Source organism: Streptomyces aurantiacus, from assembly GCF_001418335.1.
Lineage (GTDB): Bacteria > Actinomycetota > Actinomycetes > Streptomycetales > Streptomycetaceae > Streptomyces > Streptomyces aurantiacus.
This window is the reverse complement of record NZ_LIPP01000032.1, coordinates 1-56,657: the sequence shown is the minus strand read 5'-3', so window position 1 is coordinate 56,657 and position 56,657 is coordinate 1. Positions and strand designations below refer to the sequence as shown.

The window sequence follows — 56,657 nt, the reverse complement described above, 5'->3', positions numbered from 1 at the left end:
GCGATGGCGCGGCGGAACGCGTCGACCTCGCCGGTCACCGTGAACTTGTTGATCAGGGTCACCATGTCGTTCTCCTCCGTTGGGTCGGTTACGGGCGGGGATCAGTCGCCGGCCGTGAGCAGGATCTCGAAGAGCCGGCGCAGATCCTGGCGGCGGACCTTGCCGCCGCCGGACCGGGCGATCTCGTCGACCGCCCGGATGTGTCGGACGTGCTGGTAGTACGGCAGGCCGGAGTTGACATCCGAGGCGATCGCGCCGAGTGCCTCCGGCCCCGTGCCGTCGCGGGGGACCACGAGGGCGGCGGCCACGGCGCCGCTGAACTCGTCCGGGTGGTCGACGACCACACAGTCCACGACGTCCGGATGGCCGAGCAGCACCCGCTCGATCTCCTGCGGCGACACCAGCCAGTTGTCGCACTTGAAGACGTCCTTGAGCCGGTCGACGACGAACAGGTAGCCGTCCTCGTCGACCTGACCGACGTCACCGGTGGCGAACCAGCCCTCGGCGTCCAGGGCGGCGCCGTCGGGCTCGCCCAGGTAGCCCCGCATCAGCTGCGGGCCCCGCACCTGGATCTCGCCCCGCCCGCCGGGCCCGAGCGCCCTGCCGGTGGTGAGGTCCACGATCCGGCACTCGGTGCCGGGCACCGGCGGCCCGCAGGAACCCTCCTTGGGGCGGGTACGGCTGCCGCAGTGCGTCATCGGCGCGGTCTCCGCGAGCCCGTACCCCTGAAGCACCGGAATCCCGAAGTGCTCACTGAGCGCACGCGCCGCCGGGACGGGCAGCGCCGAACCGCCGGAGAAGACGGCTTCCACGGTCTCCAGCCGCAGGTCCGGGAGGTCCGCACGCACCGCGAGACGGCTGAGCCGCATCGGCAGGCTGTAGTACCGCGTGGCCCGGGCCTCGTTCGCCGTCCGTAGCGAGGCCGCCAGGTCCGGGTCGGTGGCCAGGACCTGCTCGGCGCCCGCGAACAACGCCGAGTTGAGGTGCATCGGATGGTAGGTGGGCAGGTGGTTGAGCGTCACCGAGCCCGCGTCCAGGCCGTGCGCGTACACCGTCTGCGCCGCGTTGACGGCCAGGTTGCGGTGAGTCTGCCGCACGCCCTTCGGCTCGCCCGTCGTGCCGCTGGTGAAGTGCACGGAGGCGATGTCGTCCGGACCGACCGCCGGCAGGTCTGCCAAGACGTCCGCCGGCGGCCCGGAGTCCCACAGCGCACGGTCGCCGAGGTCGAGCGTCGGCACGCCGCCGGGCAGCTGCTCCGCGATCTCCGGCGTGGTGAGCACCAGCCGGGCCCCGCTCGCGGCGACGAGCTCGGCCAGACCCTTCGCGCGCAGCATGGGATTGACCGGAACGACGACGTTGCCGGCGCGCAGCGTCCCGAAGTACGCCACGGCGAAGTCGGGGTGCAGGACGGAGGTGACGGCGACGACCGCACCGGGTCCGCCCACCAGGCTCCGGATGCGGGCCGCGCAGCCGCTCACACGGCGCTCCAGCTCGGCGAAGGTCAGGGCGTCGCCGCGGTCCGTCCGGACGCACACACCGTCCGGGTCGGCCGCGGCGGCCCGTCGGGTCAGGTCGTCCAGACGTGTGACGGGCTCACGCACGGGACTGCTCCTCGGCGAACTCCTTGGCGAGGCGCAGATTGGTCATGGAGTTGGTGCTCAGCACCCGGCGCAGATAGCGGCGGGCGTCCTCGACGGTGGTGCCCTCCCCGAGGACCGGAAGCGCCGAGGGCTTGATGACGGCGACGTGCCGTGACTCGACGACGATCCCTTCCCGGGTGGGGGTGAACAGCCAGTGCCCGGTGTGCGCGTCCAGCAGCGCGGGCAGGCCGATCTGCTTGTAGACGATCTTCGAGTGCGGGAAGCAGATCCGCACCGAGCGCGTGGTGTGCGGGGCACCGTCGGACGTCGTGGTGTCCATGTCGAAGAACTGGATGCCCGGCACGTCCTCCGTCATATCGATCCGGGAGACGTGCGCGAGCCGCTCGGGCCACCGGTCGGCCTCGTAGAGGATCTTGTAGGCGTCCTCCGGGGACCCCGCGGCGAACAGCGGGTCGCGGAAGTCGACGACCAGGTCGGACAGCTCCTGCCTGTTCCCGGCCGCGTACGCCACCGTGGACAGCAGATCCGAGCGCGCACCCTCGGCCCGGGCGACGGCTTCGGGGGAGGTGAGCGCGCTCGTGTCCTGCGTCAGCTCGATCTCGGTCTTGTCGGCCGAGACCGCGCGCAGCACCCACTCACCGCGCACCCCGGCCAGCGTGGACTCGGCCGTGTCCTCGAAGGCGACCCGCAGGCCGTCGGCGTCGAGGGTGCGGTGCTGCGTACGGGACCACACCTGCTCGTCCTCGGTGACGGTCCACACCGTCACGAAGTCCCGGGCCGGGAAGGCCGGGCCGGTGGTGTCCCGCTCGGCGTACACGATCGTGGGGGAGAGGTAGTGGAGCGGATCGGGGTCGGCGATCAGGCCGAGGACGACCTCGGCCGGGGCGTCGACGACACACGATTCGCCCACGGGGGCTTGGGAGTTGACCACGGGTGTTCCTTCCACGGTGAGTGCGGGCGGGCGGCCCGCGACGAAGCCTTGGACGCGGGTGGGGTCACCCGCGTCCGACCAGGGAGACCAGCTCGCCGGTGATGTTCTCGTTGGCCGCCGAGCCGTAGAAGACGACGAGCCTGGCGACCTCCGCCGGGGTGCCCAGGCGGCCGGTGGGCATCGCGGCGGCCGCCTTCTCCAGGACGGCCGCGGGGAGGTGGCACAGGGCGCCCTCGGTGGTGGTGAGCCCCGGGCTGACCACGTTGACCAGGACACCGTCGGGTCCGGCGTCGCGGGCCAGGCTGAGGGCGAAGCCGTGCAGCGCCGACTTGGCCGCCGTGTAGACCTCCTGCCCCGCCTGTCCCCTGGCCGCCAGGTGCGAGGAGATCAGCACGATCCGGCCGTGGCCGCGCCCGCGCATGCCGGGCAGCGCGCTCTGCACGGTGCGCAGCGTCGCGGTGAGGTTGTCGTCGAGCAGGGCGCTCCAGACTGCCGGGTCGAGGTTCTCGAAGCCTGGTGCGGGACGTTCCGCGGGCCGGCGCACGGCGTTGGCGACGAGCACGTCGACCGCGCCGAAGTGCCGTTCCACGGTGGGCACGAGCGCCGCCACGTGGCCGGGGTCGGACAGGTCATAGCGGACGGACAACGCCCGTTCGGGGCCGCCGAGTTCGTGTACCAGGGCCGCTGCCCTGTCCTTGGAGCCGGTGTACGTCAGCGCGACCCGGGCGCCCTCGGCGGCGAACGCGCGCACGGTGGCCTCGCCGATGCCCCGGGTTCCGCCGGTGACGAGCGCGACCCGGTCCGTCAGTCCGAGATCCATCGCCGCTCCTCAGGCGGGAAGGGCCAGCGGCAGCCGCTTAAGTGCGGCGGACAGCGCGGCGGTCGACAGGGCGGGTCCGCGGGCGAGGAGATAGCCGTCGGGGCGGACCAGAAGCCAGCCGCCGGGCGCGAGCCCCAGCCGGTCCGCGACCCGCCCGTCGCCGTCCGGGATCACCTCCGGGTCCGTGGCCGACGTCGCCCGGGTGACGCCGAGCACCGACAGCCAGGCCCCGTGCTCGGCCCGCGCCCGGCGGCCCGCCTCCTCGACGGCCGGATCGTCGGGCGCCGCAGCCGACAGAAGCAGCCAGCCCGGCCGGCGCAGCGCGGCGAGGAGGGCGGGCCAGCCGGTGCCCGTCAGATCGGCGTCGGTGACCTCGGTGAGCCGCGTGCCCGGGCGAGGACCGGCGCCGCCGGCTCTGTCCGGCGCGGTCAGCGCGCGATCCGCGTACGAGAGCAGCAGGCCCGACATCCCGCCGAGCATCTCCCGCTGCATCCGTTTGCGGATGGGGGCGACCCGGCTCACCACTCCGAAGACCACGGGCAGGACCAGGTCCGTGAACCGGCTGCGCAGCTCGATCATCTGCGTGGCCTTCCTGGTCGACTCAAGGAGCGCCTCGCCCACCGGCACGCGCTCGCTGGTGTAGGTGTCGAGCAGCTTCTCGCGGGCATGTCCGTCGATCACCATCGCCAGCTTCCAGGCGAGGTTGACGGCTTCCTGGATGCCGGTGTTCATGCCCTGCCCGGAGGCCGGGCTGTGCACATGGGCGGCGTCGCCGGCGACCACGCACCGGCCGACCCGCATACGGGGGACCATGCGCTGCTGGGCCGTGAAGACCGACACCCAGGTCGGGGTGCCCACCCGCACCTCATGCCCGATCCCCTGGCTGAGCTTGCGCTCGAAACGTGCCGCCAGACGGTCGGGGTCGCCGTCGTAATCGGTCTCGGCGGTGTCGAGCAGCCGCCACCGGTCGTCGGCGAGGGGGACCGCCATCAGCGTGCCGCCCCGGGAGCGCACCCAGTAGATGCTGTTGGGCGGCAGCTCGCTCTTCATGGGGGCGTCGGCCAGCAGCCAGGTCTGGTTCTCCTCGCCGATCAGCGGAAGTTCGAGGGAGCGGCGTACGACGCTGTGACCGCCGTCGCAGCCGACCAGCCACGGGGTGCGGACCGTCTCGTTGCGGCCGTCGGTGTGGCTCAGCTCGACGGTCACCCCGTCGTCGTCGCGCGCGATCCGCTCCAGGCGGGTGCCCCACTCCGGGACGACGCCCAGGCCGGCGAGCGCGGTGCGGAAGACGTCCTCCGTCGCCGTCTGCTCGATGGCCAGGGTGAACGGGAAGCGGGTCGGCATCGTCGAGTAGTCGGCGTCCAGCCGGGCGAGCCGACGGCCGTCCTGGAACAGCGTGAAGGCCCGGATCTCCCGGCCCCGCTCAAGCATCTCCCCGACCAGACCCATCTGGTCGTACACCTCCAGCGTGCGCGGATGCGTGGCGATGGCCCGACTGGTGGTCGCGGGCCCGTCCTTGGCGTCGATGAGACGCAACGGGACGCCACGACGGGCGAGTTCGAACGCCAGGGCGAGCCCCACCGGGCCGGCCCCCGCGACAAGTACCTGGGGGGTGCGGGTTGCTCTCGTCACTGACATCCGATCCTCCGCTGCCGGCGGTCATGCCCCTACGGCCCCCGGCCGGTGGGAAGGACCGGGCCTTGCCGGAACTCCGGCCCGGACACGCGGCTCCGGTCCGGGACCCAGGCTCGTGCACCGTCCTGGAGCCCTCCTCGACTCGTGGTCGACGCCCTGCCGGACTGATCGACGGGCCCTCCAGCCGGACTTGAGGAGCCCCCGGAAGGGTGAGAGCCATGCGCACCGTCAGGTACGACTTCGACTTCGTCCGCGCGCAGGGCCGCCGTCTCGGACGGGATCTGTGCGCGCGACTGGCGGGCCTCTGCCTGGTCAGCGGCCTAATGGCACCGGACCCGTCCTTGTTCGCCCCGTTCAGGGACTGGCCGCACAGTGACTGGGAGGCTCGATGAATACCGACGTCGTCGTGGTGGGAGGCGGTCCGGTAGGTCTGATGCTCGCCGCCGAACTGCGGCTCGGGGGCGCCCGTGTGGTTCTCCTGGAGCGGCTGACGGAGCCGAGCGGCCACTCCAGGGCCTTCCGCATGCAGGCCCGGATGCTGGACGTCCTGGACCAGCGAGGCCTGCTCGGCCGGTTCACGGAGGGCAACCGCACCTGGCCCAAGGCCCACTTCGCCGGCCTGGAACCCCTGCTCGACTTCGGGTACCTGCGCAACGAGAACCCGTACGCGCTGCTGATCCCGCAGGCTCGCACGGAGGAACTCCTGGAGAAGCACGCCATGGCGTGCGGTGTGGAGATCCGCCGCGGGCACACGGTGACCGGTCTTGAGGCCACCCCGTCCGCCGTCGACTGCGAGGTCTCCTCGGACGAGGGGACGTATCGGCTCGGCTCCTCCTATCTGGTCGGCTGCGACGGAGGGCGCAGCACCGTCAGGAAGCTCGCCGGCATCGGCTTCAGCGGCTCGGAACCCGCCGTGCGGGCGCTCCTGGCCGACGTGGAGCTGGCCGACCCCGGGCAGCTGCCCAACGGAGTGCCCGGCACCATGCGCACCCCTCACGGCCTGCTGATGGCGATCTCGCTGCAGTCCGGTGTGACCCGGGTGCTCACCACGGAGTTCACCCCGCCCGAGCCCGGTACCGAACACACCCCCGTGACCCTGGACGAACTGCGCGCGACGGTACGCCGCGTCACCGGCATCGACGTCGACATGGACCGGCCGCGCTGGCTGTCCCGGTTCACCGACGCCACCCGGCTCGCGGACACCTACCGCCAGGGCCGGGTGCTCCTCGCCGGCGACGCCGCGCACGTGCACTTCCCGATCGGGGCACAGGGCCTCAACCTCGGCCTCCAGGACGCCGTCAACCTCGGTTGGAAGCTGGCCGGGACCCTCGTCGGATGGGCACCGCCGGGCCTGCTCGACAGTTACGGCACCGAGCGCCGCCCGGTGGCCGAGCGCGTGCTGCGGCAGACCCAGGCACAGCTCATGCTCATGGCTCCCGACCCGAGGGTCGACCCGCTGCGCGGCATGTTCTCCGAACTGCTGGAGCTGCCCGAGGTCAACAGCCGCCTGGCACACGAGATGACGGGCCTCGATGTCCGGTACGCCCTGCCCCCCGGCCGGTACGGACACCACCTGCTGGGCCGGCCCTGTCCGCCGCTGACACCGGACGTCAGGGACGAGGCACGGACGATGCTGGGCATCGGGCGCGGGGTGCTGCTGGTGCCGGACGGCCTGGTGAAGGAGGCGGCCGGTCTCGTCGCCGGCCGGTCGCACCGGCTGGGCACGGTCGCGGCCGGGGACGGGCCGGGACTGCTGCTGCGCCCCGACGGCCATGTGGCCTGGGTGGATCCCGGCGACGGCGTACCGCGCGAGGACGTGCTGCTGGAACTGGCGGACGCCCTGCGGCACTGGTTCGGCGCCCCCGGTTCCGAGGCCGTACTCCGAACCCACCACGACCTGACGAACGGGGGCTCGTGATGCGTACACGCAGGCTCGCCGTCGTAGGCGGTTTCGAGTTCACCCCCGAGATCCACACCGACGCACGCGGACTGTTCGTCTCGCCTCTGCAGGAGGAGGCGTTCGTCGCGGCGGTCGGCGAACGGTTCGTGACGGCGCAGACCAACCACAGCAGGTCCGCCCGCGGAGTGCTGCGAGGGCTGCACTTCACGACCGCACCGCCCGGCCAGGCCAAGTACGTGTACTGCGCCCAGGGGCGGGCGCTGGACGCGGTCGTCGACCTCCGGCTCGGCTCGCCGACCTTCGGCAAGTGGGACATGGTCGAGATGGACGCCGTCTCGTACCGGGCCGTGTACATCCCCGACGGGGTGGGGCACGCCTTCCTCGCGCTCGACGACGACACGGTGATGTCGTACCTGGTGTCGACCGCCTACCGGGCCGAGTTCGAGCAGGCGATCGACCCGCTCGACCCGGCGCTCGGCCTGCCGTGGCCGTACGACATGCGGTTCCTCCTGTCCGAGCGGGACACGGTGGCGACCGGTCTCGCCGAGGCACAGGCGCGCGGGATGCTGCCGCGGTACGAGGACTGCCGGCAGTGGTCCGCGTCCTCGGATCCTGCCCGGTGAACGGCGCCGGAACCGGTCCCCGGCCGGTGCGGCGGGTCGCCGTGATCGGTGCCACCGGGTGCATGGGACGTCAGATCACCGCTGCCTTCGCCGCCCGCGGCACCGAAGTCGTCGCGATCGCCCGTCGGTACGCGAGCCATGTGGCCGCTCACCGTTTCCTCGCGCTGGACGCCGCGCACGCGTCCGGCGCGGAGCTCGCGGCGCTGCTGGCCGCGGAGCGGGTGGACGCCGTGGTCAACGCCACGCTCGGCTGGGGCGAGGAACTGCGGGCGACCAACGTCCAGCTGGCAGAGCGACTCGTGGACGCGCTGAGGAGGACTCCGGGCTCGCCGCGCCTGGTGCACCTGGGGACCATCCACGAGTACGGCCCGGTCCTCTGGGGCACCTCCATCGACGAGGAGGTGCCACCCCGCCCCCAACAGCCCTACCCCGCCTCGAAGCTGGTCGCCGCGGGTCTGGTGCTGGACGCCGCACGCGCCGGGGAAGTGGACGGTGTGGTCCTGCGCCTGACCAACACCATCGGCCCGCACCCCGCCGCCGAGAGCTTCTTCGGCTCCCTCGCCGCGCGGCTCAGCGACGACCGGGGACCCATCGACCTGACCGTCGCCGAGGCGCACCGCGACTACGTCGACTCCAGGGACGCCGCCGAGGCGGTGGTGCGCGCGGCCGAGACCCCCTCCGCCCAGGGCGTGTTCAACATCGGAACCGGTCGGGCGCTCGACATCCGGACCCTGGTCGCCGCCCTCGTCCGCGCGGCCGGCGGTCCTCGGGAGCGGGTACGCGAACACGCGGGCGCGGTCTCCAGCCGCGGCGCCGACTGGATCCAGGTGGACAGCACGCGCGCGCGGCGGCTGCTCGGCTGGAGCCCGCGGTACTCGCTGGAGGCGTCCATGCAGGCGATGTGGGAGACCGTACGCACCGAGTCCCTCCGACCCGGCGGAGCCCCCTAAGGGGTGAGCGGAGTCACCTGCACCAGGCCCGACTGGTAGGCGATGACGACCAGTTGGGCGCGGTCGCGGGCGCCCAGTTTCGCCATCGCGCGGTAGATGTGGGTGCGTACGGTCAGCGGGCTGAGCGTGAGTGTCTCGGCGATCTCGGTGTTGGACCTGCCCTCGGCGGCCATGGCCATCGTTTCGCGTTCGCGGGCGGTGAGTTCCGACAGGTGCTGGGCGGACAGGGGCTGCGTGCCGGGGTCGGGTGTCATGAGGAAGTTCGCGATGAGGGTGCGGGTGGCGGTGGGGGACAGGAGGGCCTCGCCGGAGGCCACGGTTCGCAGGCCGTCCAGCAGGGTGTCGGTGGTGACGTCCTTGCCGAGGAACCCGCTGGCACCCGCGCGCAGCGCCTGGGCGACGTAGTCCTCGGTCTCGAAGGTGGTCAGGATGAGGACGCGGGTGGCGGACAGTTCCGGGTCGGCGCAGATGGCGGTGGTGGCGGCGAGGCCGTCCACGCCCGGCATACGGATGTCCATGAGGACGATGTCGGGGTGGTGGGCGCGGGTCAGGTCCACCGCCTCCGCGCCGTCGGAGGCCTCACCGACCACGGTCATGTCCTCGCAGGAGTCGACCAGCATCCGGAAGGTGGCCCGGAGCAAGGTCTGGTCGTCGGCGAGCAACACGCTGATGGTCATGCTTCTTCTCCTGTCGCGTCGTCTGCGGCGTCCCAGGACGCTTCGAGTGCGGCGGCCGGCAGCGGCAGGCTGGTCGCGACCTCGAAGCCGCCTCCTGGACGGGGTCCCGCGCGGAATTCGCCGCCGACGGTGTGGGCTCGTTCGCGCATGCCCATGATGCCGAAGCTCCGGCCAGGCGCGGCTGCGGCGACCTCGGTGGTGCCGGCCGGCCTGTCGTTGGTGACCGTGATCAGCAGGCGGGACTCCTTGTAGGCGAGATGCACGTGTGCCGAGTCCGCGGCGGCGTGCTTGCCGGCGTTGGTGAGTGCCTCCTGCACGATCCGGAACGCGGTCAGGTCCACCCCGGAGGTGAGCGGACGGGGCTCACCCGACGTGGTGACCGTGACGGTGAGCCCTGCGGACGCGTACGTCGAAACCAACTTGGGCAGGCGGGCGAGGCCGGGAGAGGGTTCCAGCGACGCGGAGGCCGGGGCGTTGTCGTGGCGCAGCAGTCCCAGGGTGGCCTTCAGCTCGCGCAGCGCGGACGAGGTGGTGTCGGTCAGGCTGGTGAGGATCTTTTTCGTCTGCTGCGGATTGGTGAGCGCGAAGTGGGCGGCCGTGCCGGCCTGGGCGTTGGCCAGGGCCAGATGATGAGCCACGACGTCGTGCAGCTCGCGGGCGATGCGCATGCGCTCCTCGGTGGCACGCAGCCGTGCCTCCTCGTCCCGGGTCCGCTCGGCGTGTTCGGCGCGGGCCTGTACCGACGCCACGTAGGCGCGCCGCAGCCGGGTCATGCTGCCGGCGGCGAGCGGCAGCAGCAGCCAGAAGCAGTAGCCGATGGACCGGGGTACGGGGGAAGAGGCGTAGGTGGGGTCGAAGATCGCTGAGGTGGCCATCAGAGCCGCTGCCGTGGTGACGCTGTAGAGGCGTGCGGTCCTGAGGCCGGTGTGCGTGGTCAGCCAGTACATCGACACCATGACGGGGGCCAGCAGCAGCGGGGTCAGCACGTACTCCAGCGCGGTGACGACCACGATGCACACCGCGTTCACGACGGTGACGGTCCGCGGACGGCTTCGGTGTCCGAACAGGGCGAGACACGAAACTCCCATCACGACCAGGACGGTGGTGTCCCGCTGGGGTGGGGTGGCGCCGGGCCTGGTGAGACCACTGCCCACGATCGTGCAGGCCATCAGCACCACGACCAGGACCGCGTCGACGGCGCGAGGATGGCGGTCGGCGTACCGCTCGAAACGGTCGGTGTAACGCTCAGTGCTGGTACTCATACGGTTCTCCGGTCGGTGCTCTGGAACCCGTCGCTGTCCGCCCCCACGGACGGCTGCCGGGGCCGCCGGTGTCATCCAACACGGCGGCCCCGGCAGAAAAGAAGCGGTTGTCTCAGGTGCGGGACACTTCCCGGCCGGTCGTCGTCCCGGCCGATCGCGGGTCTGCCGCGGCGGACCGCTGGTCGAGGGCCTCGCCCTCGACGTCGACGCGGGGCAGCAGCTTGTCCAGCCAGGCGGGCAGCCACCAGGCCTTGTGGCCGAGAAGGGCGAGGACGGCGGGCACGATCGCCATGCGTACGACGAAGGCGTCGAACAGGATGGCGGTGGCCAGCCCGAACCCGATCATCTTGATCATGGAGTCGCTCTCGCTGATGAATCCGGCGAAGACCGCGATCATGATCAGCGCGGCGGCCACGACCACCCGGGCGCTGTGCCGGAATCCGCTGGTGACCGCCTGGTGGGGCGATTCGCCGTGGACGTACGCCTCGCGCATCCGCGAGACGAGGAAGACCTCGTAGTCCATGGCCAGGCCGAAGACGATGCCCACCAGGAAGATCGGCATCAGGCTCATGACCGGGCCGGTGTGCTCCGCTCCCAGGAGATCGGCGCCGTGGCCCTGCTGGAAGACGAGGACGACCACGCCCAGAGAGGCCAGCACCGACAGCAGGTATCCGAGGGCCGCCTTCAACGGGACGAGCAGGGACCGGAAGACCAGCAGCAGCAGGAGGACCGCGAGGCCCACGACCACGATCAGGTAGGGGACCAGGGCGGACTGCACCTTCTCGGCGATGTCGATGTCGACGGCGGTGGTGCCGGTGACAGCGAACGTCACTCCGGTCCTGGACTCGATCGCGGGCCGGTCGTTCCGGATGGACGTGACCAGGTTCTTGGTCTTCTCGTCGGTCGGTGCCGTGGACGGCACGGCACTGAAGACAGCCGTGTCCCCTGCCTTGTTGAAGCGGGCCGAGGAGACGGAGACGATTCCCTCGGTGCCGCCGATCCGCTGTGCGACGGACTCGACGGCGCGCTTCGCGCCGGTGGCGCCCCGGGCGTCCACGACGACGGTCAGCGGACCGTTGAAGCCGGGACCGAAGCCCTCGGCGAGCGCGTCGTAGGCGCGGCGTTCGGTGGTGGAGGTCGGTTTGGCCTCGTCCCCGGGGTTGCCGAGCCGCAGGTCCATGGCCGGCAGCGCGAGAGCGCCCAGCCCCGCCACACCCAGCAGCAGCACAGGCAGCGGACGCCGCAGCACGAACCGCGCCCAGCGGGTGCCCCAGTTGTCCCGGGCCTCCCGTTCCTCGATCCGCCCACCCTTGCGGGCTCGCCGCGGGAGCACGGCGTGCGGCCAGAAGCCGAGGAGGGCGGGGACGAGCGTCAGCGCGATCAGTACGGCCACGACGACCGCGCCGGCCGCGGCCAGGCCCATCTTGGTGAGCATCGGGATGCCGACCACCGAGAGTCCGGCGAGGGCGATGACGACGGTGAGTCCCGCGAAGACGACCGCTGAACCGGCGGTGCCGGCCGCGAGCCCGGCCGCCTCCTGCGGCGTACGGCCCCTGGCGTGCTCCTCGCGGTAGCGGGAGACCACGAACAGGGCGTAGTCGATGCCGACCGCGAGACCCAGCATCATCGCCAGGATGCTCGTCGTCGCGGACAGGTCCAGCGCGTGGGCCAGTGCCAGAATGCCGGCCATGCTGACCCCGACGCCGATCAGGGCGGTCAGCAGCGGCAGCCCGGCCGCGGCGAGGGAACCGAAGGTGACCAGCAGGACAACGGCGGCCAGGGCGACACCGATCAGTTCGGCCCCACCGGCCGGCCGGCTGCCGGCGTCCAGGGCGCTTCCGCCGGCCTCGACGGTCAGCCCGGCATCCTGAGCCTTGTGGACAGCCTCCTCCAGCCCGCTCGTGCTGACCTCGGTGAGTTCCTTGGCCCGGACCTCGTAGGTGACGGTCGTGTACGCCGTCCGGCCGTCCCTGCTCAGGGTCTTCGACCGGAACGGGTCGGATGCCCTCACGACCTGTGTGCCGCCGGCCAGGGAGGCCACGGTCTTCTCGACGGCCTGCTTGTTGCCGGGGTCGGTGATCCGCTCTCCGCTCGGCGCGACGAACACGATCCGGGCGGTCGCACCATCGGCGGTGGTTCCGGGGAAACGTTGTTCCATCAGGTCGAATGCCTTCTGGGACTCGATGCCCGGCATGGAGAACCCCTTGTCGGACGCCTCCGGAGCCTTGAGAGCGCTGAGTCCGGCGAAAGCCAGGACGGCCGCCCAGACCAGAACGACGTACCAACGGTGCCGAAAGGCCAGACGGCCTACTCGGTGCAGAAATATGGCCACGGCAGGAGGTCTCCCCGATGGGTGCTGGTTGTCCACCCAGCCTCTCCGGCCGCGGGCCGCCTGTCGTCGTACGCCTGCTGGCAGTTGCGGCTACTGAATACGTAGTAGTGACCTCAGCGTTCCGCGACCGCCGGCTCGATCAGGGACAGGGTCCGGTTGTCCGCGTCCACGTCCGCGCGGACGCCCAGGGGCATCGGCAGGTTCGGCGAGGTGTGGCCGAAGTCGACCTGGGCGAGGACGGGGATGTCACGCTGCGCCAGGACGTCGAGCACCACGTCGCGCAGACCGACCGGGTCCGCGCCGTCCTCGTAGGGCGTGACTTCGGTCGGGAGGCCGACCACCATGCCCGCGATCCGGTCCAGCACACCGGACAGCCGCAAGGCGTGCAGGTCGTTCCAGATCCGCGTGACCGGCCGCTGCAGCTCTTCCCAGAACAGGACGGCGCCGTCGAACCGTTCGGCGGGCAGCGCGAAGGGCGTCCCCTGCAACTGGACCAGGCGGTTCAGCAGCCCGCCGACCAGTGGTCCCTGCGCGCGGCCCGGCTGCCAGGTCTCCCACACACCCCTTGCCGGCAGCGCGCCCGGCGCCTCGGCCTTGGTGAGCACACGGGTGTACAGGTCGACGAGTTCGGACCGACGGGCCTCGTCGCCCAACGTGTACCAGTCGCTGCCGAAACCGTGGGTGACGATGTCGGCGTGGAAGCCGACGAGGCCGGTCCTGGCGTACAGCGCCATGTGCAGCAGCGAGATGTCGCTGTAGCCGAGGATCGGCTTCGGGTCGGCCCGGATCGCCTCAAGATCGATCAGATCGAGATACCCCATGGTCGCCTGACCACCGGTGTGCGCGACGATGGCCCGCACCTCCGGGTCCCGGAGCAGGGTATTGAGCTCGGCAGCCTGCTCCGCGGGAGTGCCCGACGCCCACCAGCGGCTCCGCGCCGGGTCGACCATCGGGCTGACCCGCACACGGAAACCCATCCGCTCCAGTATCGCCACACCGCGAGCGAGCAGCGGCTCCTCACCGGGCTCCAGCTTGTCCGAGGGCGCGGTGACGACCACGAGATCGCCGGAACGCAGCGCACGGGGACGACGGATCGTAGGCATGGGGGTCTCCTTGTTGATCGACAACGGCGGACAACCACGCGGGTACGGCTGGTATTCCGCGCCGACGATCCCGCGTTCCCGACACCGACGATCCCTTCGTCCCCAGTACCTGGGCGGTCACCGGCCACTGCGGGGAAGGTCGGCCAGGACACCGCTAGGACACCGCGTCCTTGATCCACGTGAGGATCTCCGCGTTCGTGTCGGGCGCGTTCTTGTGCAGCTGCACGTCGTGGCCGCTGTCAGGTACGACGACGGCCTTGAGGCCGGCCTTGTCGGAGTAGTACGGCCGCTCGTTGGCCAGCATCGACTCAGGGGTGCAGGTGCCGGGGGTGCAGTACTGGTCCTTGTCACCGACGACCAGGAGGGTCGGCACCTTGATCGAGCGGGAGGGGGACTGCGCCGGAGGAAGGTTCGCGCTGTCCGAGTCGGCTGCCGTGCTCACGTCCTTGAGCCGCTCGTCGGCCTCGATGACAGCAGGGTCGGCGTTGGGGACGTAGTAGAAGAACTGCCGCATGCCGGCGTTCGTCGTCAGATAGCCGGGGTCGCTGATCCTGCCGTGGAACTTGGGGTCGTCCATCGCCCTGATCTCGAACTGGACGTCCTCTCCAGGACCGTCGTCCGAGGGCTCCTCGTCGCGGACGACGTGGCTCATGCCGGTGAGCACGAAGGCATCGACGTCGTCGTCGTACTTCGCGGCCTGGGACCAGGCCATGGACGAACCCAGCGAGTGGCCGACCCAGACGACCTTGTCGAACGCGCGGTTCTTGATCTCTCCCGCCCGCAGCTTGGTGATCACCTGGTGGATCGCCTCGGTTCCGGAGTCGAGGGTGTACTGCGAGCTGGGCGGCAGAGTGCTCCTGCCCGTGGCGAGCCGGTCGATGTCGAACGTGGAGAAGCCGTCGGCGAGGGCCTTGGAGACGTACGAGTAGCGGGCGGACTTCACCGGCATGTCGTAGTAGCTGTGGTTGTAGGTGGAGCCCGGCACCAGCAGCTGCACGGTCTTGCTCGTCCTGGTGGGTTGGCGCGGCCGGCACAGCTCCCCGTATATGTGGGCCCTGCCGATCTTCTTGACCGACACCGGCACCTGAACCTCGTAACAGGCCGCGTCCGGGTGCCTGTCCTGCACGTCGCTCTTGACGGTGTGTGCGGCGGAGGAGCGCACGTGTGCGGGCGGCTCCGCCTGTGCGGTGGTGATCGCCGGCACGGCGACCGCGGCCGTGGCGACCGCGGTCAGTGCGACGGTGAGTGCCTTGGTCTTCGTCGAAACGGTGCGACGCCGGTGTGCGGTCATGGTCGATCTCCAAAGGGTTACGAAGAGGGCATGGGCCGGGGAGCGAAGCGGCTGCTCCGACCGGACGGGTCAACCGAGCCGGGTGAGGCCGTCGAGGACGACGGCGATGCCGGTGAGGAACTGCTCGCGGTCGTCGTGCTCGTTGATCTGGCCGACGATGGCGTGCATGAACGGGTGGTCCTCGGGATCGAGGTCCTGCCAGGCCGCCGCCGTCGCGTCGAGGAACTCCGCGCGGTCGGGTTCGACGGTCGAGGTGTCACCGTCGATCCGGGCGTGCTGACTGACGGCCCCGAGGATGTAGTGCACCAGCGTCGAGGCGGCGTCGAACCAGGAAGCCCGCGGCACACCCAGCGCGCCCACCTGCCGGCCGATCCTCTCGAAGATCCCCACCGTCACCGGACCGAACGGCTTCCGGACGAGTTGCAGGATCAGGTGGGTCGCGAGCCACCGGTGCTCGGCGATCGCGTCGAACAGGGCCAGCGCGACGGTGCGGATCTCGTCCTCGGGCGTGGCCGTGGTGGTGGCCCGTGCGGGCTTGGCCGCCAGCGCGGCCGTGACGACCGTTTCCGTGGCCGCGTCCAGCAGTTCGTCCCGGCTGCCCACCCGGTAGTAGATCGCCCCGGAGCCGGTCGACAGACGTTCGGTCAGCGACCGAGTGGTCAGAGCGCCCTCGCCGCCCGCATCGAGCAGCTCGATCGCGGTCTCGATGATCTGCTCCCGGGAGAGCACCTGATTACGCCGCTGAGGATGGGGAGTTCTCGCTGCCATGCCTCCACCATGACACATTTGGAGCGCCGCACCAGATTAGTTCATCGCTCCAAATGGTCCACCGTGCCTGCCGTGGGGGCTGGCCGGCCTCATGACGTGGCCCAGGCGCGGAGCGTGTCGGTCGAGACCGACCAGAGGCGTTCGGCGGTGGCGGGGTCGAGCGCCCATTCCTTGACGCCGTGCGGGTGTCGCGCGAGTTCGGCGTCGTTCGGCACGGTGCAGGCCTCCTGCGCATCGTCGAGGTAGTGGCCCCCGGAGTGGGCGAACTCGGGGGTGACGGCCGCGACGATGCTGGTGGCGGCCCCCTGCTCGACGGATTTGTACGTGAAGACTCCCGCGGCCTCGGCCGCGTCGAGCGACTCCTTCTGCCGCGCTGTGAAGTTCCGCTGCAGTCCCGTCGCGACACCGCCGGGGTTCACCGCGTTGGCGACGATGCCGTCGGACGCCCAGAGACGGGTTGCCTCGACGGCGAAGAGGGAGTTCGCCGTCTTCGACTGGGCGTAGGCGATCTGCGGGTCGTAGTCGCGGCGCTCGAAGTGGAGGTCGTCGAAGTCGATGCCGGCCCGCATGTGCGCCGTCGAGCTGACCGAGACGATCCGTGCTCCGTCGCGCTCGGACGCTCCCGCGGCAAGGGCGTCGTGCAGGCCGGTGGCGAGGGCGAAGTGGCCGAGATGGTTCGTCGCGAACTGCAACTCCCAGCCCTCACCGGTTCGTTCGAGGCCACTCGTGACGACGCCCGCGTTGTTGATCAGCAGGTGCAGCGGGCCGTTCCACGTGTCGACGAATCGCGTGACGGTGCGCCTGTCGGCGAGGTCGAGCCGGACGACGCGGGGCCGCGTTCCGCCGGTCGACTCTTCGATCCTCTCGGCGACCGCGTCACCCGCGGCCGTGTTCCGCACGGCGAGCGTCACCTCCGCCCCGGCGGCGGCCAGCGCGCGAGCCGTCTCGGCCCCGATCCCGGAGGAAGCTCCCGTCACGATCGCGTGGACGCCGGTGAGGTCGACGTCCTCCAGCACCTCGTCCGCGGTGCTGGAGGCGGTGAAGGGTGTGGAGGCAAGGGGTGCGGAGCTAAAGGGTGCGGAAGTGGAGGGCGTGGAGACGGGGTCGCGAGCAGTCATGGCAGCGACTATACGTACTAGACATGATTTGTATAGTGCGGGTCTCGATCGTATGCTCGTGCCATGAGCAGTCCTGAGGTCGGTCACCCGCCGTCGACAGTCGCCGACACCGACCGTCGGGCCGTGGTGCTGGACTCCGCCCTGGTCACTTTCGCGCGCTTCGGGTACCGGAAGACCTCGATGGAGGAGGTGGCGCGGGCGGCGCGTATCTCCCGGCCCGGGCTCTACTTCCTCTTCTCCTCGAAGGAGGCCCTGTTCCGTGCCGCGGTCACCCAGGCCCTGGAGCGCGACATCACCACGGTCGAACGCGTCCTGGCCGACACCGGGCGACCCCTTCCGGAGCGGCTCGTCGAAGCGTTCGACCAATGGGCGGGCCGCTACATCGGCCCGCTGACACACGATGTAGGGGTGGTCATCGGGGACAACCCCGACCTCCTCGGAGAGATCGTCGAGACCACGCCACGACGTTTCGAGGAGCTGGTCACGGACGCGGTCGCCGTCGAGTCGGGACGCGAGACGGCCGGCCCCGTCGCACAGACGTTGATCAGCGCGTCGATCGGCCTCAAGCACCAGGCCGCGACGCGTGAGTCCTACCTCGAACGGCTGGCGGTCGCCGTCGATCTCCTGGTCCTGTCACCGGGCGTCAGCCGCGTAGTTCACGTCAAGTGAAGTGAAGTGCAGTGCTGAGCAGTGAAGTGCAGTGACGTGACGTCGACTCAGATCAGTCCGGCCCGTATCGCGTAGGACACGGCATGGGCGCGGTTGCGCGTCCGTGTGCGCTTCATGGCGCCGTACAGGATGTATCGCACCGTGCGTTCGGAATAGGAGAGCTCCGTCGCGATCTCGTCGCACTGCTTTCCTTCCGCGATCAGGCGCAAGACGTCCACTTCACGGGAGTTCAGCTTCGCCACCGTCCGGGCTCGGGCGGTAGCGGGCGGGAGAGTGGGCGCGCTCTCGTCGCCGCCGGCCACCGCGCGTACGGAGCGGGCGAAGACGTCCGGACTGCAGAAGTCCCACCACACGACTCCACGGACTCCCCGCTTGCGCGCCGCTGACATGTCCGCCCGCCACTGCCTGACCACCACCACGAGAAAGCGTGCGCCGGGCTTGTCGCACAGGCGGTGGAGGAGGTCCAGGGCCGAGGCGTCCGCCACGTCCAGGGCGACCACGATCGCGTCGGCCTCCCTGATCCTGTCCTGCGGCAGTTCGTGCAGACGCGGGTCCAGGGCGACGAAGTTGGCCAGTCCGGCGCGGACCAGGGGAACGGGCGCGTGAATCGCCACGCGCAGGGTCTCGGTCAGTACTTGCTGAGGCACGCGCCCTCCCCACTCCCGACTGGCGACTCGCACCTGTGGTCACCCATGAGGAATGTGATCGTCCACGGGTTCAGGAGGCCGATCGTGTCACCCAGGAAGACCGGACATTCGTGCCAGAGGCGCGTCGTCCTTCAAGCGAGGGAAACCTGGCGCGAGCGGACGCCGGGCTCGCGCGCGCCGGTGACCTGAGTGAGGGAGGTGGCCAAGAACTCCCTGTACAGAACGGCAAGGTTCGCGGTTATGGCTTCACCGGAGGTGGTGGCCGCACGACGATGGCGTACAAAGCGTGTTCTGACGTACATGAGTCGATGTGCACCAGGAGCGGAGTACGGGCGCCCGGGTGTCGTGGATTCCACGATTCCACCATCGATCCGGCGCGGCTGGGAACAGCGCGGACCGGTCTGCGGGGTGCCGTCAGCCCGTGCCCCTTCCTGGCAACTTCTAGTAACAAAGGTAGTCGCATGATCGCGTCCATTGCCCTGTCCGCGGTGCTCGGCCTGCTGCTGCTCGGGGCCGCCGCCGCGTTGCTCCGGCGCACCCGCAACTCCTCCTCCGGACAGGCCCGTTCCGCGCTGCCGGGCGCCGACCGGAAGCTGCTGGAGACGGTCGCCCTGGGGCTGCGGGCCGTGGCCGAGGGCCGCGCACACAGTTCGTATCCGCTGCCCGACGTGCAGGCGGTCATCCACTCGGGACAGCGGCTCACGTTGCAGCTCGCGGTGGCCGACGTCGCCGCGCCCGCGCCATGGACCGCGGACGTCTCCGGGAAGGAGTGGTCGCTCGACCCGACGAGCCTGCGCGCGACCGGCAACTCGGGCGACGGGCCCACGCATCCGTACTCCCTGACCGTCACCCTCGGCCTCCACCGGGGCGACAGGGTGCTGGTCGACCTCGCGCAGCTGTCGGGGCCGATCGCCCTGACGGGGGACGACAACGAGGTACTGCGTCTGGCACAGGCCCTCATCACCGAGATCGTCTCGGGACCGGTCGGGCTCCTCGCCACGGTCGTCCTGGTCGGCTCGGCGACCACCCCCTCGGTGACCGACGGGCTGGGTGCCCGGTCGGCCCGCCTGCACACCGCGGCCACCCGTGAGAAGGCTCTGGCCCACACCTCGCACACCTCGCAGACTTCGCAGTCCGTGGCGGGCGGTACGCATGTCCGCCGGCTCTTCGTCGTCACCGCGGCCCAGTTCCGCGACGAGAGATGGGCGGACGCCCCGCTGCGGGACACCGACGCGCTCCTGGTGCTCGGCTGGATCACCGACGCGGAATGGCACGTCGGAGTGAACGCGGACGGCTCCCTCGACACCGGCCGGCTGGGCGTCCTCGTCGACACGCACACGGCCCGCTTCTCCTGACCCGCCGGTCACCCGCGGCCTGACGGTCACCCGCCGGTCACCCACCCGCCGGTCACCCACCGGCCAAGAGGCGCAACTCCAGTCACCGTCCGTTCGGCCTGTTCGGCGCCGCCCGGCCGGAGGCGGCGAAGGAACCCCCGGCCGCACCGGCCGCACCGTCCGGTACCAGACCGCGGCCGGCAAGGCTGCCGTCCAGCCAGGCCGCGGCCAGCTCCGCCCGGGAGCGACACCCGGTGCGCTGGAACAACTGCGTCAGCCGCCGCTCCACGGTCTTCTCGCTCGACGCGAGCCGCGCCGCGATCTGCCGGTTGGTCGCCCCGTCGCTGACCAGCACGGTCAACCCGACGTCCGCCTCGCTCAACCGGTCCTTGGCCGGGCGCGCTCTCGGCAGTACGAGGCTCCGCCGCCGCGCCATGTGGCCGAGTGTCGTACGGGTGGCGCGCCCGATGCCCAGCGACTGCGCGCTACGCGAGGCCTCGGCCATCCGCCGTTCGGGGTCGTCGCCGATCTCCATCAGACACAGGTGGCAGAGCAGGCTCAGGTAGGCCCCGCCTCGCTGGTGCACCGACCGTAGGGCGGCCAGCGCGCTGTCCACGTCGCAGTGCACCAGGCCACGGCCGAGGAGCACCGCCTCGCGTGTCATGGGGGAGGCCACTTCCTCGTGCAGCGCCTCCAGTTCGTCCAGCGCCTCCCGCATGGCGTCGGGCATGTCCTCCAGCAGCGCGTAGGTCAGATGCCGCAGCAGCACCTTCTCGATGCCGGAGAGCAGGCCGCTCCCGCGAGCCCGTCGTACGTCCGCACGCGCTCCCTCCAGCGCCTGCTCCACCTGGCCCGACCAGTACCGCAGGCCCAGCCTCGCCCAGGCGACGAGCGGGTGGGCCACGGTGTCGGGGATCAGGTCGAGCCATGCCCGGGCGTGCCCCAACTCCCCCCGCGCGCAGTGGATATCGGCCGCCAGGGCTCGGGCGGGCTGTGCGGTGGCGGCCTCCGTGCCGCGGGTCCGGCTTCGTGCCTCGATCCGCCGGGCTGACGACAGGGCCTGGTCCCAGTCCCCTCGCAGATAGGCGCGCACCATGGCGTGGTACCGCGCGGCGGTGCTGTTGCCCGCCCCCGTGTAACGGTCACCGAGCACGGCGGCCAGGGCGTCGGCCAGGTCCGCGTGCGTGGCCGCGTTCCGCAGCCGGTCCAGGACGGGCACGCCGTCCGAGTCGGGCGGCATGGCGTCCACGGCGTCCATGGCGTTCAGTAGATCAGCTCGGCTGCCCGCAGCGGCGGCCAGCAGCCGCAGTTCCGCGGGAGACGGCAGCGGCCCGGAGCCGGGCCGAGGACCGGTCACCGGCACGTCATGGGCTCCGTCTCCCGGACGGCGCGTCACCCCGCCCAGCCCGTACGGACCCGCCAGAGCCGCGAACTCGCTGACGGCCGACAGGTGTTGAGGCGCATGGTTGCTCCGGGAACCCGTGCCATCGGCGTACGGCAACCGATGCTCGTGCAGCGCCGCCAGAGCCCACACCTCGGTGACGTACGCCAGCCGGTCCCGGTCCCTGTCCTGTTCGGCGAGTGACGCGTCCCGGCAGGCCAGCAGCGGTTCGCCCAGCGCCAGCGCACCGGCGTGGTCGGCGTGGCGCAGGCTCAGCTCGGCGGACTCGCGCAGCACACCAGGGGTCCTGCGGTCGTACGGAGCCAGGCGCCGCAGCGCCGACGAGTAGGCGCGGACCGAGCGCGGCCAGTCGGACCTGGCATCCGTACGGGCCGCCGCCAGCAGGACGTCCACCGCGAGCGCGTCGTCCAGTTCGGCCCCGGCGGCTGTCACGTGATCGGCCAGGCGGGGATAGCCGCCGCCCGCGGTCTCCGCGCCCAGCCGGTCGCTCAACGACCGGGTGATCAGGGCGTGCAGCGACGACACGTCATGGTGGGTGGGCAGCGCGCGCAGCGCCGCCGCGAGCGCCGGTACGGCGAACGATGCCCGGCCGTCCCCGTCCACGACCAGAATCCCGTCCCCGACCAGCGGGGTCAGGGCCCGGTCCAGGAGGCCGGCCCGCCGTGGGCCTCCCGGCTTGAGCCGGTGCAGGTCGTCCAGCCGTATCTCGGCGTGCTCAAGGGTGCGGGCTACCGCCGCTGCTGCGGCCAGAGCGGTCGCGTCCGGTGGCCCGTCCGGCCAGCAGAGGCGGCGCAGTTGTGCCATGTCCGTGGTGAGCCGCAGCGCCTGCTCCGGCTCTGTCAGACACACATGGCCGCCGAGTTCGAGGAGGTCGCCGTGCTCGGCCATCGAGTCGAGCACCGACAGCACGGCCTCGGGGGTGCCCGCCATCGGGCCCAGCGCACGCAGTACCGCCGTCACCAGCGCCGGTTCGACCGGGCGGCCGAGCCGGCGTACGACCAGGGTCTCGACGTCGGCGGGCCGCAGCGGCGGCAGTTCGAGCAACAGGTCGGCCGCCGCCGCCAGTTGTGCGACGCCGCCGTCTCGTGGGCGTACCGGCCTGCCGGCCATCACCATCGGTACGCCGGCCGGCCGGAAGACGCGTAACAGCAGACCGAGGGCGGCTGCCGTCGCCGGCGGCAGCCGCTCGACGTCGTCGATCATCAGCGCGAAGGGGGTGTCACGGGCCACGTCCGTGAGCACCTCGCTCAGGGCGGACAGCAGCGTCAACTCACCGTGTCGACCGGCGGCTTGGCGCGGTATGCGGCGGGCGGAGCTGATGCGGACCGTGCTCCGACGGCTGTGAATCCTGGTGAGTGCGCTGTGGACGCCATCGGTCAGGGCCGCCGCGCCGGGCGCGCTCTCACCGTCGTGACAGCGCAACCGCAGGACCCTGGCGCCTTCCTCGATCACCGCCAGTCGTGCCTGTTCGAGCACGGCGGTCTTGCCCGTTCCGGCCGCGCCGACGACCAGCAGGGCACGCGCGGAGGCGCCGGGGGACAGCAGGGTCCGCGCCACCGCCCTGATCTCGCTGTCCCTGCCTATGACAGATCCGCCGTCACGCACGCCCACGCCTCCTGATGCGGCATTCCGCCGTACTCGGCCGGTGAACGACCGGCAGGAACAGGGGCGTTCACGGTGCCCCGTTTCCTGAGCCCGCGGTCCGGCGGAAATGGCCAAAGGTAAACAGCCACAGGCAAATGACCATAATGGTTGTCGCCGGTCGAAGGCCCGGACACCGGGCCTGCCGGCGACGCACTCGACACCTGGGTGCGGCACCGTCCGCCCGGCACAGGCTGTCGAAGAGAGCGCGGTGGACCATGGCTGCTCCGTCGGAAACCCCTTGGTTGCTCCACGGGGGTACGGCCGTGAGCCTGGACCGTACGCCCGACCGCCTGGTCGGCCGCGAGCCGGAGTCGTACGAGGTCCATGGCCGCCTGAGTGATCCGGACGGCCCTCGTCTGGTGCTCGTCCGCGGTGAACGGGGAGCGGGGCGCACCGCGTTCGTGCACGCGGTCGGCGAACGGCTGCGCGCGGAGGGTACGGCCGTGCTCGCGCTGGACTGCGTTCCTGGCGACGAGGCACGGCCGTTCCTGCTGGCGCTGCGGATGGTCATGGCGCTGGGGAAGTACGGGCCCGTCGCGGCACACCGGCGACGGTCGGCGAAGCCGGCCCCGGAGGCACTGCGGGCGACGGAGGCGCTACGGGCCGCGGAGGAGCGTGACGGGACGGCGATGGCCGTACTGCTGCGCGCCGCTCTGGCCCAGCCCGTGACCGTACCCGTGCTGGTGGTGATGGACGACATCCAGCATGCCGACGCGGGTTCGCTGGCCGTGCTCGGTGAGGTCGACCTCGCGTGTGTGCCGCACACCGTCCGGCTGCTGGCCTCGGAGGTGGGACGCGGCGAACGAACGGGACAGCCGACGGAACAGCCGACAGACGTCCGGGCGGAACAGTCGGCGGGGCCTCACGCGGCACGGTTGGCCACCGTCCAGGGGGTCCACACGGTCGTCCTGTCCCCTCTCGGGCCGGACGAGACCACCGCCGTGGTGGCGCGGCGCCTGCGGGCCACCCCCGACACGAGTCTCGCCCGCCGCGTGCGGGAACTCACGCGTGGGGTCCCCGGGGCGGTCGACGCCCTGCTCACCGCGTGGACGCGACAGGGCACGATCAGGGTGGCCGACGGCCACGCCTTCGTCGGAGTGATGACACCGACGCCGGTGCTGCCGGACGGCGACCGGTTCGTGACGGCCCTGGACGCGCTGGGCGAGCCGGGCCGCACGGTGGCCGGCGCGCTGAGCATCCTGTGGCCGCTCGGCGGGCGGGCCGCGGAGCTGATCGCGACGTCGACCGGACTGTCCGCCGAAGCCGTTGGCGACGGGCTCCGCGACCTGATCGACGCGGAGATCGTCGAAGCCGTCCCCGAGTCCGACGACGCCGCTGTCCCCGAGCCCGGCGACGCAGCGTTACGAGGCCGAGGCCGAGGTCGAGGCTGGAGGCTCCGTCTCCCGCTGACGGCGCACGCCGTTCGGGAACGGCTCGGGCCGCTGGAACGCGGCCGGCTGTCCGCCACCGCGGTGGAGGCACTGTGGGCGGACCGGGACGCGGCAGGCACCACGGACGCGGGGAGCCCGCGGATCACGGTGGCGGCCCTGCCGAACGAGGCGGACGCGGTGGCCTACCTGGCCGACCGGGTCGCGGAAGCCGGGTCTCTCGTCGACCTCGACCGTGCGGTCGCCGAGCTGACGGCCGCGGCGCAGCGGCTGCATCCCGACTCCGAGGGCAGAGGAGTGCTCCGGTGGTGCCGGGCGGCCGGCCACCTCGTCGAGCGGCCGGCCGACCGGGTCGCCGCCCTCCACCGGTATGCCCGGGCCGCCTACAACGCGGGGGACCACCGGACCGCCCGGACCATCGCCGAGTCGATCCTGCGCAACCTGGCGGACGTCCTCGGCCCGCGGGAACTGCAGGCCACCGCGGCCCTGTTCACGGCGGCCACCGGCAACGACCTGGACTGGCGGGCGCTGTCCCGGCTGGCCACGGCGCAGTGGTGGGACGAGTTGCGGCTGCCCGCCCTGGTCACCGTGACCGGCCGGGCCCTGGCCCTCGGCCAGTTGGAGAGGTGGCACGAACTGCTCGACCTGCTGTCACGGACCGAGCGGATATGGGCCACCGATGCCCACGCCCGGGTGATGCCCGCCCACTTCCGCGCCGTGGCGGAACTGGCTCTCGGCCGGCCGGAGCGGTTCCGGGAGTCACTGGCCCTGCCGGAGGCGTCGTACCTCGACACCGGCCACGCGTACGCGCTCGCCACCGCCATGTTCGACGAACTGCTCAGCGGCCGGGACCTGCGAGCGGCGCAGGCCCTGCTGACCGCACAGGGCCTGACAGCCGAGGTGCTGCCCCCGGCCGGGCTGTTCCTCTGGCGCCACCTCCAGGGCCGGTGGGACGAGGCCCTGGAGGTGGCCCGCTGGATGCTGGCGAACAACCGGACCAGCACCCCCGCGGCGGACAGCCACCTGATTCCCGCGCGGACCGCGGCCATCCTTCTCGCCCGGGGCCGCACCACGAGCGCCCGCCGCCTCGTCGACAGCGCGCGCGGCCGTGCCGAGGGCCCGCTGGAGTACTCACTGGACGCCGCCGAGGCGGAGGTGCTGCGGACCCTCGGCGATGCGACCGGGGCCGAGAAGGTGCTGCGCCGCGGCCTGGACGCGGCGGACGCGAACGGACACGTCGCAGGCACCGACGAACTGTGGGCCTCACTCGTCGAGGTACACACGGAGGAGGGACGCGCGGGCGAGGCGGCGGACTGCCTGGCACGCCTCCGACGGATCTCCGACCGCACGGGCAGCGGCAGGACACGGCTGAGGTATCTGCTCGCGTCGGCCCGGGTCCTGCGGCAGGACGGCCGTCCCGGCGCCGCTCGCGAGCACCTGCGGGAGGCCGTGGAGCTGGCGCGTTCGCGCAGCCAGCCGGTCGAGACGGCGGTGACCCTCGTCGCCGCAGCCGATGCGGGCGTGGGTCCGCCCGCACTGCTGCACGAGGCGTACGAGCTGTTCGGCGGGAGCGGTGCCGCGCTGTCGCGCTTCCGCACCAGGGCCGCCATGCGGGAGGCGGGAATCACCGTTCCCGGCCGCAAGCAGGCCACCACCGAGAACGAGCGACTGCTCGCCACCCTGATCGCCGAAGGGCTCACCAACCGCCAGGTCGCCACGGTGCTGCGGCTCAGTGAGGACGCGGTCGCCAACCGCCTGACCCGGCTCTTCGCACGCACCGGGCTCCGGTCCCGTACCGAGGTGGTCACGGCGGTGCTCACCGACTACCGCGTCCACCGCCTCGCGGCGGAAGCGTAGCCACCCCGCGCCGCCCCGCGCCGAGGAGGCGGCTGAGCAGGGCCCGAAGCGCGGTTGTTAGCCTTGAATGTGATCGATTACCCCATACTCGCCCGGCTCCCGCTCGACGGGACGTCACCCGCCCGGCTCTCGCGATGAGCACCGCCGGTTCCTCTCCGCTCGGTGCCGCGACCACGCTCGCCGAACTCACCCGGGACCCCCACGCACGACTGGCGCTGCTCCGTGAGCACGAGCCCGTGTCCTGGCTGCCCGAGCTGGACGGCTGGCTGGTGACCCGCCGTGACCTCGCGCTGAGCGTGATGCGGGACGCCGAGACCTTCACGGTCGACGACCCCCGGTTCTCCACCGCACAGGTCGTCGGACCGAGCATGCTGTCCCTGGACGGAGCCCCGCACGCCCGCCACCGTGAGCCGTTCACCGCGCCCTTCCGCCCCAGAGCGGTGCGTGAGGGCTTCGCCTCGTTCATCGAGCGGGAGGCCGGCCGGCTCATCACCGAACTGCCGCCGGCCGGTGCCGTCGACCTGCGTCGTGCCTTCGCCGGTCCGCTCGCGGTCGCCGTCGTGACCGAGGCGCTCGGCCTGGTCGGCACGAGTACGGCCACGCTGCTCTCCTGGTACGACTCCATCGTGGCGTCGGTCTCGGACATCACCGCCGGACACGCGGCGGGGCCCGCCGGCACCGCCGCGTACGCCCAGCTGCGGGCGGCCGTGGAAGCCACCGTCGCCGACCGGGACGCGTCGTCGCTCCTCGGCTCCGCCGCCGGGCACCTGACCCTGCCCGAGGTGGCGTCCAACGCCGCGGTCCTGATGTTCGGCGGCATCGAGACCACCGAGGGCATGATCACCAACGCGCTGCTGCATCTGCTGCGAAACCCCGGTCAACTCGCCCTCGTCCGGGCCGACATCGGCCTGCTGGACGGCGCGATCGAGGAGTCGCTGCGCCTTGAACCGGGCGCCGCGGTCGTGGACCGCTATGCCACCCGGGACACCGTCCTCGGCCCGGTCACCGTCCGCCGGGGCGACCTGGTCACGGTCTCCCTGGCCGGGGCCAACCGCGACCCGGCCGTCTTTCCCGACCCCGACAGGTTCGACGTCCGCCGCGAGAACGCGCGACTCCAACTGGCCTTCGCCCACGGCCCGCACTACTGCCTCGCCGCGCATCTGGCCCGCCTGGAGACCCGTATCGCGCTCCAGTACCTGCTCGAACGCCTTCCCGCGCTGCGGCTCGACCCGGCTCGTCCCACGGACGCGTACGGTCTGGTCTTCCGTAAGCCGCTCAGTCTGCACGTCCTGTGGGACCGTCCTGTCTGACCGGTCCTTGCTGTCTGGGCTGTCCGGCCGGTCTTTCACCGGCCGGGGCCCCCGCGCGCAGTCCGTCCATGACGAGGTCCAGGAGGCGGGCGGCGCGTGATTGCCAGTCTCCATGGGCATCGAGCTGCCAGAGGCCGGCGATGGCGAGAAAGAAGTCGTCCTCGGTGACACCCGGGCGGATGGTGCCGGCCTCCTCGTTGGCGCGGAGCAGGAGTGCCGCCGCGGACGCCACCGGAGTGGGTTCCGGTTTCGCCGGGCTTCCCGGCGCACTCGTGGCCTGGCGGATCGCGTCCGCCAGACCCGCCTTGGTCATGGCGAACCGGGCGAGACGGTCCATCCACTCGCGTAGCGCCCGCTCGGGCTCATGGGCGCAGAGCAGCTCGGTCGCGGCCTCGGTGACCTGCTGCATCTCGTGGCGGTAGATTTCGAGGACGAGCGCCTCCCGGTTCGGGAAATTGCGGTAGAACGTGCCCTGCCCGACGCCCGCCTTCTTGGCGATCATGCTGAGCGGGGCGTCCGCGCAGAGCGTCAGCTCGGCCACGGCCACTTCCAGGATGCGCTCACGGTTTCGCTGCGCGTCGGAGCGCAGAGGTGCGTCCTTCTTCTGCTGCACTCGTCCTCCTCACGGGTTCGTGGCCGAATCCCGTCCTTGCTAAGCGGACAACTGTCCATTACGTTTTGCGGTGAGCGGACAACTGTCCACTTAGGGCCACCTTACTAGTGGGTGACCCCTGTGGACAGTCTTCCCCCCACCGGTGCCTCCCCCCGAGACCTCTCCGAACCTCTCTGAGCCTTTCCGAACCTCTCCGAATTCTTCTTCCCGATACGTCTTGCGTTTCCGTTCTCTCTGCCTGCCGGACCGTCCGCGCGATGTGGTCCGGGAATGCGAAAGAAGGCTGATCATGGCCCCCGCGCCCTCGTCGACGTACAGCGCCGTCACCTTGAACATCAACGGCGAGAAGCACACACTGACCGTCGACCACCGCACCACCCTGCTCGACGCCCTGCGCGAGCGCCTCGATATGACCGGCACCAAAAAGGGCTGTGACCAGGGGCAATGCGGCGCCTGTACGGTCCTGCTCGACAACCGCCGGGCCGTCGCCTGTCTGCAACTGGCGGTGGCGGCCGAAGGCCGCGAGATCACCACCATCGAAGGCGTCGCCGACGGCGACCAACTGCACGCCGTACAGCAGGCGTTCCTCGACCTCGACGGTTACCAGTGCGGGTACTGCACACCCGGCCAGATCTGTTCGGCCGTCGCGGTGATCGAGGAGCACGCCGCCGGCTGGCCGAGCGCCGTCACCGACGACGTACGCCCCGAAGCGGGGCCACCACCCCTGACAGCCGAGGAGATACGGGAGCGGATGAGCGGCAACCTGTGCCGCTGCGGCGCGTACGTGTCCATCGTCCAGGCGGTCGCCCGCGCGGCCGAGGCCGATGCGCGCGCCCGGGCCGTGGACGGCGACCGGACCGCGGACGGCTCGCAGGCCGCGAAGCGCGAGGGAGCGGCAGCATGAAGGAGTTCGGATACCAGCGCGCCGCCGACGTCTCCGGCGCCCTCGCACTGCTCGACGCCGACCCGGACGCCCGCTTCCTCGGCGGCGGCACCAATCTCGTCGACCTGATGAAGACCGGCGTCGAACGGCCCGGCCGGCTCGTCGACGTACGCGAACTCCCGCTGGACCGCATCGAGTCGACCGAGGACGGCGGGCTGCGCATCGGCGCGACCGTCACCAACAGCGACCTCGCGGCGCACCCCGACGTGCGCCGCAACTACCCGGCCCTGACCCAGGCGGTGCTGGCCGGCGCCTCCGGGCAGCTGCGCAACATGGCGACCGTCGGCGGGAACCTGCTGCAGCGCACCCGCTGCGGCTATTTCTCCGACGTGTCCAAGCCGTGCAACAAGCGGGTCCCCGGCAGCGGTTGTTCCGCGATCGAGGGGGAGCACCACAACCACGCGATCCTGGGCGCCTCCGACCACTGCGTGGCCACCCACCCCTCCGACATGGGGGTGGCGCTGACGGCCTTCGACGCCGTCGTCGACTACGAAACCGTGGACGGGCCGGGCCAGTTGGCCCTCACCGATTTCTATCTGCCGGTGGGTGACACCCCGCACCGGGAGACCGCCCTGCCGCCGGGCGCCCTGATCACCGGCGTCACCCTGCCGCCCGCCCCGGTGGCGGCCAACTCCCGCTACCGCAAGGTGCGCGAGCGGGCCTCGTACGCCTTCGCGATCGGCTCGATCGCCGCCGCGCTCGACGTCCAGGACGGCGTCGTACGCGATGTGCGCCTGGCCTTCGGGGCGGTCGCGTCCCGCCCGTGGCGGGCCCACGCGGCCGAACAGGCCCTGACCGGCGGGCCGGTGGACGCCGCGGCCTTCGCCGCGGCGGCCGACGCCGAACTGGCGGCCGCCCGGCCGCTGCCGCACAACGGATACAAGGTGACACTGATGCGCAACCTCGTCGTGGCCGTGCTGAGCGAACTCGCCGAGGAGGCCGGCCGATGACCACCACCACGACCGGAACCAGGCCGGCGCAGGCCGTCGGCACCGCGCACACCCGCGTGGAGGGCCCCGACAAGGTCACCGGAGCCGCCCGCTACGCGGGAGAGATCCCCTTCACCGAACTCGCCCACGGATGGCTGGTGTTGTCGACGATCACCCGTGGCCGCATCCGCTCGGTGGAGGACGCCGCGGTCCTGGAGATGCCCGGTGTCCTCACCGTCCTCCATCACGGGAACGCCCCGCGGGTCGACACCGGCTACACGGGCATGATGGGCATGTCGCCGGACCCGACCATCGCCGTCTTCCAGCACGACCGGGTGCCACACGCCGGATGGCCGGTGGCGCTGGTCGTCGCCGAGACCTCCGAGCAGGCCAGGGAGGCCGCCGAAGCACTGGTGGTGCACTACGAGGAGGAGCCGCACAACGTCACCTTCTCCGGTGAGCACCCGGACGCGTACCCGGCCCCCGGCGTCGGCGGACCGGGAGTGACGGAGAAGGGGGACCTGGCAGCCGAACTGGCCGCGTCCGCCGTCGTCCTGGACGCCGAGTACACCACACCGGAAGAGCACCACAACCCGATGGAGCCCCACGCGGCGACGGCCCACTGGGACGGCGGCCGGCTGGAGGTCGTGGACTCCAACCAGGGCACGCTGTGGGTCGCGAACGAACTCGCGAATCTCTTCTCGCTAGATCCGGCCTCGGTGCGGGTCCGGTCCGAGCACGTCGGCGGCGGCTTCGGGAGCAAGGGCGTCCGCGCGCACCAGGTGGCCGCCGTGATGGCGGCGACCGTTTTGGCGCGCCCCGTCCGCGTCGTCATGACGCGCCGCCAGATGTTCTCGCTCGCCGGCTACCGGAGCCCCACCACCCAGCGGGTCCGGCTCGGCGCCGACGCCGAGGGACGCCTGCGCGCGCTGGAGCACGACTGCCTGAGCCTCACCTCGACCGTGCACGAGTTCGTCGAGGCGGGCGCCGGTCCGGCGCGGGTGATGTACGACGCCCCCGCCCACCGCACCGCCAACCGGCTCGTACGGCTCGATGTGCCGAGTCCGACGTTCATGCGCGCTCCCGGTGAGGCGCCCGGGTCCTTCGCGCTGGAGTCGGCGGTCGACGAACTCGCCGAGAAGTGCGGCATCGACCCGATCGAGCTGCGCCTGCGCAACGAGCCCGCGGCCGGGCCGGTCTCCGGGCTGCCGTTCAGCACCCGCAACCTGCCCGCCTGCTTCCGTGAGGGCGCCCGCAGGTTCGGCTGGGCCGACCGGGACCCGCGTCCGGGCGTGCGCCGGGACGGCCGCTGGCTGCTCGGCACCGGGACGGCGGCGGCCTCCTTCTTCGTGGGAGCGATGCCGTCCACGGCGGCCGCGACCGCGGAGGCCGACGGCACCTTCACCGTGCGGATCAACGCCTCGGACATCGGAACCGGGGCGCGGACGGCGCTCACCCTGATCGCCGCCGACGCCCTTCAGGTGCCGACCGACCGGGTGCGTGTGCGGATCGGCGACAGCGACTTCGGCCCGGCGATGATCGCCGGTGGTTCGATGGGCACCCGGTCGTGGGCCTGGGCGGTCACCGCCGCGGCCGACGCACTGCGGGAGCGGGTCGCCCTGAGCGACGGCATCCCGCCGGAGGGCATCACGGTACGGTCGGACACCACCGACGCCGTCGGAGCCCTCGCGCAGAAGGAACGGCACTCGTTCGGCGCGCAGTTCGCCGAGGTCGCCGTGGACGTGGCCACCGGAGAAGTGCGGGTACGTCGCATGCTCGGCATCTTCGCCGCGGGACGGATCATCAACCCGCTCACGGCCCGCGGCCAGCTCACCGGCGGGATGATCTGGGGCATCTCCATGGCCCTGCACGAAGAGGCCATCAGGGACGAGGGCACCGGCGCGCTCTACGGCGCCGACCTCGCGGGCTACCACGTCGCCACCAACGCCGACGTGCCGCTCATCGAGGCGGACTGGGTGGACGACCCGGACCCGGACGACCCGGTCGGGATCAAGGGCATCGGCGAGGTCGGCATCGTGGGCGTCGCGGCGGCGATCGCCAACGCCGTCTGGCACGCGACCGGCGTACGCCACCGCAGCCTGCCCATCCGGCCCGACCGCGTCCTCACGGCAGGCCCGCATGCTTGACATCGCCGACGAGCTGGCCCGCTGGGCCGACGAGGGACGGGAGTTCGCCGTCGCCACCGTCGTGGGCGTCGGCGGCAGCGCGCCGCGCGGTCCGGGCGCGGCCCTCGCCGTCGACAGCGAGGGCACGGTCATCGGCTCGGTCTCCGGCGGCTGTGTGGAAGGCGCGGTGTACGACCTGTGCGTCCAGGCGCTCCAGGACGGCGAGACCGTCGTGGAACGCTTCGGATACAGCGACGAGGACGCCTTCGCGGTCGGGCTGACCTGCGGCGGGATCCTCGACATCATGGTCACCCCGGTCGGCGTGCACTCGCCCGTCCGTACGGTGCTCAGGTCGGCGCTCTCGGCCGCCGCCTCGGGCGAACCCAGGGCCCTGGCCCGGGTCGTCCGCGGCCCGGCCGAACTCCTGGGCAGGGCCCTGCTGGTGCACCCCGACGGGTCGTACGAGGGGTCGTACGACAACGGCTCCGCGGAGCTGGACCGGACGGCCGCGGCCGAGGCGCGGGCGATGCTGGACGCCGGACGCACCGGCACCCGCGACCTCGCGGAGGACGGCACGAACTGCCCCGGCGGCCTCACCCTGCTCGTCGAGTCGAACGTGCCGCCCCCGCGCATGATCGTGTTCGGCGCGATCGACTTCGCCGCGGCGCTCGTCCGGGCCGGCAAGTTCCTCGGCTACCACGTGACGGTGTGCGACGCCCGTCCCGTGTTCGCCACCCGGGCCCGCTTTCCCGAGGCCGACGACCTCGTCGTCGACTGGCCGCACCGCTATCTGCGGGGCACGGCGACCGACGGGCGCACGGTCCTGTGCGTGCTCACCCACGACGCCAAGTTCGACATCCCCCTGCTGGAGCAGGCCCTGCGGCTGCCGGTCGCGTTCGTCGGGGCGATGGGCTCGCGCAGGACCCACGCGGACCGTGACCGGAAACTGCGTGAAGTCGGCCTGAGCGAGCGGGAGCTGTCCCGGCTCAGGTCGCCGATCGGCCTCGACCTCGGGGCCCGTACGCCCGAGGAGACCGCCCTGTCCATCGCGGCGGAGATCGTGGCGGCCCGGCGCGGTGGCACGGGCGTCCCGCTCACCGGCTCGGGAACGCCGATTCACCGCGACGGGAGGCAGCGGGACGCGGCGGAGGCCGCGTAGCCGGCCCCGGCCCCGGCCCCGGCCCCGGCTGCCGAGCCGGGGCCCCGTCGGCCCCCTCAGACCCGGTCGGCCACGATGAGCAGGTACTGGAAGCTGCCGTTGCGGTACGCGTCCAGGAACGTTTCCTCGATGCCGGTGACCAGATGGCCCGCCTGCCGGCGCAGCTCCCAGTAGGGGACGGTGTCGGCCGTGAGGTCCTGCACATGGACGGGTACGAGCCGGTTGCGGGCCATCGCCCGGAAGTACTCCGAGCGTGGGTGGATGTCGCAGATGTAGTGGGCGTTGATGAGCGACACCTCACGGGAGGCCCGCCCGTACGCGTCGTTGTAGCAGCCGGTGATCGTCACATAGCGGCCGCCGCGGCGCAGCAACCGGGCGTGCTCGGCGAAGAGCAGGTCCAACTCCACGTACATGGTGGACTCGTTGTTCCAGGAAGCCGCGTACGCGCCGGTGGCCAGGCCGGTGTCGAGCATGTTCCGGTGGTGGTAGCGCACCTTGTCGGCGATGTTCCGCCTGCGGGCCTGCTCGTTGGCGAAGTCGGCCTGTTTCCTGGAGATCGTCACCCCGTCGGCGTGGCAGCCGTACCGCAGATGGGCCACCACGCTGCCGCCGCCGCGCCCGCATCCGGCGTCGAAGACCCGGTCGGCGGGGGAGAGGTCACCGAGATGGGAGGCGAGCAGCTCGGCCTGGGCCTGCTCCAGCCGGTGCAGCTCGGCGGTGATCCGGTCGCGACGCCCGTCGCTTTCGGCGTCGGTCTCCCCGTCGAGTACGGACGGGTCGACGGTTCCGATGCCGTAGTGGTGGTGGTACAGATCGTCGATCTTCCCGAGTTCGAGGTTGACCGGGTTCTCCTCGGCGTTCCAGTAGTCCGCCACGCGGGTCTGGTACGTCGACTGGCTCGGCACCGGCGCTGCCGCGAGGTGGGCGTCAGTGCTGGAATCGGGGTCGATGTCGATGTCGGCGATGGTCACGGGGCACTCCTCGTGGGGCGGTGGCGCTGTGGCGCGGTGGTGATGGACCGGGGGCGGACGGCGGTTACCAGTAGTTCGGCAGGTGGTAGCGGTGGGAGTTGGTGGCGTGCCATTCGTGGTTGCCGGACACCCACGCGGCCAGGCTCTCGGCGTAGCGCGCGACGAGGGGCGAGAGGCCGGACAGGGCCGCGGACTCCTCCTCGAACGCCTCCATGACCGTGTTGTGGATCTCGACGGCCTTCAGATAGGCGGCCTTCAGTCCGCACCGCTCGTTGGCGGCGATGGCCTGGGGCAGATTCAGATGGTCGGGGCCGGCGGCCAGCTCCTTGGTGAAGGAGTACAGGTCGTTGACGATGGTGGTGGCGTTGGCGGCGAGCGCGGTGATCCGCTGGATCTCGGGCCGGGCGTACAGGGCTTCGGGCAGTTCGTAGCCGTCCACGGCGTCGACGATCGACAGGCAGGGCCGGAAGTTGTTGAACTGCCGCATCACCAGGTACTCCCAGACCCGCGGCACGTAGCCGGTCTCGGACCAGGCGGCCTCCGCGAGGTAGCCCAGGTGCAGCCGGGCCAGGTCGTGCACGAGCCGGTCGCTCTGGCTGGGTGTGGCGAGGGCGGCGTAGTCCTTCAGGGCCTGGTCGTACGAGCGGAGCGGCCCGTCGGCGCCCATGCCGCGGCGCCACTCCTCCTCCAGCTCGGGTGTGCCGTGGTACGGGTCGAGCGCCGACTGGGCCATGATCAGCCGTCCGCCGAGGCCGCGCGACGATCCGCCCCTGCCCTCGTCCTCCTCGCAGTAGCAGGAGTCGACGACGTTCTCGGCGAGCAGCAGTTTCCCGGCTGCCGTGAGGTGTTCGAGACTGATCGCGCCGGGGTGCTGGAGCACGACGGCGCGGCCGAACTGGAACCCGGCGAAGTCTCCCGTCCACGTAGGGGGAAACAGCTCCAGCCGGCGTGCCCAGGTCTCCAGCCTGCGGTCGATCTCCGCGGCCTTCTCCGGGTCCGCGGGCGGGGCGGGCCGGTACCGCAGCCCGGGAACCGTGCCGGCCCGCCGGGCGGTGGTGGCGCGGGCGAGACTCGGCGGCCCGGGCAGCCGGAGCGTCGGACCGGGTACGGGCGGTGAGCTCATTCCGCGGTCCGCCCGACCTGGACGTTCTCCAGGATTCCCGCCGCGTCGGGAACGAGGATCGCCATCGAGTAGTAGGCGGTGACCAGATAGTTCATGATCGCGCTGGTGTCGATGCCCATGAACCGCACGTTGAGGCCCGGCTGGAACTCCTCGGGAATGCCGGTCTGGTACAGCCCGACGACGCCCTGGTCGGCCTCTCCGGTGCGCAGGGCGATGACGCTGCTCGTGTGGTCGGGGCCGATCGGGATCTTGCTGCAGGGCAGGAAGGGAACACCGCGCCACGCGGGCACCTCGTGTCCTTCGAGAGCGACCGTGCCGGGCACGAGACCGCGCCGGTTGCACTGCCGGAAGAACGCCGCGATCCCCTTCGGGTGGGCCAGGAACACCCGGGTCTTGCGGCGCATCGACAGGAGTTCGTCGAGGTCGTCGGGTGTCGGGGGACCGGAGAAGGTGCTGACGCGCTGGGCGTGGTCGACGTTGTGCAGCAGACCGAACTCGCGGTTGTTGACCAGCTCCCACTCCTGGCGTTCGCGGATCTCCTCGATGGCCAGGCGCAGTTGCTGCTGGGTCTGGTTCATCGGGCTGTTGTAGAGGTCCGCGACCCGGCTGTGGACGCGCAGGACGGTCTGGGTGAGCGACAGTTCGTACTCGCGCGGGGCGAGTTCGTAGTCGACGAAGCCGCCGGCGAGGACCGGCTCACCCACGTGCCCTGCCTGCAGGGGGACATCGGCCTCGCCCTTGCGGTTCATGGGCTTGCGCTGCTGCTCGGCGAACGCGGCCAGCTGGGCGGCGAGGGAGGGGGTGCGCTCCACGAACCGCGCGAGGCTGTCCCAGTTCAGGGCCAGCACCACGGCCGCGGTGTCGGCCCGCACCGTGTTCAGCCACACCGGACTGTCCCGGCCGATGGCCTCGTCGCCCAGTCCGTCGCCGTCCGTGACGATCCCGGTCACCTGCTCCTCGCCGTACTTGCCGGTGGTGTAGCGGGTGAACCGGCCGTGGACGACGAGATACGCCTCCCTGACGGGCCGGCCGGCGTCGCACAGGACCTGTCCGGCACGTACGTCCCGCACCCGGAAACGGGAGGCGATCTCGCGCAGGGCCGCCGTGTCGGAGTAGCCGCGCAGGGAAGGCAGTTCGGTGAGTGTCTCGGGGATGACCTTGATGTCGTCCGCGCCGTTCTGGTCGAACTGCACCCGGCCACGGCCGACACGCAGCTGCAGCCGCCGGTTCACCCGGTAGGTGCCGCCCTTCACGTCCACCCACGGCAGCATCTTGAGCAGCCAGCGCGAGGTGATGGCCTGCATCTGCGGTTCGGTCTTGGCGGTGGTGGTGAGCTGCCGTGCGGCCCGGGTGCTGAGGCTGGTGAACTGCGACGCGTCGTCGGCGGCTCCGGCGGCGCCTTGGGGGGAGCTTTCGGCGGAACCGTCAGAACTGTCGGGGGAGCTTTCCGGGGCAGACACATGTCCTCCCAATACGTGATCGGTCATCGGTATACGTGATCGGTCGTGGGTCGATACGCACGAAGGCGAGAGGTGAGAAGCGAGAGGGGGCGGCCGTCGGTGACCCGGGCTCCGGACGGCTGGGTTCACGGAGGCGGTGGAGGTCGAGGACGGGTTCCGGGGATCGGGCCGCCGGGGCGGCGGCCGTGGGGCCACTGCGGACGGCTGGGCAGTGCGTGCTGCCTGTAAAGCCAAACAGCCGCGGGTGGCGGCCGGGAACCGCGTGAAAGGGGCGTGTTCGCGCCTCGGAAGTGAAGATCCGCCGTACGGGGCGGGACGCCGGCGCCGGTGTGCTCCCGCGCCGGTCGCCGCCCCCCTGCCCCGGCACACAGGGCGCGCGAGCGGCTCGGAACCGCCGACTCCGCAAGCCCTGATAAGCAGCTCATCAGCCCTTCTGCCGTTCGACCCCGCATCCGGCCCTGGCCTCGGTCCGACCCCGCTTGATCGTGCCCGGGTCTTGCCGGGTCGCCGGAAAGGCGTCACACTGATACCGAACGAATGGTCGGTAGGGGAAGCTGGTATCGATGACCACGACACACTCGGCCGAGGCGACCCTCCCGGAGGGGTCGTTGCAGGAGCACTTCGACGCGACGATCGCCCGGGACCAGCGGATCGAGCCCCGCGACTGGATGCCCGACGGTTACCGCAGGACGCTCGTCCGGCAGATCGCGCAGCATGCGCACTCGGAGATCATCGGCATGCAGCCGGAGGGCGAGTGGATCACTCGCGCCCCGTCGCTGCGCCGCAAGGCCATCCTGTTCGCGAAGGTCCAGGACGAGGCCGGGCACGGTCTGTACCTGTACTCGGCCGCCGAGACGCTGGGCGCCGACCGCGCGGACCTGACCGAGCGGCTGATCGAGGGGCGCCAGAAGTACTCGTCGATCTTCAACTACCCGACACCGACCTTCGCCGACGTCGGAGTGATCGGCTGGTTCGTGGACGGTGCGGCGATCTGCAACCAGGTGCCGCTGTGCAGGAGTTCGTACGGGCCCTACGCGCGCGCGATGGTGCGGATCTGCAAGGAGGAGTCGTTCCACCAACGGCAGGGCTACGAGCTGCTGATGACCATGATGCGCGGCACCGGGGCGCAGCGGGAGATGGTCCAGGACTCGGTGGACCGCTGGTGGTGGCCCTCGCTCATGATGTTCGGCCCGCCCGACGGCGACTCGCCCAACTCGGCGGCCTCGATGGCCTGGAAGATCAAGCGGCACACCAACGACGAACTGCGTCAGCGGTTCGTCGACATGACCGTCCCGCAGGCCGAGAAGCTCGGCGTGACGCTCCCGGACCCGGAGCTGCGCTGGAACGTGGAGCGCGGCCACCACGACTTCGGCACCCCCGACTGGTCCGAGCTGAAGCGGGTCATCGGCGGCGACGGACCGTGCAACGCGCAGCGGACGCAGCGCCGCAGGTCCGCCCACGAGGAGGGCGCGTGGGTACGGGACGCGGCCACGGCCCACGCGGCCAAGCAGGCGGAGCGCGCGCGTGAGCGGGAAGGAGCGGTGGCATGAGCGACTCCACCCCGGGAAGCGCCACGCCGGAGCCCGGCCAGGGCGCGCCGAAGGGCGACTGGCCGCTGTACGAGGTCTTCGTGCGCGGCAAGCGCGGGCTGAACCACGTCCACGTGGGCTCCCTGCACGCGGCCGACGACACCATGGCCCTCACCCACGCCCGCGACCTCTACACCCGCCGCAACGAGGGCGTCTCGATCTGGGTGGTGCGCTCGGAGCACATCGCCGCGTCCACGCGCGACGAGAAGGACCCGTTCTTCGCGCCGAGCGCCGACAAGGTCTACCGCCACCCGACCTTCTACGACATCCCCGACGACGTCCCGCACATCTGAGGAGCAGGGCATGAGCGACGACCATGTCTACCTGTCCCTCGCCGAGGGGCACGAGGACGACGCCCGCTGGGCGTACGGCACCGGCTTCGAGGACCCGCTGCACGGGGTGGACACCACCGTGCCCGCGGGCGTCGACGCCGGCTCGCTGGCCGCGGACTGCGTGGCCCTCGCCGACGACGCCCTGGTGAGTGCCCAGCGGCTGGCCGAGTGGACCACCCGCGCTCCCGAGCTGGAGGAGGAGGTCGCGCTCGCCAACATCGGCCTCGACCTCCTCGGCCAGGCCCGCCTGCTGTACGCACGCGCGGGCCAGGTCGACGGCACCGGGCGCGGCGAGGACGCGTACGCCTACTTCCGGGACGCGGCGGACTTCAGGAACGTACGGCTGGCCGAACTGCCGAACGGGGACTTCGCGTTCTCGGTCGTCCGGCTGCTGGTGCTGTCCAGTTGGCGGCTCGCGCACTTCGAGGAGCTGTCGGCGCATCCCGACCCCGTTCTGGCGGCCGTCGCCGCGAAGGGCGTCAAGGAGCTGACGTACCACCGGCAGTACGCGGCCGAGTGGGTCGTGCGCCTGGGGGACGGTACGGACGAGTCGCACCGCCGTACGCGTAGGGCGCTGGAGCAGGTCGCCCCGTACTTCGGAGAGTTGTTCACGGCCTACGACGTACGGGACGGGGTCGTCGCCGTCCTGCGGCAGGTCACCGAGGCGGCCGGGCTGCCCATGCCGGTGTACCGGCCGCTGCCCGGGGCCGGCCGGAGCGGGGAGCACACCGGGCATCTGGCGCCGCTGCTGGCGGAGTTGCAGAGCGTGGCCCGTGCGCACCCGGGGGCGACATGGTGACGGCCATGACCGCATCGACGGATGCGCGGCGCGCCCGGCGCGTCGCCGAGCAGGTGCCGGACCCCGAACTGCCCATGCTCACGCTGGCCGACCTCGGCGTCCTGCGTGCGGTCGAGGTGACCGGGGACGGCACCGTGGTCGCGAGCCTGACGCCGACCTACTCGGGCTGCCCCGCGATGGCCGAGATGCGCGCGGACGTGGCGGCACGGCTGCGCGGCGCGGGGTACGCGCGCGTGGAGATCCGTACGGTCCTCGACCCGCCGTGGACCAGCGACTGGATCACTCCGCAGGGCCGGCGCAAACTCACCGAGCACGGGATCGCGCCACCGGGAGCCGCACCCCGGCACGCCGCGGGGCCTGTGCCGCTCGTGCTGGCTCCCACCCGCCGCACGGTGGCGTGTCCGCGCTGCGGTGCGGCGGACACCGAGGAGACCTCCCGTTTCGCCGCCACGTCCTGCAAGGCGCTGTGGCGCTGCCGCGTGTGCCGCGAGCCGTTCGAGTACGTCAAGGAGATCTGATGGAAGGCCTGAGGGAAGAGCCGGCGGCGAGTGCGGCGAGTGCGGCGAGTCCGGCGAACCGGGCTGCCGAGGCCCCGGCAGCCGCCCCCGTGCGGCCGGTGCCCGCGCGCGTGCGCCGCCGCCCGGCCTTCCACGCTCTGCGCGTCGCCGCCGTGCAGCCGCTCTGCGAGGACGCGGCGGCCGTGAGCTTCGAGATCCCGGCGGAGCTGGCGGCGGAGTTCGCCTTCGCGCCCGGGCAGTCGTTGACGCTGCGGCGCGAGGTCGACGGACGGGACGAGCGGCGCTCGTACTCGATCTGTTCGCCGGCCGGTTCGGCGCCCCGCATCGGAGTGCGCGTGGTGCCGGGCGGCCTTTTCTCGGCGTGGCTCGTGCGTGAGGTGCGGCCGGGGGACACGGTTCAGGTGATGGCCCCCACCGGCACGTTCACGCCCGACCTCACCACGCCCGGTCACCATGTGCTGGTCGCGGCCGGCTCCGGTGTCACGCCGATGCTCTCCATCGCCGAGTCCGTCCTGGCCGCCGACCCGCGCTCGACGGTCACCCTCTTCTACGGCAACCGGCGCACGGACACGGTGATGTTCGCCGACGAACTGGCGGACCTGAAGGACCTGTATCCGGCCCGGTTCCAGCTCGCCCACGTGCTGTCCCGCGAGCCCCGCGAGGCCGAGGTGCTCTCCGGCCGGCTCGACGCGGACCGGCTCTCGGCACTCGTCGGCTCGCTGGTCGACGTGGCGGCGGTGGACCACTGGTGGCTGTGCGGGCCGCACGGCATGGTCCTCGACGCCCAGCGGGTCCTGACCGGCCTCGGCGTGCACGGCGACCGCGTCCACCGGGAACTCTTCTACGCCGACGACGAGCCCGTACGAGAGGTGCGTCACGAGGAGGCCGCGCTGCGGGGGCCCGTCAGCCAGGTCACCGTCACGCTCGACGGCCGCTCCACCACCTCGGCCCTGGTCAGGGACCGGAGCATCCTCGAAGGCGCCCAGCGGACCCGCCCCGACCTGCCCTTCGCCTGCAAGGGCGGCGTCTGCGGCACCTGCCGCGCCCTGATCACCGACGGCAAGGCCGACATGCGCCGCAACTTCGCCCTGGAGGACGCCGAGGTGGCCGCGGGCTACGTCCTGACCTGCCAGTCATACCCTGTCTCCGAGACGCTGACCGTGGATTACGACGTCTGACGGGCACTGACAGCCGGTGACGGGCGGTGCTGAGGGGCGCTGACGGGCGGTGGACGGATACTCACCACGGGCCACTCACCATGGGCACTTAACTCATAAGTCGGCCTTATGACGTCATAGATCCAGCCCGGCTACTGACTTAGGCTTGCCTTAGTTTAGGCTCCCCGTGAGTACTCCTGATCATCGCTCGAAGGGAACCTGAACATGCCTCGCCCCCTGCGGGTAGCCATAGTCGGAGCCGGCCCCGCCGGGATCTACGCCGCCGACGCGCTGTTGAAGTCCGCAGTGGCCGTCGAGCCCGGTGTCTCCATCGACCTCTTCGAGCGGATGCCGGCCCCCTTCGGTCTGATCCGTTACGGCGTCGCCCCCGACCACCCGCGCATCAAGGGCATCATCACGGCCCTGCACCAGGTGCTGGACAAGCCGCAGATCCGCCTCTTCGGCAACGTCGACTACCCGGGCGACATCAACCTGGACGACCTGCGCGCCTTCTACGACGCGGTGATCTTCTCCACCGGAGCGACGGCCGACCGGGCCCTCGACATACCCGGTATCGGGCTCGACGGCTCCCACGGCGCGGCGGACTTCGTCTCCTGGTACGACGGGCACCCGGACGTGCCGCGGACCTGGCCGCTGGAGGCCGAGAAGGTCGCCGTCCTCGGCGTCGGCAACGTCGCGCTCGACGTGGCGCGCATCCTCGCGAAGACCGCGGAGGAGCTGCTGCCGACCGAGATCCCGCCGAACGTCCACGAGGGGCTCAAGGCCAACAAGGCCGTGGAGGTCCACGTCTTCGGCCGCCGCGGCCCGGCGCAGGCGAAGTTCAGCCCGCTGGAGCTGCGGGAGCTTGACCACTCGCCGAACATCGAGGTCATCGTCGACCCCGAGGACATCGACTACGACGACGGCTCGATCGCGACCCGGCGCGGCAGCAAGCAGGCCGACATGGTCGCCAAGACCCTGGAGAACTGGGCGATCCGCGACGTCGGCGACCGGCGGCACAAGCTGTTCCTGCACTTCTTCGAGTCGCCGACCGAGATCCTCGGCGAGGACGGCAAGGTCGTCGGCCTGCGCACGGAGCGCACAGCGCTGGACGGCACCGGCAACGTCAAGGGCACCGGCGAGTTCAAGGACTGGGACCTCGGCGCGGTCTACCGTGCCGTCGGCTACCTGTCCGACAAGCTGCCCAAGCTGCCCTGGGACGTCGACTCGGGCACCGTCCCGGACAACGCGGGCCGGGTGATCGAGGAGACCGGCGAGCACCTGCGGTCGACGTACGTCACCGGGTGGATCCGGCGCGGTCCTGTGGGCCTCATCGGCCACACCAAGGGCGACGCCAACGAGACGGTCGCCAGCCTCCTCGACGACCACCGGAACGGCCGTCTGCAGACCCCCGTGTCGCCGGACCCGGAGTCGGTGGACGCGTTCCTCGCCGACCGGAACGTCCGCTTCACCACGTGGGAGGGCTGGTACCGCCTGGACGCCGCCGAGAAGGCGCTGGGGGAGCCCCAGGGCCGCGAGCGGGTGAAGCTCGTGGAGCGCGAGGACATGATCGAGGCAAGCGGCGCGTAGCTTGCTTTGTGAAACCGATCGGTTTACCGTTTCGAGCAGACGGAAACCGATCGGTTTTCGCGTGATGCGTGTGCTGCGTGTGACGCACGTGCTGAGTCTCGGAGAGTGTCATGACCGCAATCGAGGGTTCCGTCGTCCTGGTGACCGGCGGCAGCCGGGGCATCGGCAAGGCGCTGGTGGAAGGGCTCTTCGAGCGGGGGGCGAAGAAGGTGTACGCCACCGCCCGCGACCCGCGGACGATCACGGACACCCGGGCCGTACCGCTGGCCCTGGAGGTCACCGACCCCGCGTCCGTCGCGGCGGCGGCCGAGCAGGCCGGCGACGTCACCGTCCTGATCAACAACGCGGGCGTCTCCGTCAACGCGTCCTTCCTCGACGCGCCGGTCGACGACGTGCGCCGGGACTTCGAGACGAACTTCTACGGGCCGCTGCTCACCGCCCGGGCGTTCGTCCCCGTCATCGAGCGCAACGGCGGCGGCCACATCCTCAACGTCCACTCCGTGCTGTCGTGGATCGGCCTCGCCGGCTCGTACAGCGCCTCCAAGGCCGCGCTCTGGTCCCAGACGAACTCCCTGCGGCTGGACCTGGCCCCGCGGGGAATCGGTGTCACGGGGCTCCATGTCGGCTACGTCGACACGGACATGACCGCGGCGATCGACGCGCCCAAGTCCTCGCCCGTGGACGTGGCGGCCCAGGCGCTCGACGGCATCGAGAGCGGGGCCTTCGAGGTGCTCGCCGACGACCTGTCCCGCCGGGTCAAGTCGGGACTCGCGGCCGACCTGTCGGTCCTGTACCCGCAGTTGGCGGCCTGACCGTCCCGGTATACCGACCAGTTTCCGGCTGTCGTCCCCCGGAGGTAGCCTCGCTCCCATGGCCACCAGTACGGACAAGACATCCACGAGGGACCGGCTGCTCGACGCGGCCATGGAGCTCTTCTACCGCGACGGCGTCTCCCTCGGCGTCGAGGCGCTGTGCCGGGCCGCCGGGGTGTCCAAGCGCTCGATGTACCAGCTCTTCGCGAGCAAGGACGAGGTGCTCGCGGCGAGCCTGGAGCGGCGCGCGCCGGAGTACGGGCGCAGGCTCCGCCCCGGCCCCGACGACCCCCGGGCGCCCCGGGAGCGGATCCTGTACGTCTTCGAGCAGTTGGAGCAGGCGTCGACGGAGGACGACTACCGGGGGTGTCCGTATCTGTCGGCCATGGTCGAGCTCAAGGACCCCGAGCATCCGGCGAGCGTCGTCGCCCTGCGGGTCAAGGGCACGCTGATCGAGGCGTTCCGGGTGGACGCCGAGCGCGGTGGCGCCCGCGACCCCGAACTCCTCGCCCGCCAGCTCACCCTGATCTTCGACGGCGCCAGCGCCCGAGCCGGCGCAAAGGCGGAAACCCTCCAGGGCCTGACCACCACCACGGCAACGGCCTTGCTGGACGCGGCGGGAGTGAAGTAGCAGGGGCACCCACGCGGCGCCCCGTCAGAGGCGCGGGGAACCGCGCGCCAAGCCCTCACCGAAGGCGCGGACGGACGAAGGCGACGGCCGGGGGTGCTTTTCAGGGGCGCGGGGAACTGCGCACCCAGCCCCCGCCGAAGGCGCGGACAACCAACCGACCGGCCCGCACCGCCGCTCAACCCCGGCCCGCACCGCCGCTCAACCCCGGCCCGTACGGCCGATCGACTCCACCAACGGCAGCACCCGTTGCGGCACCCGCTCCCGCAGCACCACCTCGGTCCGCGTACGAACGACCCCCGGCAGACTGATCAGCGACTGGATCACATCCTCCAGATGACCGTTGTCCCGCGCGACGACCCGCGTCAGCAGATCTCCCCCACCGGTGATCGAGAACGCCTCGATGATCTCCGGCACGGCGGCCAGCGCGTCCCCCACGTCGTCGAGATTCCCCTGGGTGACCTCGATGTGTACGAACGCGAGCACCGGGTGGCCCAGCGCGGCAGGGGACAGCGACGGGCCCGTACCGGTGATCACCCCGTCCCGCTCCAGCCGGTCGAGCCGCGCCTGCAGCGTGCCCCGGGCGACACCGAGGACGCGGGCGTACTCCCGCACGCTCGTGCTCGGCTGTTCCAGGAGCAGCCGGAGGATACGGGTGTCGAGCTCGTCCACTGCCATGGTCCGTTGGCCTCCCTGCGGTCTCGGCTGATCATCGCCGACTGTACCAATGGCTCAGTGGTTCAGAAGCCTGTTGAGCCACTGCCCTCCCCTTGCTTAACGTGTGGTCATCAATGGCGTCGTGAAGCGCCGGACGGCAAGGAAGCCGGCCGGACCAGCGGCGCCATTCCCATGCCCCGGAAGCCGGGTCCGGGACGGTGTGCGAAACGGGGGCGGGTTTCCGACGGTGAAGAAGATGTTCATGGCTCCGGATCCGGGCCTGGTACGGCTGCGGATCTCGCTGCGGGCCGTGCTCGGCATCGGTCTCGCGGTGACCGTGTCGGAGCTCGCCGGGCTCTCGCTGCCCGCCTCGATCACCGGAGGGCTCACCGCGCTCCTCGCGCTGTTCACGGTCGGCGATTCGACCGTGCGCGGCCAGGCGGTCACCACCGCCCTGCTGCCCGCCGTCGGCTTCCCCGTCCTCGCCCTCGCGGCCGCGCTGCACGCCGTGCCGACCCTGCGCGACGCGGTCTGGCTCGCCGTGATCTTCTGCGGGGTGTACGCCCGCCGCTGGGGACCCCGCGGCCACGCGCTCGGCATCTTCGCGTTCATGACCTTCTTCATCGCCCAGTTCCTGCACACGGTCCCCGGTGAGCTTCCGCAGCTGTACGCCGCGATGGCCCTGTCGCTGGCCGCGGCCTCGGTGGTGCGGTTCGGCGCGTGGTGCGTCGAACGGCGTACCCCCGCGCCGGTCACGCCCGCCGCCCCGGCCGGCCGCGGTCTCGCCCGGCCGACCACCCGCCAGGCCTTCCAGGCGACGGCCGCGTGCGCGATCGCGATCGCCGCGGGCCAGGTCCTCTCGCACGAGCGCTGGTACTGGGCCGTGGGCACCGCCTGGTGGATCTTCGTCAACACGTCCTCGCGCGGCGAGACCCTCGTACGGGGCTTCCGGCGCGTCCTCGGCACGGTCACCGGCATCGCGGCCGGACTGCTCGTCGCCGTCCCCCTGGACGGCGCTCCGGCGCCCACGGCGGCGATCGTGGCCGTCTGCGTCTGGGGCATCTTCTACACGGCGCCGCTCTCGTACAGCTGGATGATGTTCTTCGTCACCGTGCTGACGGGCCTGCTGTACGGGCTGCTCGGTGTGCTGCACCCGGGTCTGCTGGGCCTGCGTCTCGCGGAGACCGCCGCCGGCGCGCTCGGCGCCGTACTCGCCGTCGCGCTGGTCCTGCCGGTCACCACGCACGCGGTCACCGACCGCTGGGTGGGCCAGGCGGTACGCGCCGTGCACGGGTGCACCGCGGCGGCGGCCCGACGCCTCGCCGGTGACGCCGGCGCCGACCCCGCGCCACGGGCGGCGGAGCTGGAGGCGGTGCTCGGCCGGGTCCGGTTCACGCTCGCGCCGCTCGTGCACCCCCTCAACCCGATGCGGACCCGCAAGGAACGCGCCCGACAGGTGCTCGCCCTCCTCGACGACTGCGCGCGGGAGGTACGGGGTCTCGCGGCCGTGGCCGCCGACCCGGACGCCTCGCACGACGCGCGCCTCACCGCCGCCTGCGGGCGCGTGGAGACGGCGGTGGAGGTCCTGGTCGGCGCGGTGCCGGAACACGCCATGACGGCGACCGGCGGCGTTCCCGGCCACCACCCGGGGGCCGAGCAGGCCCTCGCCCACCTCCACGGCCTCGAACGAGCGCTCGCCGCGCTGGCCACACCCCTGCGCGGCTCGCTCGTGAGCGCCTGAAACCTGCGCGTGCACCATCCGGCGGCACCGGGCCGGGCGCTCGGCGAGGCGCAGCAAGGTTCCGCTCTGGTCTAGGCCAATCGCTGCTACCGTCGCCCCAAGACGTGCACGACCTCAAAGACGTGCACCGAGAGGGGACGCAGTGACAGACGGCGGCGGCGGACTGCGGCGACGGGCGTACATCGGCTCCTTCACCGCGGCGGGAGGCCTGGGCGTGCTCACCGCCGCCGTGGACGGGGAAACCGGCGCGCTCACCCTGCTGAGCGCCGTGAACGGCGTCGCCGACCCCTCGTACCTGGCGCTGTCGCCCGGCGGAGACATGCTCTACGCGGTGAGCGAGACGACGGAGGGCGCGGTCGCCGCCTACCGGGTGAAGGGCGACGAGCCGTCGCTGGCCGGCCCGTTGGTGCCGGTCGGCGGCAGCGGGCCCACGCACCTGAGCCTCTTCGACGGGCACGTGCTGACCGCCAACTACGGCTCCGGCAGCGTCAGTGCCCTGCCCGTGCGCCACGACGGGAGCCTCGCCGCCGTCTCCGGGGTGCTGCGCCACGAGGGCACCGGTCCGCACACGCAGCGCCAGCAGGGCCCGCACGCCCACCACGTCCAGCCCGATCCGAGCCGACGGTGGGCCGTGAGCGTCGACCTCGGCACCGACTCGGTGCGGGTGTGCGCGCTGCGCGACGGCACGCTCGCCCTGCACAGGGAGATCGCGCTGCGGCCCGGCTCGGGCCCCCGCCACCTGGCGTTCCACCCCGACGGCGAACGCGCCTACGTCCTCAACGAACTCTCGCCGACCGTCACCGCCTGCCGCTGGGACGCCGTCAGAGGCGCGCTCAAGCCGGTGGGGGAGACCCTCGTGCTGCCCGACCTCCCGGACGGCGACGCCTACCCGTCCGGCATCGTCGTGTCGCCCGACGGCCGCTTCGTCTGGACCGCCACGCGCGGTCAGGACGTCGTCTCCGTGCTCGTGCCCGGCGCGGCCGGCGAGGGGCTGAGACTGGTCGCCACGGTGTCCTGCGGCGGCGTCTGGCCGCGCGCACTCGCCCTGGACCCGACGGGCAGCTTCCTGTACGTGGCCAACGAGCGCTCGGGAAACGTCGCGTGGTTCACGGTGGACCCCGGCACGGGCGTGCCCCGGCGCGGCGGGTCGGTCAGGGTCCCGGCGGCGTCCTGCGTGGTGCTCGACTAGCGGGACCGGCTAGACCAGCGGGACCGGACGGGGCCAGCGGGATCAGACGGGATCAGCGGGACCCTCTGACCGAACCCCGAAGGGCCCGCTCCGTCTCCGGAGCCGGGCCCTTCGGGGTGGGTGCGTGCGCGCGGGGCCGCCTCGTCAGCGGACCGGGGCGCCCTGCTGCTGCGGCGGCGCGATACCGAGCGCCGCCGTGTACTTGGCCAGCGCCAGCTTGCCGATCGCCGGGTACGGGCCCAGCGCCTCGGCGGCGGAACAGTCCGCCTCCTTCGCGGCCTCGTCCAGCAGACCCGGGTCGAGCTCGGGACCGATCAGATACGGGGCGAGCGCCAGCTGCTGGGAACCCGAGGAGCGCAGCTGCTCGGCGATGGCCGCGATCGCGCCCTCCTCGTCCAGCGCCGCCGCCATCACGGGCACGGCGAGTCTCGCGGCGAGCAGCATGCCGGTGATCCCGGCCGCCTGCACGGCCTCGTCGCCGCCCACGGACGCCAGGATGATGCCGTCCGCGGCCGTCGCCACGGTGAACAGCCTGGCCCGGTCGGCGCGCGCCAGACCGGCCTCGGAGAGCCGTACGTGCAGGGCCTCGGCGAGCAGCGGATGCGGGCCGAGCACATCGGTCAGGTCGGCCGCGACGCGGCTGTCCATGACGGCCTGGCGGACGCGGCGCAGCAGCGCGCTGTCCGGACCGGCGAGCAGCGGCACGACCACGGCCACGGGCCCGTCGGGCTCCACCACGTCCGCACCGGCCGCGCGGGCCTGCTCGAAGCGCGCGGCACGCTCCTCGGCGGCGTGCGTCAGCACCGACTGAAGGGTGGAGAACTCCGCGTCGTCCCCCTCCAGGTACCCGATCCGGGCGTCGAGGCCGGGCAGCTCGGAGCGCGCGATGCTCACGACCTCCTCGGCGAGGCTGCGGGTGGCGGCGCTGGGCGTGCCCGGCACCGCGAGGACGAGCGCGGGCGCGCCCTCGGGAGCCGCCAGCGGTTCCGGTCGGCGGTGCCGGCCGGGCTGGCGGGGTCGCGGCATTCGTACTGGCAGGCCGGACGCGGGCCCAGTGGGGGAGCTCATGGCGCCGAATATTACTGGTTTCCTGGGCTCCCCTGTTCGGGGAGGGTGCAGGTGAGCGGTATCCGTCCGGTTTTGTCTGATGAGTTACGTACGGATTGATCTCGTTGGTTATCCGTGGATCACGGTGAACGATCCCGTGAACGGCTGTCCGAGGCGTTCCGCACGACGTACAGCATGCTGTCGTCGCGCGGCAGTGCCAGGCGGTCGTCGGCCAGCTCGACGGCGATGCCGACCGCGCCGTCGAGCGGGTCACCCGCGGCCGGCACCTGTCGCGCGTACGGCAGCCGGTCCGCCAGAGCCGCCCGCAGCGGTACGAGGAGGGGGTCGCCCAGCTTGAACAGCCCGCCCGTCAGGGCGAGAGGAACCTCTCCGGAAGGAAGGTCCGCGCGCGTGGGGCACACCGCGGCGGCCGTGTCGGCGATGTGCCGGGCCGCGGCGGCCAGGATGCCGACCGCTGTCGGGTCGTCGCCGTCGGCGCAGGCGGCCACCTCGGGCGCGAAGGACGCGAGGACGGCCGGCCGGTCCGGACGCGGATAGAGCTGTCCCGGCAGCGCCGTGGCCGAGCCGAAGACGGCCTCGGCGCGCGCCAGAAGCGGGCCCGAACCTCCGGGCCGCCCGTCGTAGGCGCGCAGCGCCGCGTCGAGCCCGGCCTGGCCGATCCACGCCCCGCTGCCGCTGTCGCCGAGCAGATGACCCCAGCCGTCGGCCCTGCGCCACTCGCGCAGGTCCGTGCCGATCGCGATCATCCCGGTGCCGGCCGCGACGACCGCGCCCACCCGCTGTCCCAGCGCGCCCGTGTACGCGGCGACGGCGTCGGCGACCAGTGCCAGCCGCCGCACGCCGAGTTCACGGGCCAGCCCGGCGGGCAGTTCGGCGCGCAGCGAGTCGCCCAGAGTGGTGAGTCCGGCCGCGCCGACGGTGGCGGCCCGGAGCGTGCCGACCTCGGTGTCGGCCATCAACCGCCGGGCCATCGGCACCAGTTGCTCCAGCAGATGGCCGGCGTCGATACCGCGTGGTCCGGTGCGCACGGGCACCCTGGACGCCAGCGGCGCCGTGACCCGGCCCCCGTCGACAGCGAGGACGACCCGCAGCCCGGACCCGCCGGAGTCCACCCCCAGTACGCCCGACCCGCCGCCGGGACCGGTCACGGCAGTCGCCAGTCCACGGGCTCGCCGCCCTGGCCGATCAGCAGGTCGTTGGCCCGGCTGAAGGGGCGTGAGCCGAAGAAGCCGCGGTCCGCCGACATCGGCGACGGATGTGCCGACTCCACCGACGGCAGGTTGCCCAGCAGCGGCCGGGCGTTGCGGGCGTCGCGGCCCCACAGGATCGACACGAGCGGCTTCCCCCGCGCGGCCAGTGCCCGTATCGCCTGCTCGGTGACCTCCTCCCAGCCCTTGCCCCGGTGCGCCGCCGGCTTGCGCGGGGCCGTGGTGAGCGCCCTGTTGAGCAACAGCACGCCCTGCTGGGTCCAGGGGGTCAGATCGCCGTTCGACGGCGGGGGCAAACCCAGGTCGGTGCTCAGCTCCCGGTAGATGTTGATGAGGCTGCCGGGCAGCGGCCGCACCTCGGGCGCGACCGAGAACGACAGTCCCACCGCGTGTCCCGGTGTCGGATAGGGGTCCTGGCCGACGATGAGGACCCGGACGTCGTCGAAGGGCTGCTGGAAGGCGCGGAGCACGTTCGGGCCCGCGGGGAGGTAGGTGCGTCCCGCGGCGATCTCCGCCCGCAGGAAGTCCCCCATCTCCGCGATCCGTCCGGCCACCGGTTCGAGGGCCTTGGCCCAGCCGGGTTCGACGATTTCATTCAACGGTCTTGGTGCCACGGCGTCACCTTACTGCCGCACACGGGCTGTCGATCAACTTGAGGTCTCCGTACGGCAGCGATGGTATGTGCCGTACCAGCAGCCGGTGTTGACGCGCCACCGACCCCATCGCGTGCCGCAGGAGGACAGGGAGAGGAGGACAGGAGGACGGGGAGGGACGGGGACAGGTCGCGGGGGCTCAATCGATCACCGAGGCCCGTACGCAGAGCACGTCCGGCAGATGGGACGCCAACTGCTGCCAACTGTCGCCGTCGTCGGCCGACGCGAACACCTCGCCGTTGCGGTTGCCGAAGTACACGCCCGCCGGGTCCGCGCCGTCCGTGCACATGGCGTCGCGCAGGACCGTGCCGTAGTGGTCCTCCTGCGGCAGCCCCGCCGAGAGCGGCTCCCAGCTGCTGCCCGCGTCCGCCGTACGGAAGACACGACATCGGCGGTCGGCCGGGACCCGGTCCGCGTCGGCGTTGATCGGGAACACGTACGCGGTGTCGCCGCGGTGGGGATGGGCGACCGCGGCGAAGCCGAACGTGGACGGCAGCCCCTCGCCGATGTCGGTCCAGTGCCCACCCGCGTCGTCGCTGCGGTACACACCCCAGTGGTTCTGCAGGTAGAGGCGGTCCGGTGTCGCCGCGTCCTGGGCGACCTTGTGGACGCACTGGCCGAACTCCGGGTCCGGGTCGGGCAGGAACACCGCCGAGACCCCGGAGTTGGACGGCTCCCAGCTCTCCCCGCCGTCCCGGGTGCGGAAGACGCCGGCCGTGGAGACGGCGACCGTCACCGCGCGTGGATCGCGGGCGTCGGTCAGGATCGTGTGCAGGCCCTCCCCGCCGCCGCCCGGCACCCACCGCGAGCGGGTGGGGTGCTCCCAGAGCGGGCGGACCAGCTCGAAGGACTCGCCGCGGTCCGCCGAGCGGTACAGCGCCGCCGGCTCCGTACCCGCGTACACCACGTCCGGCTCGGCCGCCGACGGGTGCAGCTGCCAGACCCGCTCCAGTGAAGCACCCGTGTCCTTGGGGAACTTGACGGCGGCCTTGGCCGGTTCGGTCCAGGTGCGGCCCAGGTCGTCGGAGTGGAACACGGACGGTCCCCAGTGCGCGCTGTCGCCTCCGGCGAGCAGCCGCGGCACCTCGCCCCGGGTGTCGATGGCGACCGAGTAGACCGCCTGAGCGTTGAAGTACGGGCTGTCGTCGAACTCCCAGGCGCCGCCGCGCCGCCGCCCGACGAACAGTCCTTTGCGCGTGCCCACCGTGAGCAGTACCTCAGTCATGCCGACCACCTTCGAAACGTCGTTGTCTCGGATATCGGCCAGTCTGCACCCAGGCACTGACAGTCACCCCTGGACGCCATCTGGACGTCATATCGGTGCAGGTCGGGACGTTTCTCATGGTGTGCGGGCGACGTGCGGCGCGGCTCGTGAGCAACCGGGCGGCCGCTCCCGTACGGGAGGGCGCCCGGTGCGCGCGCGAGGCGCGAGGCGTGAGGCGTGAGGAAAAGAAAGGGGCCCCCGATGGCGGCTTTGCGTGGTCCGCGGGCGTTCGCCCCGCGGGCGCTTGCGAGGGCTCTGCTGTGGCGTTGGCGGCCGAACCCGCTGCGGCGCGGCAGCGACAGGGCCGAGGCCTGGATCGTGCTCGCCATGTGGCTCCTCGCTGTGCTCGCCGGGACACTCGCGGGGCTGTGGGCGACGCGGTCGGTCGAGGAGAACTTCGCTCGGGAGCGCGTCGAGTGGCGCCCGGTGGTCGCGCTGCTCACCGAGCGCGCGCCCGGCACGGCCGCCGGTTCCGAGCACGTGTGGGCCGAGGTGCGCTGGCCGGCGCCGGACGGCTCCGTCCACCAGGGGCAGACCAGGGTCGGGCCGGGCAGCGACCCGGGCACGCCGGTCACCGTGTGGACCGACGCCCGGGGCCACCTCGTCACCAGGCCCGCCACGGAGTCCCAGGCGAGCCTGCGGGCAGCGCTGATCGGAACGCTGGTGGGCGTGAGCGCGGCGGTCGTACCCCTCGCGGGCGGGCGGCTGGCCCAGGGTTTTCTGGTGCGCCGGCGCCTGGACCGGTGGGACGAGGAGTGGGAGCGGGTCGGCCCCCAGTGGCGGTGGAAGACGGGCTGAACCGGCTGGGGAGAGGCCGGCTGTCACAGACGCGGGCCCTGTCCGGTCCTCAGGGTGAGGTCCGATTCCGTCGGACGAAACCGGAAAGGTTCCCCCATGAAGATCGTAGTGATCGGTGGTACCGGGCTCATCGGCTCGAAGCTGGTGGACTCGCTCAGGGCGGACGGCCACGAGGTCCTCCCCGCCTCCCCGAACACGGGCGTCAACAGCATCACCGGAGAAGGCCTCGACGACGCGCTGAAGGGCGCCTCGGTCGTCGTCGACGTGTCCAACTCGCCCTCCTTCGAGGACAGCGCGGTACTGGAGTTCTTCCGCACGTCCACGGGCAACCTCGTCGCGGCCGAGGCCGCGGCGGGCGTGGGACACCACGTGGCCCTGTCGGTGGTGGGCAGCGAACGGCTGCCCGCGTCGGGCTATCTGCGGGCCAAGGTCGCCCAGGAGGAGCTGATCGAGAAGTCCGGGATCGCGTACTCCATCGTCCGCGCCACCCAGTTCTTCGAGTTCGTGAAGGGCATCGCGGCCGGGGCCACCGACGGTGACACGGTCCGGCTGCCCTCCTCGCTCCTCCAGCCCCTCGCCGCCGACGACGTGGTCGCGGCGGTCGCCCGGGTCGCCGTGGCGGCTCCGCTGAACGGCACCACCGAGGTGGCGGGCCCCGAGGAGCTCCACCTCGACGAGTTCGTCCGTACGGGCCTGGCGGCCGAGAAGGACCCGCGCGAGGTCGTCACCGACGAGTCCGTCGGCTACTTCGGCGGTCATCCGCAGGGGCGCGAGCTCCTGCCGGGCCCCGACGCCCATGTCGCCGGGACCCGCTTCACGGACTGGCTCGCCCGGCAGAAGTAGGCCGCGGCGGGGCACCGGAGGCAGGCCGGACCGAAGGCGTCAGAGGCGCCGGAGGCGGGCCGGCAGGAGGGGCCGGAGGCGCGGGTGCCGTCAGACCGAACGGTGGTACTGCTCCGGTACGTGCACGGCGGCCCCGAGCTCACGGGCGGCGTGCTGGGCCCAGGAGGGGTTGCGCAGCAGTTCCCGGCCGAGCAGCACGGCGTCCGCCTCACCGTTGGCGAGGATCTTCTCGGCCTGCTCGACATCGGTGATGAGACCGACGGCGGCGACGGCCATGGAGGTCTCGTTCCTGACGCGCGCGGCGAAGGGGACCTGGTAGCCGGGCCCGACCGGGATGCGTACGCCGGCCGCGTTGCCGCCGGTGGACACGTCGAGCAGGTCGACACCGTGGGCGGTCAGCTCGGCGGCGAGGCGGACCGTGTCGTCGGGCGTCCAGCCGTTCTCCTCCAGCCAGTCGGTGGCCGAGATGCGGAAGAACAGCGGCTTGTCGTCGGGCCACACCTCGCGCACGGCGTCGACGACCTCCAGGGCGAAGCGCACCCGGTTCTCGTACGAGCCGCCGTACGCGTCCGTGCGCCGGTTGGAGTGCGGGGAGAGGAACTCGCCGATCAGGTAGCCGTGTGCGCCGTGGATCTCGGCGATCTCGAAACCGGCGTCGAGCGCCCGCCGGGCGGCGTCGGCGAACTGGCCGACGACCTCGCGGATGCCGTCCGTCGTCAGCTCGGCCGGCACGGGGTGCCTCTCGTCGAAGGCGAGCGGGCTCGGGCCGAGCGGCTGCCAGCCGTGGGCGTCGGGTCCGAGCGGCCCGCCACCCTTCCAGGTGCGGTCCGTCGAGCCCTTGCGCCCGCTGTGCGCGAGCTGGATCGCGGGAACCGTGCCCTGGGACACCAGGAACCGCGTGATCCGGCGGAACGCCTCGACCTGGGTGTCGTTCCAGATGCCCAGGTCGTACGGCGAGATCCGGCCCTCGGGGCTGACCGCGGTGGCCTCGACGATGATCAGACCCGTCCCGCCCGCGGCCCGTGCCCCGTAGTGCGCGAAGTGCCAGTCGCCGGGGGCGCCCACCGAGGGGCCGTCCGGCGCGGCCGAGTACTGGCACATCGGCGGCATCCAGACCCGGTTCGGGACGGTCAGCTCGCGCAGGGTGTAGGACTCGAAGAGCGCGCTCACGGCGGACTCCAATCGTGGTGGGGCGTGGTTGGCAACTCGTACGATAGGCATCGTAATACGGTAGATGTCAAACTACGAGAGTTCTCGTACCATGGGGCTCTCCAGCTATTGGGACTCTCCAGCCATGGGAGTCTCCGGAGAGACCTCCAACCTCGACGGACCGGAGCCGCCGTGACGACCGACGCCTCGACCCGCAGCAGCCGTGACCTGCCGCACCCCCGGCACGCGGAGATCCGGCTGGAGGCCGTCCTGCACGCCCTCTCCGACCCGATACGGCTCCAGATCGTGCGCGAACTCGCTGTCGGCGGCGCCGAGTTGTCCTGTTCGCACTTCGATCTGCCCGTCACCAAGTCGACGACCACGTACCACTTCAGAGTGCTGCGTGAGGCAGGCGTGATCCGGCAGATCTACCGGGGCACCGCCAAGATGAACGGGCTGCGCCGGGACGACCTGGACGACCTCTTCCCGGGCTTTCTCGACAGCGTCCTCGCCGCCGCCGCTCGCCAGGCCGTCCGGCTCGGGGAGTGAACCCCGCCTCTTACGAGGCACCCCGTTTCGCGAGCCGTCCTTGTGCGAGTCTCCCCTTTACGGGGCGCCCGTCGCTTCGGCCGCCGTCATCAGGGACTGCCAGTCGGGGAGCTTGACCACGCTCCGGCCCAGCGAGGCGCCCAGCGCCGCCTCCGCCCGTTCGATCGCCTGCCAGCCCGCCCACTCGACGGGCCGCAGGCCTTCCGCGCGGAGTGCCGCGAGCGGGTCGGGCGGCACCTCGCGGCGTACGAGCGCGGGGGCGTCCGCCAGGAGTGAGGTCACCGTCTCCTTCGCGCAGGGGCGGTTCGTGCCGATGACGCCCGTCGGGCCGCGCTTGATCCAGCCGGCCACGTACTCGCCGGGCGCGACCGAGCCGTCCCGCAGGACACGGCCCGCGAGATGCGGGACGGTGCCGTGGCCCGCGTCGAACGGCAGGCCCTCCAGGGGCACCCCGCGGTAGCCGACCGAGCGCAGGACCAGCTGGGCCCCGATGTCCTCGTACCGGCCCGTGCCCGTCACGCCGCCGAGGCCGTCGGGAAGGGTCCGTTCGAAGCGGACCGCGCCCACGTGCCCTCTGCCGTCCGGGAGCAGTTCGACCGGCCGCAGGAAGAAGCGGAGCCGGATGCGCCGGGAGCCGGCGGTCGGCCCTCGCTCGGCCCACCCGCGCAGCACCTCGACGTTGCGCCGCTGCGCGGCGGGCAGCCCTGACGGGTCCGCGTACGCCGGATCGAGCGCCAACTCCGCCGGGTCCACGACGACTTCGGTGTCCGGCAGGCCGCCCAGCTCCCGCAGTTCCTTGGTGGTGAAGCGGGCCTGTGAGGGGCCGCGCCGCCCCACCATCTGGATCTCCCGCACCCGGCTGTCGGACAGCGCGGCGAGTGCCGCCTGCGGCATGTCGGTCGGACTCAGTTCCGCGGCACCGCGGGCCAGTATCCGCGTCACGTCCACCGCCACGTTCCCCACGCCGACGACGACCGCCTCCCGCGCGCCGGCCAGGAAACCGTGGGCCATGAATCCGCCGGACACGACGTCCGGATGCGCGCTGTACCAGGACACGAAGTCGGTCGCCGACCAACTGCCCGGCAGTTCCTCCCCGGGCACTCCCAGATGCCGGTCGGTGGCGGCGCCCACGCAGTACACGACCGCGTGGTACAGCTCCCTCAGCCGCGCGGCCGGCAGCCCGTCCGGGCCGACCCGGACACCGCCGAGGAACCGCACCCGCTCGTGCTCCAGGACCGTACGCAGCGTGCCCTGCAGTGACTTGATCTTCTCGTGGTCGGGCGCCACGCCGTATCGCACCAGGCCGTACGGGCACGGCAGCCGGTCCAGGACATCCACCCTGACCCCGGGCACCCGCTCCTGCTGGACGAGACCCTGCGCGGCGTACACCCCACTGGGCCCCGAGCCGACGACGGCGACCTGTAGCACGGCACAACCCCTTCCCCGGGGAGAACGAGGAGTTCGCTGGCGCTTCCAGCATCGCACCGGACCGCGCGCCGGGGGAGGGGGCGGGGAGGGGCGGAGAGC

50 protein-coding genes (1 of these 50 running past the window's edge) are annotated in these 56,657 nt (G+C 71.9%); 25 read left to right on the top strand and 25 right to left on the bottom strand.

Going from position 1 to position 56,657, the window contains the following annotated elements; all coding sequences use genetic code 11:
- The 5 genes from AOK01_RS04710 to AOK01_RS04690 all read right to left on the bottom strand — a co-directional run.
- On the bottom strand, positions 1-65 hold the beginning of the coding sequence (locus AOK01_RS04710) for an antibiotic biosynthesis monooxygenase family protein (protein WP_055508703.1). The gene continues 220 nt to the left of window position 1, outside the view; the window shows 65 of its 285 coding nt (coding positions 1-65); the start codon lies at positions 63-65; its stop codon lies beyond the left edge, outside the window.
- 36 nt (positions 66-101) lie between these two features.
- Positions 102-1,601 carry a class I adenylate-forming enzyme family protein gene (locus tag AOK01_RS04705; protein WP_055508701.1) on the bottom strand — a complete coding sequence of 500 codons (1,500 nt, stop codon included), beginning with the start codon at positions 1,599-1,601 and terminating at the stop codon, positions 102-104.
- Positions 1,594-2,532, bottom strand: coding sequence for an SRPBCC family protein (locus tag AOK01_RS04700; RefSeq protein WP_055508699.1), 939 nt, complete (start codon positions 2,530-2,532; stop codon positions 1,594-1,596). Before AOK01_RS04700 ends, AOK01_RS04705 begins: the two co-directional genes overlap by 8 nt.
- Positions 2,533-2,596: 64 nt before the next feature.
- Positions 2,597-3,352 carry an SDR family NAD(P)-dependent oxidoreductase gene (locus AOK01_RS04695; RefSeq protein ID WP_055508696.1) on the bottom strand — a complete coding sequence of 252 codons (756 nt, stop codon included), beginning with the start codon at positions 3,350-3,352 and terminating at the stop codon, positions 2,597-2,599.
- A 9-nt stretch (positions 3,353-3,361) separates the two neighbouring features.
- The gene (locus tag AOK01_RS04690; protein ID WP_055508695.1) at positions 3,362-4,990 is read right to left on the bottom strand and encodes an FAD-dependent monooxygenase; all 1,629 of its coding nucleotides are present in this window, start codon (positions 4,988-4,990) and stop codon (positions 3,362-3,364) included.
- A 215-nt stretch (positions 4,991-5,205) separates the two neighbouring features.
- On the opposite strand from AOK01_RS04690, the gene AOK01_RS43340 reads away from it, so the two are divergent.
- From AOK01_RS43340 to AOK01_RS04675, 4 genes are read left to right on the top strand one after another with little or no spacing between them, the layout of a single operon-like run.
- Positions 5,206-5,379: a hypothetical protein gene (locus tag AOK01_RS43340; RefSeq protein ID WP_157871181.1), complete on the top strand. Its 174-nt coding sequence runs from the start codon at positions 5,206-5,208 to the stop codon at positions 5,377-5,379.
- Positions 5,376-6,905, top strand: a complete 1,530-nt coding sequence (locus AOK01_RS04685) for an FAD-dependent monooxygenase (RefSeq protein ID WP_055508693.1) — start codon at positions 5,376-5,378, stop codon at positions 6,903-6,905. Before AOK01_RS43340 ends, AOK01_RS04685 begins: the two co-directional genes overlap by 4 nt.
- Complete coding sequence (locus tag AOK01_RS04680) at positions 6,905-7,510, top strand: dTDP-4-dehydrorhamnose 3,5-epimerase family protein (protein WP_055508691.1); 606 nt, start codon at positions 6,905-6,907, stop codon at positions 7,508-7,510. Before AOK01_RS04685 ends, AOK01_RS04680 begins: the two co-directional genes overlap by 1 nt.
- Positions 7,507-8,460, top strand: coding sequence for an NAD-dependent epimerase/dehydratase family protein (locus tag AOK01_RS04675; protein ID WP_342671022.1), 954 nt, complete (start codon positions 7,507-7,509; stop codon positions 8,458-8,460). The genes AOK01_RS04680 and AOK01_RS04675 overlap by 4 nt, the downstream gene beginning before the upstream one ends.
- On the opposite strand, the gene AOK01_RS04670 is transcribed toward AOK01_RS04675, so the two are convergent.
- The 7 genes from AOK01_RS04670 to AOK01_RS04640 form a co-directional block, all read right to left on the bottom strand.
- Positions 8,457-9,137, bottom strand: a complete 681-nt coding sequence (locus tag AOK01_RS04670; protein WP_055508687.1) for a response regulator transcription factor — start codon at positions 9,135-9,137, stop codon at positions 8,457-8,459. The genes AOK01_RS04675 and AOK01_RS04670 overlap by 4 nt on opposite strands.
- Positions 9,134-10,399 (bottom strand): sensor histidine kinase, encoded by a 1,266-nt coding sequence (locus tag AOK01_RS04665; RefSeq protein WP_055508686.1) that lies wholly within the window; start codon positions 10,397-10,399, stop codon positions 9,134-9,136. Before AOK01_RS04665 ends, AOK01_RS04670 begins: the two co-directional genes overlap by 4 nt.
- A gap of 112 nt (positions 10,400-10,511) precedes the next feature.
- Complete coding sequence (locus AOK01_RS04660) at positions 10,512-12,731, bottom strand: MMPL family transporter (protein ID WP_055508684.1); 2,220 nt, start codon at positions 12,729-12,731, stop codon at positions 10,512-10,514.
- Between the two features lie 113 nt (positions 12,732-12,844).
- Positions 12,845-13,834 carry a S66 peptidase family protein gene (locus tag AOK01_RS04655; RefSeq protein ID WP_055508682.1) on the bottom strand — a complete coding sequence of 330 codons (990 nt, stop codon included), beginning with the start codon at positions 13,832-13,834 and terminating at the stop codon, positions 12,845-12,847.
- Positions 13,835-13,988: 154 nt separating this feature from the next.
- Complete coding sequence (locus tag AOK01_RS04650) at positions 13,989-15,125, bottom strand: alpha/beta fold hydrolase (protein WP_055508680.1); 1,137 nt, start codon at positions 15,123-15,125, stop codon at positions 13,989-13,991.
- Between the two features lie 69 nt (positions 15,126-15,194).
- Positions 15,195-15,893: a TetR/AcrR family transcriptional regulator gene (locus AOK01_RS04645; protein ID WP_055508678.1), complete on the bottom strand. Its 699-nt coding sequence runs from the start codon at positions 15,891-15,893 to the stop codon at positions 15,195-15,197.
- Positions 15,894-15,982: 89 nt separating this feature from the next.
- Positions 15,983-17,011: an SDR family NAD(P)-dependent oxidoreductase gene (locus tag AOK01_RS04640; protein ID WP_055508676.1), complete on the bottom strand. Its 1,029-nt coding sequence runs from the start codon at positions 17,009-17,011 to the stop codon at positions 15,983-15,985.
- 63 nt (positions 17,012-17,074) lie between these two features.
- On the opposite strand from AOK01_RS04640, the gene AOK01_RS04635 reads away from it, so the two are divergent.
- Positions 17,075-17,680: a TetR/AcrR family transcriptional regulator gene (locus AOK01_RS04635; RefSeq protein WP_079103155.1), complete on the top strand. Its 606-nt coding sequence runs from the start codon at positions 17,075-17,077 to the stop codon at positions 17,678-17,680.
- 47 nt (positions 17,681-17,727) lie between these two features.
- Here the strand turns inward: AOK01_RS04635 and AOK01_RS04630 are convergent, their stop codons facing one another.
- The gene (locus AOK01_RS04630; protein ID WP_245702085.1) at positions 17,728-18,327 is read right to left on the bottom strand and encodes a response regulator transcription factor; all 600 of its coding nucleotides are present in this window, start codon (positions 18,325-18,327) and stop codon (positions 17,728-17,730) included.
- 461 nt (positions 18,328-18,788) lie between these two features.
- Here AOK01_RS04630 and AOK01_RS04625 point away from each other — a divergent pair, with 461 nt between their 5' ends.
- Positions 18,789-19,682, top strand: a complete 894-nt coding sequence (locus AOK01_RS04625; protein ID WP_055508674.1) for a hypothetical protein — start codon at positions 18,789-18,791, stop codon at positions 19,680-19,682.
- Positions 19,683-19,764: 82 nt separating this feature from the next.
- Here the strand turns inward: AOK01_RS04625 and AOK01_RS04620 are convergent, their stop codons facing one another.
- On the bottom strand, positions 19,765-22,668 hold the full coding sequence (locus tag AOK01_RS04620; protein ID WP_079103165.1) for a helix-turn-helix transcriptional regulator: 2,904 nt from the start codon (positions 22,666-22,668) through the stop codon (positions 19,765-19,767).
- A gap of 302 nt (positions 22,669-22,970) precedes the next feature.
- Between AOK01_RS04620 and AOK01_RS04615 the strand changes: the two genes are divergently transcribed.
- Positions 22,971-25,952: an AAA family ATPase gene (locus AOK01_RS04615; protein WP_245702084.1), complete on the top strand. Its 2,982-nt coding sequence runs from the start codon at positions 22,971-22,973 to the stop codon at positions 25,950-25,952.
- Between the two features lie 134 nt (positions 25,953-26,086).
- Positions 26,087-27,262 (top strand): cytochrome P450, encoded by a 1,176-nt coding sequence (locus AOK01_RS04610; RefSeq protein ID WP_055508669.1) that lies wholly within the window; start codon positions 26,087-26,089, stop codon positions 27,260-27,262.
- Here the strand turns inward: AOK01_RS04610 and AOK01_RS04605 are convergent.
- The gene (locus tag AOK01_RS04605; RefSeq protein WP_055508667.1) at positions 27,228-27,875 is read right to left on the bottom strand and encodes a TetR/AcrR family transcriptional regulator; all 648 of its coding nucleotides are present in this window, start codon (positions 27,873-27,875) and stop codon (positions 27,228-27,230) included. The two genes, AOK01_RS04610 and AOK01_RS04605, sit on opposite strands and share 35 nt — an antisense overlap.
- Positions 27,876-28,164: 289 nt before the next feature.
- On the opposite strand from AOK01_RS04605, the gene AOK01_RS04600 reads away from it, so the two are divergent.
- Genes AOK01_RS04600 through AOK01_RS04585 form a run of 4 tightly spaced genes read left to right on the top strand, consistent with a single transcriptional unit; the run spans position 28,165 to position 33,032 of the window.
- Complete coding sequence (locus AOK01_RS04600; RefSeq protein WP_055508665.1) at positions 28,165-28,779, top strand: 2Fe-2S iron-sulfur cluster-binding protein; 615 nt, start codon at positions 28,165-28,167, stop codon at positions 28,777-28,779.
- Positions 28,776-29,768 carry an FAD binding domain-containing protein gene (locus AOK01_RS04595; RefSeq protein WP_055508663.1) on the top strand — a complete coding sequence of 331 codons (993 nt, stop codon included), beginning with the start codon at positions 28,776-28,778 and terminating at the stop codon, positions 29,766-29,768. The genes AOK01_RS04600 and AOK01_RS04595 overlap by 4 nt, the downstream gene beginning before the upstream one ends.
- Positions 29,765-31,894, top strand: a complete 2,130-nt coding sequence (locus tag AOK01_RS04590; protein WP_055508661.1) for a xanthine dehydrogenase family protein molybdopterin-binding subunit — start codon at positions 29,765-29,767, stop codon at positions 31,892-31,894. The genes AOK01_RS04595 and AOK01_RS04590 overlap by 4 nt, the downstream gene beginning before the upstream one ends.
- The gene (locus AOK01_RS04585; RefSeq protein ID WP_055508659.1) at positions 31,887-33,032 is read left to right on the top strand and encodes an XdhC family protein; all 1,146 of its coding nucleotides are present in this window, start codon (positions 31,887-31,889) and stop codon (positions 33,030-33,032) included. The genes AOK01_RS04590 and AOK01_RS04585 overlap by 8 nt, the downstream gene beginning before the upstream one ends.
- Before the next feature lie 56 nt (positions 33,033-33,088).
- On the opposite strand, the gene AOK01_RS04580 is transcribed toward AOK01_RS04585, so the two are convergent.
- From AOK01_RS04580 to AOK01_RS04570, 3 genes are all read right to left on the bottom strand, one after another.
- A complete protein-coding gene (locus AOK01_RS04580; protein ID WP_055508838.1) occupies positions 33,089-33,988 on the bottom strand; it encodes a geranyl diphosphate 2-C-methyltransferase in 900 nt (299 codons plus the stop codon).
- Between the two features lie 79 nt (positions 33,989-34,067).
- Positions 34,068-35,126, bottom strand: a complete 1,059-nt coding sequence (locus tag AOK01_RS04575; RefSeq protein ID WP_055508657.1) for a family 2 encapsulin nanocompartment cargo protein terpene cyclase — start codon at positions 35,124-35,126, stop codon at positions 34,068-34,070.
- On the bottom strand, positions 35,123-36,586 hold the full coding sequence (locus AOK01_RS04570) for a family 2B encapsulin nanocompartment shell protein (protein ID WP_245702083.1): 1,464 nt from the start codon (positions 36,584-36,586) through the stop codon (positions 35,123-35,125). Before AOK01_RS04570 ends, AOK01_RS04575 begins: the two co-directional genes overlap by 4 nt.
- Before the next feature lie 563 nt (positions 36,587-37,149).
- Here AOK01_RS04570 and paaA point away from each other — a divergent pair.
- From paaA to AOK01_RS04530, 8 genes are all read left to right on the top strand, one after another.
- Positions 37,150-38,136, top strand: coding sequence for a 1,2-phenylacetyl-CoA epoxidase subunit PaaA (paaA, locus tag AOK01_RS04565; protein WP_055508652.1), 987 nt, complete (start codon positions 37,150-37,152; stop codon positions 38,134-38,136).
- Positions 38,133-38,468 (top strand): 1,2-phenylacetyl-CoA epoxidase subunit PaaB, encoded by a 336-nt coding sequence (gene paaB, locus AOK01_RS04560; protein WP_055508650.1) that lies wholly within the window; start codon positions 38,133-38,135, stop codon positions 38,466-38,468. The genes paaA and paaB overlap by 4 nt, the downstream gene beginning before the upstream one ends.
- Before the next feature lie 10 nt (positions 38,469-38,478).
- Positions 38,479-39,306 carry a 1,2-phenylacetyl-CoA epoxidase subunit PaaC gene (gene paaC / locus AOK01_RS04555; RefSeq protein WP_055508648.1) on the top strand — a complete coding sequence of 276 codons (828 nt, stop codon included), beginning with the start codon at positions 38,479-38,481 and terminating at the stop codon, positions 39,304-39,306.
- Positions 39,300-39,824 carry a 1,2-phenylacetyl-CoA epoxidase subunit PaaD gene (gene paaD / locus AOK01_RS04550; RefSeq protein ID WP_079103154.1) on the top strand — a complete coding sequence of 175 codons (525 nt, stop codon included), beginning with the start codon at positions 39,300-39,302 and terminating at the stop codon, positions 39,822-39,824. The genes paaC and paaD overlap by 7 nt, the downstream gene beginning before the upstream one ends.
- The gene (gene paaE / locus AOK01_RS04545) at positions 39,824-41,002 is read left to right on the top strand and encodes a 1,2-phenylacetyl-CoA epoxidase subunit PaaE (RefSeq protein ID WP_055508644.1); all 1,179 of its coding nucleotides are present in this window, start codon (positions 39,824-39,826) and stop codon (positions 41,000-41,002) included. The genes paaD and paaE overlap by 1 nt, the downstream gene beginning before the upstream one ends.
- A gap of 204 nt (positions 41,003-41,206) precedes the next feature.
- A complete protein-coding gene (locus AOK01_RS04540; protein ID WP_055508642.1) occupies positions 41,207-42,571 on the top strand; it encodes an FAD-dependent oxidoreductase in 1,365 nt (454 codons plus the stop codon).
- Between the two features lie 110 nt (positions 42,572-42,681).
- Positions 42,682-43,383 carry an SDR family oxidoreductase gene (locus AOK01_RS04535; RefSeq protein ID WP_055508640.1) on the top strand — a complete coding sequence of 234 codons (702 nt, stop codon included), beginning with the start codon at positions 42,682-42,684 and terminating at the stop codon, positions 43,381-43,383.
- Positions 43,384-43,441: 58 nt separating this feature from the next.
- Positions 43,442-44,014: a TetR/AcrR family transcriptional regulator gene (locus AOK01_RS04530; RefSeq protein ID WP_055508638.1), complete on the top strand. Its 573-nt coding sequence runs from the start codon at positions 43,442-43,444 to the stop codon at positions 44,012-44,014.
- Positions 44,015-44,212: 198 nt separating this feature from the next.
- Here AOK01_RS04530 and AOK01_RS04525 read toward each other — a convergent pair whose 3' ends face one another.
- Positions 44,213-44,689, bottom strand: coding sequence for an Lrp/AsnC family transcriptional regulator (locus tag AOK01_RS04525; RefSeq protein ID WP_055508635.1), 477 nt, complete (start codon positions 44,687-44,689; stop codon positions 44,213-44,215).
- Between the two features lie 235 nt (positions 44,690-44,924).
- Between AOK01_RS04525 and AOK01_RS04520 the strand changes: the two genes are divergently transcribed.
- Together AOK01_RS04520 and AOK01_RS04515 are read left to right on the top strand one after the other, a co-directional pair.
- Positions 44,925-46,409, top strand: coding sequence for an FUSC family protein (locus AOK01_RS04520; RefSeq protein ID WP_055508836.1), 1,485 nt, complete (start codon positions 44,925-44,927; stop codon positions 46,407-46,409).
- A gap of 142 nt (positions 46,410-46,551) precedes the next feature.
- Positions 46,552-47,598 carry a lactonase family protein gene (locus AOK01_RS04515; protein ID WP_055508633.1) on the top strand — a complete coding sequence of 349 codons (1,047 nt, stop codon included), beginning with the start codon at positions 46,552-46,554 and terminating at the stop codon, positions 47,596-47,598.
- A 144-nt stretch (positions 47,599-47,742) separates the two neighbouring features.
- Here the strand turns inward: AOK01_RS04515 and AOK01_RS04510 are convergent, their stop codons facing one another.
- The 4 genes from AOK01_RS04510 to AOK01_RS04495 form a co-directional block, all read right to left on the bottom strand.
- Positions 47,743-48,666 carry a sirohydrochlorin chelatase gene (locus tag AOK01_RS04510; protein WP_079103153.1) on the bottom strand — a complete coding sequence of 308 codons (924 nt, stop codon included), beginning with the start codon at positions 48,664-48,666 and terminating at the stop codon, positions 47,743-47,745.
- Between the two features lie 119 nt (positions 48,667-48,785).
- Positions 48,786-49,814, bottom strand: coding sequence for an N-acetylglucosamine kinase (locus tag AOK01_RS04505; protein WP_055508629.1), 1,029 nt, complete (start codon positions 49,812-49,814; stop codon positions 48,786-48,788).
- The gene (locus AOK01_RS04500; protein WP_055508628.1) at positions 49,811-50,488 is read right to left on the bottom strand and encodes a uracil-DNA glycosylase; all 678 of its coding nucleotides are present in this window, start codon (positions 50,486-50,488) and stop codon (positions 49,811-49,813) included. Before AOK01_RS04500 ends, AOK01_RS04505 begins: the two co-directional genes overlap by 4 nt.
- Positions 50,489-50,666: 178 nt before the next feature.
- Entirely contained in the window at positions 50,667-51,752 is a 1,086-nt protein-coding gene (locus AOK01_RS04495; RefSeq protein ID WP_055508626.1) for a WD40/YVTN/BNR-like repeat-containing protein, read from the bottom strand.
- A 240-nt stretch (positions 51,753-51,992) separates the two neighbouring features.
- Between AOK01_RS04495 and AOK01_RS04490 the strand changes: the two genes are divergently transcribed.
- Together AOK01_RS04490 and AOK01_RS04485 are read left to right on the top strand one after the other, a co-directional pair.
- Complete coding sequence (locus AOK01_RS04490; protein WP_055508623.1) at positions 51,993-52,589, top strand: Rv1733c family protein; 597 nt, start codon at positions 51,993-51,995, stop codon at positions 52,587-52,589.
- 96 nt (positions 52,590-52,685) lie between these two features.
- Entirely contained in the window at positions 52,686-53,432 is a 747-nt protein-coding gene (locus AOK01_RS04485) for an SDR family oxidoreductase (protein ID WP_055508622.1), read from the top strand.
- A gap of 90 nt (positions 53,433-53,522) precedes the next feature.
- Here the strand turns inward: AOK01_RS04485 and AOK01_RS04480 are convergent, their stop codons facing one another.
- Positions 53,523-54,602, bottom strand: coding sequence for an NADH:flavin oxidoreductase/NADH oxidase (locus AOK01_RS04480; RefSeq protein ID WP_055508620.1), 1,080 nt, complete (start codon positions 54,600-54,602; stop codon positions 53,523-53,525).
- 171 nt (positions 54,603-54,773) lie between these two features.
- Between AOK01_RS04480 and AOK01_RS04475 the strand changes: the two genes are divergently transcribed.
- Positions 54,774-55,130, top strand: a complete 357-nt coding sequence (locus AOK01_RS04475) for an ArsR/SmtB family transcription factor (RefSeq protein ID WP_055508617.1) — start codon at positions 54,774-54,776, stop codon at positions 55,128-55,130.
- 57 nt (positions 55,131-55,187) lie between these two features.
- On the opposite strand, the gene AOK01_RS04470 is transcribed toward AOK01_RS04475, so the two are convergent.
- The gene (locus tag AOK01_RS04470; RefSeq protein ID WP_055508615.1) at positions 55,188-56,558 is read right to left on the bottom strand and encodes an FAD-dependent oxidoreductase; all 1,371 of its coding nucleotides are present in this window, start codon (positions 56,556-56,558) and stop codon (positions 55,188-55,190) included.
- Positions 56,559-56,657 lie beyond the last annotated feature (99 nt).

Bases quoted from the DNA above. Each gene is read 5' to 3' on its own strand.
- AOK01_RS04695 (WP_055508696.1), bottom strand. From the start codon at position 3,352: ATGGATCTCGGACTGACGGACCGGGTCGCGCTCGTCACCGGCGGAACC.
- AOK01_RS04690 (WP_055508695.1), bottom strand. From the start codon at position 4,990: ATGTCAGTGACGAGAGCAACCCGCACCCCCCAGGTACTTGTCGCGGGG.
- AOK01_RS43340 (WP_157871181.1), top strand. From the start codon at position 5,206: ATGCGCACCGTCAGGTACGACTTCGACTTCGTCCGCGCGCAGGGCCGC.
- AOK01_RS04685 (WP_055508693.1), top strand. From the start codon at position 5,376: ATGAATACCGACGTCGTCGTGGTGGGAGGCGGTCCGGTAGGTCTGATG.
- AOK01_RS04680 (WP_055508691.1), top strand. From the start codon at position 6,905: ATGCGTACACGCAGGCTCGCCGTCGTAGGCGGTTTCGAGTTCACCCCC.
- AOK01_RS04670 (WP_055508687.1), bottom strand. From the start codon at position 9,137: ATGACCATCAGCGTGTTGCTCGCCGACGACCAGACCTTGCTCCGGGCC.
- AOK01_RS04665 (WP_055508686.1), bottom strand. From the start codon at position 10,399: ATGAGTACCAGCACTGAGCGTTACACCGACCGTTTCGAGCGGTACGCC.
- AOK01_RS04655 (WP_055508682.1), bottom strand. From the start codon at position 13,834: ATGCCTACGATCCGTCGTCCCCGTGCGCTGCGTTCCGGCGATCTCGTG.
- AOK01_RS04650 (WP_055508680.1), bottom strand. From the start codon at position 15,125: ATGACCGCACACCGGCGTCGCACCGTTTCGACGAAGACCAAGGCACTC.
- AOK01_RS04645 (WP_055508678.1), bottom strand. From the start codon at position 15,893: ATGGCAGCGAGAACTCCCCATCCTCAGCGGCGTAATCAGGTGCTCTCC.
- AOK01_RS04640 (WP_055508676.1), bottom strand. From the start codon at position 17,011: ATGACTGCTCGCGACCCCGTCTCCACGCCCTCCACTTCCGCACCCTTT.
- AOK01_RS04635 (WP_079103155.1), top strand. From the start codon at position 17,075: ATGAGCAGTCCTGAGGTCGGTCACCCGCCGTCGACAGTCGCCGACACC.
- AOK01_RS04625 (WP_055508674.1), top strand. From the start codon at position 18,789: ATGATCGCGTCCATTGCCCTGTCCGCGGTGCTCGGCCTGCTGCTGCTC.
- AOK01_RS04610 (WP_055508669.1), top strand. From the start codon at position 26,087: ATGAGCACCGCCGGTTCCTCTCCGCTCGGTGCCGCGACCACGCTCGCC.
- AOK01_RS04600 (WP_055508665.1), top strand. From the start codon at position 28,165: ATGGCCCCCGCGCCCTCGTCGACGTACAGCGCCGTCACCTTGAACATC.
- AOK01_RS04595 (WP_055508663.1), top strand. From the start codon at position 28,776: ATGAAGGAGTTCGGATACCAGCGCGCCGCCGACGTCTCCGGCGCCCTC.
- AOK01_RS04590 (WP_055508661.1), top strand. From the start codon at position 29,765: ATGACCACCACCACGACCGGAACCAGGCCGGCGCAGGCCGTCGGCACC.
- AOK01_RS04585 (WP_055508659.1), top strand. From the start codon at position 31,887: ATGCTTGACATCGCCGACGAGCTGGCCCGCTGGGCCGACGAGGGACGG.
- AOK01_RS04575 (WP_055508657.1), bottom strand. From the start codon at position 35,126: ATGAGCTCACCGCCCGTACCCGGTCCGACGCTCCGGCTGCCCGGGCCG.
- paaA (WP_055508652.1), top strand. From the start codon at position 37,150: ATGACCACGACACACTCGGCCGAGGCGACCCTCCCGGAGGGGTCGTTG.
- paaB (WP_055508650.1), top strand. From the start codon at position 38,133: ATGAGCGACTCCACCCCGGGAAGCGCCACGCCGGAGCCCGGCCAGGGC.
- paaC (WP_055508648.1), top strand. From the start codon at position 38,479: ATGAGCGACGACCATGTCTACCTGTCCCTCGCCGAGGGGCACGAGGAC.
- paaD (WP_079103154.1), top strand. From the start codon at position 39,300: ATGGTGACGGCCATGACCGCATCGACGGATGCGCGGCGCGCCCGGCGC.
- paaE (WP_055508644.1), top strand. From the start codon at position 39,824: ATGGAAGGCCTGAGGGAAGAGCCGGCGGCGAGTGCGGCGAGTGCGGCG.
- AOK01_RS04540 (WP_055508642.1), top strand. From the start codon at position 41,207: ATGCCTCGCCCCCTGCGGGTAGCCATAGTCGGAGCCGGCCCCGCCGGG.
- AOK01_RS04535 (WP_055508640.1), top strand. From the start codon at position 42,682: ATGACCGCAATCGAGGGTTCCGTCGTCCTGGTGACCGGCGGCAGCCGG.
- AOK01_RS04530 (WP_055508638.1), top strand. From the start codon at position 43,442: ATGGCCACCAGTACGGACAAGACATCCACGAGGGACCGGCTGCTCGAC.
- AOK01_RS04525 (WP_055508635.1), bottom strand. From the start codon at position 44,689: ATGGCAGTGGACGAGCTCGACACCCGTATCCTCCGGCTGCTCCTGGAA.
- AOK01_RS04520 (WP_055508836.1), top strand. From the start codon at position 44,925: ATGTTCATGGCTCCGGATCCGGGCCTGGTACGGCTGCGGATCTCGCTG.
- AOK01_RS04510 (WP_079103153.1), bottom strand. From the start codon at position 48,666: ATGAGCTCCCCCACTGGGCCCGCGTCCGGCCTGCCAGTACGAATGCCG.
- AOK01_RS04495 (WP_055508626.1), bottom strand. From the start codon at position 51,752: ATGACTGAGGTACTGCTCACGGTGGGCACGCGCAAAGGACTGTTCGTC.
- AOK01_RS04490 (WP_055508623.1), top strand. From the start codon at position 51,993: ATGGCGGCTTTGCGTGGTCCGCGGGCGTTCGCCCCGCGGGCGCTTGCG.
- AOK01_RS04485 (WP_055508622.1), top strand. From the start codon at position 52,686: ATGAAGATCGTAGTGATCGGTGGTACCGGGCTCATCGGCTCGAAGCTG.